At 66.8% G+C, this 42,907-nt stretch carries 35 protein-coding genes (1 of these 35 only partly in view); 27 read left to right on the top strand and 8 right to left on the bottom strand.

The annotated features are described in order from the left end of the window. Positions 1 to 171 precede the first annotated feature (171 nt). Positions 172 to 900: an IclR family transcriptional regulator gene (locus AC6LKD_RS09930; RefSeq protein WP_498116065.1), complete on the bottom strand. Its 729-nt coding sequence runs from the start codon at positions 898 to 900 to the stop codon at positions 172 to 174. A 200-nt stretch (positions 901 to 1,100) separates the two neighbouring features. Here AC6LKD_RS09930 and AC6LKD_RS09925 point away from each other — a divergent pair, with 200 nt between their 5' ends. The 4 genes from AC6LKD_RS09925 (at position 1,101) to AC6LKD_RS09910 (ending at position 5,330) form a co-directional block, all read left to right on the top strand. Continuing rightward, positions 1,101 to 2,039: a hydroxymethylglutaryl-CoA lyase gene (locus AC6LKD_RS09925; RefSeq protein WP_498116064.1), complete on the top strand. Its 939-nt coding sequence runs from the start codon at positions 1,101 to 1,103 to the stop codon at positions 2,037 to 2,039. Positions 2,040 to 2,130: 91 nt separating this feature from the next. Beyond that, positions 2,131 to 3,327, top strand: coding sequence for a CaiB/BaiF CoA transferase family protein (locus tag AC6LKD_RS09920; RefSeq protein ID WP_498116063.1), 1,197 nt, complete (start codon positions 2,131 to 2,133; stop codon positions 3,325 to 3,327). A gap of 2 nt (positions 3,328 to 3,329) precedes the next feature. Then, positions 3,330 to 4,316: a Bug family tripartite tricarboxylate transporter substrate binding protein gene (locus AC6LKD_RS09915; protein ID WP_498116062.1), complete on the top strand. Its 987-nt coding sequence runs from the start codon at positions 3,330 to 3,332 to the stop codon at positions 4,314 to 4,316. 33 nt (positions 4,317 to 4,349) lie between these two features. Then, positions 4,350 to 5,330 (top strand): Bug family tripartite tricarboxylate transporter substrate binding protein, encoded by a 981-nt coding sequence (locus AC6LKD_RS09910; RefSeq protein WP_498116061.1) that lies wholly within the window; start codon positions 4,350 to 4,352, stop codon positions 5,328 to 5,330. 21 nt (positions 5,331 to 5,351) lie between these two features. Here AC6LKD_RS09910 and AC6LKD_RS09905 read toward each other — a convergent pair whose 3' ends face one another. The 5 genes from AC6LKD_RS09905 to AC6LKD_RS09885 form a co-directional block, all read right to left on the bottom strand. Continuing rightward, positions 5,352 to 8,441: an efflux RND transporter permease subunit gene (locus tag AC6LKD_RS09905; RefSeq protein ID WP_492274968.1), complete on the bottom strand. Its 3,090-nt coding sequence runs from the start codon at positions 8,439 to 8,441 to the stop codon at positions 5,352 to 5,354. Continuing rightward, positions 8,438 to 11,518: a multidrug efflux RND transporter permease subunit gene (locus tag AC6LKD_RS09900; protein ID WP_498116060.1), complete on the bottom strand. Its 3,081-nt coding sequence runs from the start codon at positions 11,516 to 11,518 to the stop codon at positions 8,438 to 8,440. Before AC6LKD_RS09900 ends, AC6LKD_RS09905 begins: the two co-directional genes overlap by 4 nt. Then, positions 11,515 to 12,687, bottom strand: coding sequence for an efflux RND transporter periplasmic adaptor subunit (locus tag AC6LKD_RS09895; RefSeq protein ID WP_498116059.1), 1,173 nt, complete (start codon positions 12,685 to 12,687; stop codon positions 11,515 to 11,517). Before AC6LKD_RS09895 ends, AC6LKD_RS09900 begins: the two co-directional genes overlap by 4 nt. A 148-nt stretch (positions 12,688 to 12,835) precedes the next feature. Further along, positions 12,836 to 13,582, bottom strand: a complete 747-nt coding sequence (locus AC6LKD_RS09890; protein ID WP_498116058.1) for a hypothetical protein — start codon at positions 13,580 to 13,582, stop codon at positions 12,836 to 12,838. Positions 13,583 to 13,594: 12 nt separating this feature from the next. Beyond that, positions 13,595 to 14,158, bottom strand: a complete 564-nt coding sequence (locus AC6LKD_RS09885; RefSeq protein ID WP_498116057.1) for a hypothetical protein — start codon at positions 14,156 to 14,158, stop codon at positions 13,595 to 13,597. Between the two features lie 370 nt (positions 14,159 to 14,528). Here AC6LKD_RS09885 and AC6LKD_RS09880 point away from each other — a divergent pair, with 370 nt between their 5' ends. The 6 genes from AC6LKD_RS09880 (at position 14,529) to AC6LKD_RS09855 (ending at position 22,386) form a co-directional block, all read left to right on the top strand. After that, positions 14,529 to 15,377 carry a DUF4189 domain-containing protein gene (locus tag AC6LKD_RS09880; RefSeq protein ID WP_498116056.1) on the top strand — a complete coding sequence of 283 codons (849 nt, stop codon included), beginning with the start codon at positions 14,529 to 14,531 and terminating at the stop codon, positions 15,375 to 15,377. 172 nt (positions 15,378 to 15,549) lie between these two features. Then, positions 15,550 to 16,017: a hypothetical protein gene (locus AC6LKD_RS09875; protein WP_498116055.1), complete on the top strand. Its 468-nt coding sequence runs from the start codon at positions 15,550 to 15,552 to the stop codon at positions 16,015 to 16,017. A gap of 107 nt (positions 16,018 to 16,124) precedes the next feature. Beyond that, a complete protein-coding gene (locus AC6LKD_RS09870; protein ID WP_498116054.1) occupies positions 16,125 to 16,793 on the top strand; it encodes an RNA polymerase sigma factor in 669 nt (222 codons plus the stop codon). Beyond that, entirely contained in the window at positions 16,790 to 17,854 is a 1,065-nt protein-coding gene (locus AC6LKD_RS09865; RefSeq protein ID WP_498116053.1) for a FecR family protein, read from the top strand. Before AC6LKD_RS09870 ends, AC6LKD_RS09865 begins: the two co-directional genes overlap by 4 nt. A gap of 121 nt (positions 17,855 to 17,975) precedes the next feature. After that, a complete protein-coding gene (locus AC6LKD_RS09860; protein ID WP_498116052.1) occupies positions 17,976 to 20,444 on the top strand; it encodes a TonB-dependent siderophore receptor in 2,469 nt (822 codons plus the stop codon). A gap of 70 nt (positions 20,445 to 20,514) precedes the next feature. Continuing rightward, on the top strand, positions 20,515 to 22,386 hold the full coding sequence (locus tag AC6LKD_RS09855) for a PepSY-associated TM helix domain-containing protein (RefSeq protein ID WP_498116051.1): 1,872 nt from the start codon (positions 20,515 to 20,517) through the stop codon (positions 22,384 to 22,386). 39 nt (positions 22,387 to 22,425) lie between these two features. On the opposite strand, the gene AC6LKD_RS09850 is transcribed toward AC6LKD_RS09855, so the two are convergent. Continuing rightward, on the bottom strand, positions 22,426 to 23,343 hold the full coding sequence (locus AC6LKD_RS09850; protein ID WP_492274976.1) for a LysR family transcriptional regulator: 918 nt from the start codon (positions 23,341 to 23,343) through the stop codon (positions 22,426 to 22,428). Between the two features lie 138 nt (positions 23,344 to 23,481). Here AC6LKD_RS09850 and AC6LKD_RS09845 point away from each other — a divergent pair, with 138 nt between their 5' ends. The 6 genes from AC6LKD_RS09845 (at position 23,482) to AC6LKD_RS09820 (ending at position 28,024) form a co-directional block, all read left to right on the top strand. Next, a complete protein-coding gene (locus AC6LKD_RS09845) occupies positions 23,482 to 24,705 on the top strand; it encodes an FAD-dependent monooxygenase (RefSeq protein ID WP_498116050.1) in 1,224 nt (407 codons plus the stop codon). A 59-nt stretch (positions 24,706 to 24,764) separates the two neighbouring features. After that, positions 24,765 to 25,355, top strand: a complete 591-nt coding sequence (locus AC6LKD_RS09840; protein WP_498116049.1) for a low affinity iron permease family protein — start codon at positions 24,765 to 24,767, stop codon at positions 25,353 to 25,355. Beyond that, entirely contained in the window at positions 25,352 to 26,434 is a 1,083-nt protein-coding gene (locus tag AC6LKD_RS09835; protein WP_498116048.1) for a flavodoxin family protein, read from the top strand. The genes AC6LKD_RS09840 and AC6LKD_RS09835 overlap by 4 nt, the downstream gene beginning before the upstream one ends. Positions 26,435 to 26,473: 39 nt before the next feature. Further along, a complete protein-coding gene (locus tag AC6LKD_RS09830; protein WP_498116047.1) occupies positions 26,474 to 26,740 on the top strand; it encodes a hypothetical protein in 267 nt (88 codons plus the stop codon). 84 nt (positions 26,741 to 26,824) lie between these two features. Further along, a complete protein-coding gene (locus AC6LKD_RS09825) occupies positions 26,825 to 27,031 on the top strand; it encodes a hypothetical protein (protein WP_013393588.1) in 207 nt (68 codons plus the stop codon). A 177-nt stretch (positions 27,032 to 27,208) separates the two neighbouring features. Further along, entirely contained in the window at positions 27,209 to 28,024 is an 816-nt protein-coding gene (locus tag AC6LKD_RS09820) for a hypothetical protein (RefSeq protein ID WP_498116046.1), read from the top strand. A gap of 8 nt (positions 28,025 to 28,032) precedes the next feature. Here the strand turns inward: AC6LKD_RS09820 and AC6LKD_RS09815 are convergent, their stop codons facing one another. Then, positions 28,033 to 29,283: an NnrS family protein gene (locus AC6LKD_RS09815; RefSeq protein ID WP_041653492.1), complete on the bottom strand. Its 1,251-nt coding sequence runs from the start codon at positions 29,281 to 29,283 to the stop codon at positions 28,033 to 28,035. A 232-nt stretch (positions 29,284 to 29,515) separates the two neighbouring features. On the opposite strand from AC6LKD_RS09815, the gene AC6LKD_RS09810 reads away from it, so the two are divergent. From AC6LKD_RS09810 to AC6LKD_RS09760, 11 genes are all read left to right on the top strand, one after another. Further along, positions 29,516 to 30,793 (top strand): MFS transporter, encoded by a 1,278-nt coding sequence (locus AC6LKD_RS09810; protein ID WP_013393591.1) that lies wholly within the window; start codon positions 29,516 to 29,518, stop codon positions 30,791 to 30,793. A 10-nt stretch (positions 30,794 to 30,803) separates the two neighbouring features. Further along, the gene (locus AC6LKD_RS09805) at positions 30,804 to 32,192 is read left to right on the top strand and encodes a NarK family nitrate/nitrite MFS transporter (protein ID WP_498116045.1); all 1,389 of its coding nucleotides are present in this window, start codon (positions 30,804 to 30,806) and stop codon (positions 32,190 to 32,192) included. 154 nt (positions 32,193 to 32,346) lie between these two features. Then, positions 32,347 to 36,087 (top strand): nitrate reductase subunit alpha, encoded by a 3,741-nt coding sequence (locus tag AC6LKD_RS09800; protein WP_498116044.1) that lies wholly within the window; start codon positions 32,347 to 32,349, stop codon positions 36,085 to 36,087. Continuing rightward, positions 36,084 to 37,649, top strand: coding sequence for a nitrate reductase subunit beta (gene narH / locus AC6LKD_RS09795; RefSeq protein WP_498116043.1), 1,566 nt, complete (start codon positions 36,084 to 36,086; stop codon positions 37,647 to 37,649). The genes AC6LKD_RS09800 and narH overlap by 4 nt, the downstream gene beginning before the upstream one ends. 15 nt (positions 37,650 to 37,664) lie before the next feature. Further along, positions 37,665 to 38,312: a nitrate reductase molybdenum cofactor assembly chaperone gene (narJ, locus tag AC6LKD_RS09790; protein ID WP_013393595.1), complete on the top strand. Its 648-nt coding sequence runs from the start codon at positions 37,665 to 37,667 to the stop codon at positions 38,310 to 38,312. An 18-nt stretch (positions 38,313 to 38,330) separates the two neighbouring features. Continuing rightward, complete coding sequence (gene narI / locus AC6LKD_RS09785; RefSeq protein ID WP_207467670.1) at positions 38,331 to 39,014, top strand: respiratory nitrate reductase subunit gamma; 684 nt, start codon at positions 38,331 to 38,333, stop codon at positions 39,012 to 39,014. Positions 39,015 to 39,042: 28 nt separating this feature from the next. Next, entirely contained in the window at positions 39,043 to 39,804 is a 762-nt protein-coding gene (locus AC6LKD_RS09780) for a peptidylprolyl isomerase (RefSeq protein WP_492274983.1), read from the top strand. Then, entirely contained in the window at positions 39,801 to 40,799 is a 999-nt protein-coding gene (gene moaA, locus AC6LKD_RS09775; protein WP_498116042.1) for a GTP 3',8-cyclase MoaA, read from the top strand. Before AC6LKD_RS09780 ends, moaA begins: the two co-directional genes overlap by 4 nt. 1 nt (position 40,800) lies before the next feature. Next, positions 40,801 to 41,460 (top strand): carbonic anhydrase, encoded by a 660-nt coding sequence (locus tag AC6LKD_RS09770; protein WP_013393599.1) that lies wholly within the window; start codon positions 40,801 to 40,803, stop codon positions 41,458 to 41,460. Continuing rightward, on the top strand, positions 41,457 to 41,954 hold the full coding sequence (gene mobB, locus AC6LKD_RS09765) for a molybdopterin-guanine dinucleotide biosynthesis protein B (protein ID WP_498116041.1): 498 nt from the start codon (positions 41,457 to 41,459) through the stop codon (positions 41,952 to 41,954). Before AC6LKD_RS09770 ends, mobB begins: the two co-directional genes overlap by 4 nt. 79 nt (positions 41,955 to 42,033) lie before the next feature. Beyond that, positions 42,034 to 42,907: the 5' end (the start) of a type IV pili methyl-accepting chemotaxis transducer N-terminal domain-containing protein gene (locus tag AC6LKD_RS09760; RefSeq protein WP_498116040.1), read on the top strand. 1,067 nt of this gene lie beyond the right edge of the window; the window shows 874 of its 1,941 coding nt (coding positions 1-874); it begins with the start codon at positions 42,034 to 42,036; its stop codon lies beyond the right edge, outside the window.

Genomic DNA, 42,907 nt, shown 5'->3' with positions numbered 1-42,907 from the left:
GATCCGAAGCGCAGCCCCACCGGGGCGAGCATCGGAATCCCGCAGTCCGGACGCCGGCGGCTCAAGAACCCTCTGCCTCACAAAACCGAAGTGCGGGGCGGTAGGGATTCGAGCTTGCGGATGTCAGGGTTCTTTAGTCGCCGAGGCTGCCCTGCGCCATTCCCGGTTCCGCTAACCGACTTTCCCCGTCAGGCGTCGCGCCGCTTCCTGCACCGCCGCCAGATGGGCGGGGACATAACGATGCACAGGCGCAGTCAGCGTTACTGCGGCAGCGATTTCGCCATTGAGCAAAAAGACGGGCGCGGATATGCCCGCCACTTCCGCCAGGCGGTCGCCCATGGCGGCGAAATAGCCGTCGGCGCGGATGCGGGCGTACAAATCCTGTTCGGGCCCGGGCGCGTGGCCCAGCACCGGGTCGTAGGCCGTCAACACGCGTCCGCCGCTGCCGCGATCCAGCGGCAGCAGATCGCCCGCGCGAATATGGTCGCGCACGGGATGCGGTGAATCCACACGGTACAGGCACAGGCGCGCATCGCCCTGGCGCACGTGGTAGGCGGCGCTTTCGCCGGTGGCCGCGACCAGGTCGCGCAGCACCGGCAGGACGACGTGCTCCAGCGAAAACGAGGAAGCGTAGATGCCGTGCAAGCGCGCGACTTCCCCGCCCAGGGCATAGCGGCCGTCGTCCAGGCGCTGGATCCAGCCGGCGTGTTCCAGCGACGCCAGCAGCCGCAGGACGGTGCTCTTGTACAGGCGCGTGCGCTCGGCCAGCTCGCCCAGGGACAGGGCCTTGTCGCGGGGCGTAAACACCGACATCAAGCTCAACGCGCGATCCACCGCCGCCACGCCGCCTGCGGCGGCGTCGGCGTCGGCGAGCGATTCCGTGGCGGCTTTACGCGGCATCCTGCGCTCCGGCGTGTCGAATCATGGGCGGGACCATATTCCATCCTTTAGAACGAATCATCCGCATTGTAGGCGGCGTCTGGCGCTGGATTCGTGGTTTTCCCTGGGCGCGTGGCGCTTGACAGCGGAAAGCTGTGTACTCAATAATTCTATCTTAAGGAATATCGTTCTATTAGATAGAATTATTTGGAAATCAAACCATGGCTCAATTCAACGCCCGCACCCCCGACGTCCTGATCAGCGAGGTCGGCCCGCGCGATGGCTTGCAGTCCGTCAAGGCAACGATGGCCACGGCGGATAAGTTGCGTTGGATCGACGCCTTGGTTGCGGCCGGCGTGCGCGAGATCGAAGTCGCTTCCTTCGTGCCGGCGCGCCTGCTGCCGCAGATGGCCGATGCCGCAGAAGTGGTGCGCCATGCGGCGGGGCATGCCGCCATCACGGTCATGGCCCTGGTCCCCAACGTCCGCGGCGCCGAGGCGGCGCTGCGGGCCGGCGTCCACAAGCTGACCATGCCGGTCTCGGCGAGCCGCGAACATTCGTTGGCCAACGTGCGCAGGACACCCGAGGACATGGTGGAGGAAGTGCGCGCCATCGCACGGCTGCGCGACGAGCTGGCTCCCGCGGTCAAGCTGGAGGCCGGGATCTCAACGGCCTTCGGTTGCACCTTGCAGGGCAGCGTGCCCGAAGACGAAGTCATCCGTCTGGCCGCGCTGTGCGTGGCGGCGGGCGCCGATGAGTCGGGGCTGTCGGACACCGTGGGTTACGCCAATCCCGCGCAAGTGCGCCGGCTGTTCCGCCGCCTGCGCGCCGAACTCGGGGAAAGGGCCGGCGCGGCCCACATGCACAACACGCGCGGCCTGGGCCTGGCCAACTGCCTGGCGGCCTGGGAGGAGGGCGTGCGCACGTTCGACAGTTCCCTCGGCGGATTGGGCGGATGCCCGTACGCGCCCGGTGCGTCCGGCAATGTCGTGACGGAGGACCTGGTCTTCATGTTCGAGGCCATGGGCGTGCGCACCGGCATCGACCTGGATGGAATCGTCGCCGCGCGCGCGCCGCTGGCCGCCGGCCTGCCTGGCGAGCCGCTGTACGGCATGACCCCCGACGCCGGCTTGCCCAAAGGATTCGTCCGGCGGGCTTGATCGCCCATGCCCCTGCGGCCCTACACACCAGAAACATGCGGCTAGACCGGCCTGTGCCGGAACCGCCGCGACTTGCAGAAGATCCACGCCCATGTCCAGCCACGCCCATCCGCGCCTTCCGTACGAACACATCCGCGTCGTCGAATTCACCCACATGGTCATGGGTCCCACCTGCGGCATGCTGCTGGCGGACCTGGGGGCCGAAGTCATCAAGGTCGAACCCGTGGGCGGCGACAGCACGCGCCGCTTGCTCGGGTCGGGCGCGGGCTTCTTCCCCATGTTCAACCGCAACAAGAAGAGCATCGCCCTGGACCTGAAGCAGCCCGAGGGAATCGAAGCCGCGTTGCGGCTGATCGACTCGGCCGACATCGTCAGCGAGAACTTCAAGGCCGGCGTGATGGAGAAACTGGGCCTGGACTACGCCACGCTCAAACAGCGCAATCCCCGCCTCATCTACGTCAGCCACAAGGGCTTCCTGCCCGGTCCCTACGAACACCGGACGGCGCTGGACGAAGTGGTGCAGATGATGGGCGGCCTGGCTTACATGACGGGGCGTCCAGGCGATCCGCTGCGCGCGGGCGCCAGCGTCAACGACATCATGGGCGGCATGTTCGGCGCCATCGGCGCCATGGCGGCGCTGGCCCAGCGCGAACAGACGGGCGCAGGCACGGAAGTGCAGGCATCGCTGTTCGAGAACAACGTCTTCCTGGTGGGGCAGCACATGATGCAGTACGCCGTCACCGGCCGGGCCGCCGCGCCCATGCCCAGCCGCATCTCGGCCTGGGCCATCTACGACGTGTTCACCGTCAAGGACGGCGAACAGATCTTCCTGGCCGTGGTCAGCGACAAGCAATGGGGCATCTTCTGCCGCGCTTTCGGACTTGGCGAGCTGCTGGCCGACCCCCGTCTGGCCAGCAACAACGACCGCGTGCAGGCACGCGATTGGTTGATGCCGCAGTTGCGCTCGCATCTGGCGGATCGCAGCGCGGCGGAACTGGCGGCTGTGTTCGAGCGCGAAGGCCTGCCCTTCGCGCCGATCACGCGGCCCGAGCAGCTGTTCGAGGATCCCCACCTGGCGGCCACCGGCGGCCTGGCGCCCATCGTGCTGGAAGACGGCCGGGAATCGCGAGTGCCGCTGGCGCCCTTCACGCTGGGCGGCGCCCAGCCCGGAATACGCCTGCAGCCGCCTGCGGTGGGCGAACACACCGACGCGCTGCTGCGCGGCGTCGGCTATCGCGACGATGAAATCGCGGCCTTGAAAGCAAGGCAAATCACACAAGGAGACTAACCATGTTCACGCTATCTCGCCGCGCCTTCCTGGGCGCCGCGCTTTGCGCCGCCGCATTGCCGCTGCGCGCCCAGAGCGCGGGCGGCTATCCGAACGGCCGGCCCGTGCGCCTAATCGTTCCCTACACCCCGGGCGGCGGTACGGACTCGGTGGCGCGCGCCATCGCGGCCAAGGTCACGGCGATGGCCGGCTGGTCGGTGGTGGTGGAAAACCGTCCTGGCGCCGGCGGCAACATCGGCATGGACTTCGTGGCCAAGGCCAAGCCCGACGGCTATATGCTGGGCCTGGGCCAGACGGCCAATCTGGCCATCAATCCCGCCCTGATGCCGCAGATTCCCTTCGACGCGGGAAAAGACTTCGCGGCGGTCTCCCTGATCGCTTCGCTGCCGGTGGTGCTGGTGGTCAAGGCCAACGCGCGCTGGCAGACCCTGGCCGACCTGATCAAGGACGCGCGCGCCGAGCCCGGCGCCATCAAGCAAGCCCTGGCGGGCTCGGGCACGGTGGGGCATCTGGCCGGCGAACTGCTTGCCTATCAGGGCAAGTTCCAGGTGTTGAATGTGCCGTACCGCGGCGCGGCGCCGGCGCTCAACGACCTGTTGGGCGGCAATACCGACTACATGTTCGCCACGCCGCAGGCTGCCCAGGAAATGCTCAAGGGCAAGGTGCTGCGACCGCTGGCCGTCAGTTCCCGCGCGCGGCTGGCGATCCTGCCCGATGTGCCTACCGTGGCCGAGTCCGGCTACGAGGGATTCGAGGCGTTGGACTGGAAGGCGCTGGTCGCGCCGGCCGGCACGCCGCCCGAGGTCGTCAAGGCCGTCAATGCGGTCGTGGAGAAGGTGCTGGCCGATCCGGCCACCGTGGCCATGTTCACCGCCGAGGGCAGCACCGCCATGGGCGGCTCGCCGGAGGCCGCGCAGCGCTACATCCAGGAAGAACAGAAGAAGTGGGCGCGCCTGATACGCGAAGCCGGCATCCAGACCGCCGCCTGACACGCCCCGTAGAACCTGCCAGGAGACAAATCAATGAAGCATCTTTTAGTAGCCGCCGCGCTCGCCTGCGCTGCCGCGGCGGCGCCCGCCCTGGGCAATACCGGGACGCGATGGCCCGAACGTCCCATCCGGCTGGTCGTTCCGTTCCCCGCCGGCGGCCCGACCGATATCGCCGCGCGCGTGGTTGGCAAGGCGCTCGCCGACCGTCTGGACACGCCCTTCGTCATCGAGAACAAGGCCGGCGCGCATGGCTTCATCGGCGCCGGCGATGTCGCGCGCAGCAAGCCGGACGGATACACGCTGATGATGGCCAGCATCGGCACCATGGCGATCAATCCTGGCCTGTATCCCGACATTCCCTACGACGTGAACAAAGACTTCACGCCCTTGGCACTGGTCCTCACCGTGCCCATCGCGGTCGTGGTCAATCCGCAGCAGATGCCGGTGCAGACCGTGGGCGAGCTGGTGGACTATCTGAAGGCCCACCCCGACCGCGTGAACTACGGCTCGGCAGGGAATGGCGGTTCTTCCCATCTGGTACCGGAGTACTTCAAGTACAAGACCGGTACCTCCATGACCCACATCCCCTACAAGGGCTCCAGTCCCGCCGTGACCGATCTGGTGGCCGGCCAGGTCCAGGTCATGTTCGACACGCTGTTGACCAGCACGCCCTTCGTGAAGGCCGGAAAACTGCGCATGCTGGCCGTCACGACGGCGCAGCGCCTGCCGGACTATCCGCAGGTGCCGACCATGGCCGAGGCCTTGGGCGCGCCGGATTTCGAGGCCTCGTCCTGGTTTGCGATGTATGCGCCCGCAGGCACGCCGCAGGCGGTGCAGCAGAAGTTGTCCTTGGCCATCAACCAGGCGCTGGGCGACGCGGCGGTGAAGCAGCGGCTGGCCGAGCTGGGCGCGATTCCGGCGGGCGGCACGCCGGGCGAGCTGGCGGATTTCCAGCAGGCCGAGCAGCGCAAGTGGGCGCAGGTCATCAAGGCGGCGGGAATACTGCCGGACTGAACCTGCAGGCTGGCCCGTGCTTCAGGCCTCGGGGCCAGGACGCAGCCGGCCAGCCTTCCATTTCAGCCGCAGCCGTTCCAGCGCCAGATACACAATGGGCGTGGTGTACAGCGTCAGGAACTGGCTGATCAGCAGGCCGCCGACGATGGCGATGCCCAGCGGGCGGCGCAGCTCCGAGCCTTCGCCCATGCCCAGCACCAAGGGCAGGGCGCCCAGCAGCCCTGCCAGGTTGGTCATGACGATGGGCCGCAGCCGCAGCATGGCGGCGCGGTGGATGGCCTGCTCGGGCGTCAGTCCTTCGCGCCGTTCCAGGCTGAGCGCGAAGTCGATCATCAGGATGGCGTTCTTCATGACGATGCCCACCAGCAGGAACAGCCCCAACAGCGCAATCAGTGTGAATTCGATGCCCGCCAGACGCAGCGCCAGCAGCGCGCCCACGCCGGCCGAGGGCAGGGTCGACAGGATGGTGAGCGGATGCAGCGGGCTTTCATACAGGATGCCCAGTACCAGGTAGATCGCCACCAGCACCGCCAGGATCAGCCAGGGCTGGTCCTGCAGGCTTTGCTGGAAGTTGCGCGCGTCGCCGCCCAGACGGGTCTGGATGTAGGAGGGCACCATCAGCTTGGCCATGGCGGCGTCGATGGCCACCAGGGCCTGCTCCAGCGACACGCCCTCGGCCAGCGAAAAGCCCACGCCCACGGCCGCGAACAGGCCGTCATGGAACACGCGGTCGTTCACCAGCCCGTAGTCGTAGGTGGCGAAGGCCGTCAGCGGCACGCGGGTGCCGTCCGCCGCCACCACCTGCACCTGTTCCAGCACCTCGGGATCCTCGGTGTAGCGCGGGTCCAGCTCCAGCACCACGCGGTACTGATTCATGGCGTCATACAAAGTCGCGACCTGGCGCTGGCTGAAGGAGTTGCTGAGCACGCTGCTGATGGTGCCCATGTCCACGCCCAGGCGCTGCGCGGCCGCGCGGTCGATGTCGATCACGACCTGCTGGGTGGCGCCATCGCCTTGCGCGTCCACGTCGCGCAGCTCGGGTATTTCCTGCATGGCCTTGGAGATCTTGCGCGACCATTGCCGCAAGGCCGGCACGTCGCTGGCCATGATGGCCAGCTCATGGTCGCCGGAGTTGCCGAAGCCGCCGGGCATGCGCAGGTCCTGGTCCACGTTCAGGAAGAACATGCCGCCCGGCACCGCCGGGGCGTTGGTGCGCAGCCAGTTGATGACCTCGGTCGACGATTCCTTGCGTTCGGCGGCGGGCTTCAGGCGGATCAGGAACAGGGAATTGCTGATCCCCAGGCTGCCGCCGTTGTAGCCGATGACGTCCTGCACCGCCGGATGCTTGAGCACCAGTTGGCGGTACATGTCGATCTTGGGCTGCATGACCTGGAACGAAAAGCCGTCGTCGCCGCGCACGAAGCCCACCAACTGTCCTGTGTCCTGCACCGGCAGGAAGCCCTTGGGCGCTTGCACGTACAAATAGACATTGAGCCCCACCACGCCGGCCAGCAGCAATAGCGTCAGCCTGGCGTGGCCCAGCACCCGCCACAGGGTGCTGCCGTACCAGGCGTGGATGCGCGCGAAGGCCGCCTGCATGCGCGACGGGCGTATGTCTGCGCCGGACGCCGCCGGACTGGCGGGCTTGAGCCAGCGTGCGCACAGGCTGGGGATGATGGCCACCGAGACCACCAGCGAGATGACGGTGGCGGCGACCAGGGTGATGGAGAACTCGCGGAACAGCCGCTCGACCAGACCACCCATGAACAGGATGGACACGAAGACCACGCTCAGCGCCACCGTCATGGCCACCAGCGTGAAACCCACCTCGCGCACGCCGCGCAGCGCGGCCTTGCGCGGCGACAGGCCGCGCTCGATGTGGCGCGAGATGTTCTCCAGCACCACGATGGCGTCGTCGACCACCAGGCCGGCCGCGACGATCAGCGCCATCAGCGAAAGATTGTTCAGCGAGAAGCCCCACAGGTACATGACGGCGAAGGTGGCGATCAGGCACACCGGAATCGCCACGCTTGGTATCGCGGCGGCCCGGGCATTGCCCAGGAACGCCCACACCACCAGGATCACCAGCGCCGTGGCCAGCGCCAGCGTGATGTGCGCTTCGCGCAGGGTGGCGTTGATGCCGGGCGAGCGGTCCAGCGCCACGGTCAGGTCCACGTCGGCCGGCATCAGCGCACGCAGCCCGGGCAGGGCCTGGTTGATGGCGCCTATGGTCTCGATGATGTTCGAGCCCGGCTGGCGGCTGATGGTCAGGACCACGGCCGGGTTGCGGTTGTGAAAGCCGCTGCTGTAGCGGTTCTCGACCGAGTCGCTGACGCGCGCGATCTGCGACAGCCGGATCACGGCGCCGTCCTGGTGGCGCACGATCAGGCTTTCGTAGTCGCGCGCGGCGCGGGGCTGTTCGGGCGTGCCGACCTCCCAGCGCTGGCTGGCGGAATCCAGCTGGCCCTGCGGCCGCATGGGCGCGGCGTCGGCGATGGCCTGGCGCACTTCGTCCAGCGCCACGCCGTAGTGGGCCAGGGCGTTGGAATTGACCTGCACCCGCACCGCGGGCAGGGAACTGCCGCCCATGGTCACTTCGCCCACGCCGTTGATCTGCGAGATCTTCTGCGCCAGCACCGTCGAACCCAGATCGTAGAGCTCGCCTGCGGGGCGGGTGGAGGAACTGAGCGCCAGCGCCATGATGGGCGCCTGGGACGGGTTGACTTTGCGGTAGCTGGGATTTCCGGGCATGCCGGAAGGCAGTTCGGCGCGGGCGGCGTTGATGGCGGCCTGCACGTCGCGGGCGGCTTCGTTGATGTCGCGGTCCAGGTCGAACTGCAGCTGCACGCGGGTGGCGCCCTGGTTGCTGGACGAGCTCATCGAACTGACGCCCGCGATGCTGCCCAGTGCGCGTTCCAGCGGCGCGGCCACGGTGCTGGCCATGCTTTCGGGGCTGGCGCCCGGCAGCTCGGCCCGTACTTCGATGGTGGGGAAGTCGACCTGGGGCAACGGCGCCACCGGCAGCAGCCGCCACGCGACCGCGCCCAGCAGGGTCAGCGCGATCGCCAGGAAGATGCAGGCGGTCGGGCGGTGCAGCAAGGCGCGGATCATGGCGCCGGGCCTTCAACCCCGGGCTTGGCGGCCGCGGCGCCGCGGCGCTGGCCCAGGCGATGGAAGAACAGGTACACGGCGGGTGTGGTGAACAGGGTCAGCACCTGGCTGACCAGCAGCCCGCCCACCATGACCCAGCCCAGCGGCTGGCGCAGTTCCGCGCCCGAACCCGTGGCTAGCATCAGCGGCAGCGCGCCGAACAGCGCGGCCAGCGTGGTCATCAGGATGGGCCGCAGACGCAGCAGGGCGGCCTCGCGGATCGCGGCCTGCGGCGCCAGGCCGCGCGAGCGTTCGGCCTCCAGCGCGAAGTCCACCATCATGATGCCGTTCTTCTTCACCAGCCCGATCAGCAGGATGATGCCGATGACCGCAATCAAGTCCAATGGACGCCCGGTAAGCAGCAGCGCCAGGAAGGCGCCCACCGCGGCCGAGGGCAGGGTGGACAGGATGGTCACCGGATGGATGGCGCTTTCATACAGCATGCCCAGCACCAGGTACATGGTGACCACCGCCGCCAGCATCAGCCACAGCGTGTTCGACAGCGAGGCCTGGAAGGCCGCCGCCGCGCCCTGCAGCCGCAGCTCCACGCTTAGCGGCATGCCGATTTCCTGCTGCGCCGACTCGATCGCGGCGATGGCTTCGCCCAACGATCCGTCAGCCGGCAGGTTGAACGACAGGTTGACCGCGGGAAACTGCGACAAATGGTTCACGGCCAGCGGTACCGCGCGTTCGCTGACGGTGGCCAGCGCCGACAGGGGGATCGCCTGCCCGTCTTCGGTCTGCAGATGGATGCGTTCCAGCGCGTCGGGGTTCAGGGCCAGCTTGCGGTCCACTTCCAGCACGACCCGGTACTGGTTCGACTGCGTGAACAGCGTGGCCACCTGGCGCTGGCCGAAGGCGTTGTATAGCGTCTGCGCCACGTCGTCCATCGTCACGCCCAGGCGGGCCGCGGCGTCGCGCGAGACCTGCAGATAGGCCTGGCGGCCGTCGCCTTGCAGGTCCGAGGAGACGTCGGCCAGTTCGGGCGCCTGCGCCAGACGCGCCATCAGCGCATGGCTCCAGCGTGCCAGCAACTCGCTGTCCGGCGAGGTCAGTGTGAACTGGTATTGGCCGCGGCTGACGCGGTCCTCGATATTGAGTTCCTGCACCGGCTGCAGGAATAGCGAGATGCCGTGGACCTCGCGGGCGCGCGCATCCAGCCGCGCCATGATGTCCGCCAGCGGCGCGCTGCGCTCCGACCAGGGTTTCAAGTTGATCAGCAGCCGCCCGGTGTTCAGGGTGGTATTCATGCTGTCGATGCCGATGAAGGACGACAGGCTGGCCACGTCCGGGTCCGCCAGCAGCGCCGCGGCCACCGCCTGCTGACGCCGCGACATGGCGTCGAACGAGGTGCTTTGGGACGATTGCGTGACGCCTTGCAGCGTGCCGCCATCCTGGGTCGGGAAGAATCCCTTGGGCACGGCCAGGTACAGCAGGCCGGTCAGCGCCACCGTCGCCAGCATCACCGCCAGGGTCAGCCGCTGGTGGCGCAAGGTCAGGTCCAGCCAGCCGGCGTAGCGCGCCTGGACGCGGTCCAGCAGGCCGGGGCGCGTCGGCTCATGCGCCGGCAGCAGCCGCGCGCACATCATGGGCGTCAACGTCAGCGATACCGCCAGCGATATCAGGATGGCGACCGCCAGCGTGACCGCGAACTCGCGGAACAGCCGGCCCACCACGTCTTCCATGAACAGCAGCGGGATCAGCACCGCGATCAGCGACAGCGTCAGGGACACCAGCGTGAAGCCGATCTGGCCGGCGCCCTTGAGCGCCGCCGCCATGGGGCTGTGGCCCTGCTCGCGGTAGCGCGCAATGTTCTCCAGCATCACGATGGCATCGTCCACCACGAAGCCCGCGCCTATGGTCAGCGCCATCAAGGTCAGGTTGTTGGTGGAGAACCCTGCCAGGTGCATGAAGCCGAAGGTGCCTATCAGGGACAGCGGCACCGCCAGGCTGGGGATCAGCGTGGCGGGCAGGTTGCGCAGGAACAGGAAGGTCACGAGCACCACCAGGCCCACGGCGAAGGCCAGCTCCCATTGCACGCCGCGCACCGACGCGCGGATGCTTTCGGTGCGGTCCGTCAGCACGCGGACCTGGGCGGCGGCCGGCAGGCTGGCCGTCAACTGCGGCAGCAGGGCCTTGACCTGGTCGGCCACGGCGATGACGTTGGCGCCCGGCTGGCGCTGGATGTTGACCAGCACGGCCGGCTGCTTGTCGACCCAGGCGGCCAGGTATCGGTCTTCCGCTCCGTCCTCGACGGTGGCGACCTGGCCCAGCCGCACCGGCGCGCCGTTGCGCCAGGCCACGATCAGCTCGCGGTACTCCTCGGCGCTCTGCAATTGGTCGTTGGCGTCCATGATGACCGAGCGCACCGGCCCGTCGAAGCTGCCCTTGGGCTGGTTCGAATTGGCCTTGGAGATGGCTTCCTGCACGTCGGCCAGCTGCAGTCCGCGCGCGGCCAGCGCCATGGGATTGACCTGCACCCGCACCGCCGGCCGCTGGCCGCCGGCCAGGCTGACCATGCCCACGCCGGACAACTGCGACAGGCGTTGTGTCATGCGGGTGTCGACCAAGTCGTAGACCTGGGGCAGGGGCAGAGAATCGGACGTGACCGCCAGCGTCAGGATGGGCACGTCGGCGGGGTTGACCTTGCGGTACACGGGGGGCGTCGGCAGGTCATTGGGCAGCAGTGCGCCGCTGGCGCTGATGGCCGCCTGGACTTCCTGCTCGGCCACGCCCAGCGACACGTCCAGCGAGAATTGCAGCGTGATCACCGAGATGCCGCTGCCGCTGGTGGAGGACATCTGCTTCAGGCCCGGTATCTGCCCGAAGCGCCGCTCCAGCGGCGCGGTGACGGTGCGCGCCGTCACGTTCGGACTGGCCCCGGGATACTGCGTGGTCACCTGGATGATGGGGTAGTCCACCTGCGGCAGCGCCGCTACGGGCAGCATGCGCCACGCCAGGATGCCCGACAGCAGCAGGGCGATCATCAGGAAGGACGTGGCGACAGGGCGCAGGATGAAGGGGCGCGACAGACTCATGATTTCTGCGGTTCGACTATCTGCACGTCGCGGCCGTCATGCAGGCGGTCCACGCCTTCGACCACCACGCGCTCATTCTCGGTCAGGCCGGATTGCACGACGATGCGGCCGGCGTTGGCGGGGCCCAGCTCCAGCACGCGGCGGCTGGCGCGACTGTCTTCGCCGATGACGAACACAAAGGCGCCTTCGGATCCATATTGGATGGCCGCCGTGGGAATGGTGATGACGTGGTCCTGCTGCACCACCGCCAGGCGGATGTTCACGAACTGGTTCGGAAACAGCGATTCGTCGGCATTGGGAAAGCGCGCGCGCAGCTTGACCGTGCCGCTGGCGGCCTGGATGCGATTGTCCAGCGCTTCCAGCGTGCCCTCGGCCAACAGGCGGCGGTCATCAGCATCCCAGGCCTGGACTCGTAGCGCGGCGTCGCGCGCCTGGGCCTGGCGCAGGATGTCCAGGCGCGTTTCCGAAATGCTGAAGAGGGCCGAGATGGGTCGGGTCTGGACCAGCGTGGTCAGACCGTTGGCGTCGTCGGCGCGGACGTGGTTGCCGGCATCGACACGGCGTAGCCCGATGCGGCCTTCGTGCGGCGCGACGATGCGCGTGTGATCCAGCAGCCGGCGGGCGTCGGCCACCTGGGCCTGGTTGCGTTGCCGCTGGGCCGCGTAGGCGCGCACCTGAGCTTCGGCGGTATCGAGTTGCTGGCCCGCCACCGCTTCCTGCCGCGCCAGTTTGCGGTAGCGCTGCAGGTCCGCCTCGGCGTTATCCAGCAGCGCCTGGGTCCGCGCCAGTTCGCCTTCGGCCGCGGCCAGCGCCGCCAGGTAGGGACGCGCGTCGATCTCGGCCAGCAACTGGCCGCGCGCAACGGCCTCGCCTTCGGTGAAATGCAGCTTCAGCAGTTCGCCATCGATCTGGCTGCGCAGCGTCACCTGCGCCAACGGTGTAATGGTTCCGAGCGCATGCAGATCGCGCTGCAGCGGACCGGCGTTGGCTGCCTCGATCGCGACGGCAACCGGAATCTGGCCGTACTCGGGGGGGCGCGCGGCGGGGGAACCCTTGGGTCCGGCGTACCAGAACGCCAGGGTGGCCAGGATTGCCAGCGCGAATGCAGCGGCTATCAGGACCAGGCGTTGACGTGGGGAAGCGGGGCCCGCGGAGGGGGGCTGGGACATCAGGACTGCCAAGCGTGGGGGTTACGGACAGTCGGAATTCTATATGAATAAAAACTATTCGCGTTTTTGCGTCAGGAAATCGTCAGCTTGCCGTGGACCGTGAGTGATCGACCACGTGGCGGCGGGGCCTCGCCCTGGCGCCTTGTGCCTACCTCTTGACCGAATCGCGATACGCGACGGCATACATCGTTGCCACCGCGAACGTGATCGGAATGCAAAGCAGCACGCTCACCGCGCTCTGCGCCAGCTCGGTGGCCATGTAGTCATACGCGAGCATGCGCAAGCTGGAGCCGGCGTGGCCCGCCATCGCGACCAGCAGCAAGAGCGCGAGCATCAGCGGCCAGCGCTTGTAAGGCATCGCGCCCCGCGCGCCGCGAAAACCGTACTCGCCGGTCACTGCCGCGCGCGGCAGTCCCAGACCATACACCGCAAGCGCGTACAGCACCGGCGCCCAGATCAACGCCAGCGAGGCGAACAGGGCGCCCCAGAACAGATTGTCGTTCGACCCGCCCAGCACCATGTAGATCACATAGGGCAGGTCCCCGGTGGCGCGGGCCACAGCCGTCGCCGCGATGACCAGCACGCCGAGCAGCGCCAGATGGCGGGCTTGCGCCGTGCCGCCGCGGGCGGCGGCGACGCCTGGCGAGGCTGGCAGAGCGACCACGCAATGCCAGGCGAACGTCATGCGCGCCAAGGCGATCAGATTGATCAGTGCCAAGGCGAGAAACAACCAGCCTCCGTACGGGAACAGGTTGGCAATCAACAAGGCGAAGGGCAGCGACAGGGTGAATACCGCCAAGGACCAAGGCGCGGCGGCCAGCATGGCGCGGCCCTGCTGGCGGATGGCGTCAGCCGTCGCTGCGAGGAAGCGGCGTGCTCCGAGTTTGCTCGACAAGGGGTCTGCGCCTTACTTGCTGCGGTAGTTGTTGGCTTCGCGCTCACCGGCCCATTTGCGCAGCGCGGCGATGAACTCGGGGCAGACGTTGCCGTCCACCTGGCTGTCGATGATGATGCTGTTCTGCATGCGCATCACCACGCTGCATTCGTAGACCCTGGTGCGGCCGCTGTAGTAGCCGTGGTTGGTATTCTGGAACACGGGCGTGGCGGCGCTGGTCGAGGTGGCCGGGATCATGCCCACCACCTGCTGCGAGGTGCCGGTCGAAACCCATTCGGTATAGGGTGCGGTCTGGTAGTCGGACCAGATCAGCTCCATGGTGTTGCCCACCCCGCGCTTTTTCGACGGCTCGCCCAGCGCCGTGATGGCGTCGGCGACTGGGCGGCCCTTCATGTTCTTGGCCACGTTCACGCTGGGCGAGAACGAGAGCCCGGACGAGAAGATATTGGTCAGCGAGGGCAGCGTCGAGCTGCCTCCGGTGGGCATCGGCGCGCAGCCGGCCAGGGCGGCCAGGGCCAGCGACACCGGCAGGGCGCGGCCCAGCCACCAGGTCGAACGGAGTCGCGATGTATTCATGCTGAGCCCAAGCTCCCTCAAAGATCCGGCGTGCCGCAACATAATTCAGCGACCGCAAGATTTTGTCTTGTTTTGGTTTCGTTTCGTGACGAGTCGTATCGCTCGGCCGCAACGCTGACAAGGCAGCGGAGAACCTGCAAGCGCCCGCGCAACGCTGCGCCGGAAGGGGCCGATGTTACCGAAAAAAAAGTGGCACATCAGTTTTCAGGCACCGCAAAATTGGTTACGTAATACCTGGAAACGCGCCAAACCGGCTGGCGGAAGACAAACTGTAACGTGCTACGATCCGCGCGTTCTGCGCCCCGGGGCGCCTTGGCGATCAGGCATCGCGGGGCTGCGCGGCGCCCAAACCACTGGATATTGCACACCCATGATGCTCGCGCGATTGCTGCTTCAGTTCCGTTCCACAGTGGCCGCACTGGCCGGCGCAGGCGCGTTGGCACTGAGCCTCGCCGCCGCGCCCGCAGCGCATGCCGATACGCTCTACGGCGCCGTGGCCACCGACGAAGCGCACGCCAAGCTGTATTGGGTCATGCCCGAAACCTCCACCAAGGAAGCGCAGGACGCCGCGCTGGCCAAGTGCAACAAAGCTGGCGGCAAGGGCTGCAAGAGCGTCACCTCGTTTTCGGACAGCTGCGTGGCGTTCTCGCGCAATTCGCGCAATGACCTTTTCTGGGGCACCAGCGTGTCGTCGGAAGTTGCCGCGAAGAAGGCGATCCGCACCTGCACCAACGACAGCGCCGACGGCAAGTGCAAGCTTGCCGTCATGCCCTTGTGCGCCGGTCCCGGCTACAGCGAGGCCGAACTGAAGGCGCCCGACACCGCCACGCCCGCCCAGCTCGAAGCCCTGTCGGCCAAGCTGGATTCGCGCGGCTACTGGGGTTCCGTGGCCGAGAAGGAGTCGGGCCAACTGACCTACGCCGACGGCTATCCGAGCGAGAAGGAAGCGGTCGACGCCTTGCTCAAATGGGAAGACTGCGTCGGCTGCCGCACGGTGCTCACCTACACCGATACCTGCGTCGGCATGGCCTGGGGCAAGGGCAGCGAGGGCCGCGGCACCAGCTTCACCGCGAAGAACCCGGACCCCGTGGCCGCGCGCAACGAAGCGCGCGCCACTTGCAACGCCAAGAGCGGCGGCCTGACCTGCGTGGCCTTCGTGCGCTGCTCAGGGCGCGCATATATCAGCGGGTACAAGGGCGAGGACGAGAAGGCCAACTGAGGGAGGCCTTCTGGCGACTCTCCGGCGTGGATTGCGCCTGTAGCATGGCCTGCTGTCGCGTAATGCGGGCATTATGTAATTACGCCTCAACAGGCAAAGACAGGTGGTTCAGGCGAGGGGCTCGGCGCTACACTGCAAGCTCCGGGGTCTCTCGCCACCGATGGAGCTTTTCATGAAAAAGTCCATATACCCCAGTACCGCGACGCTTCTTTCCCTGTTCTGCCTGTGCGCCGCCGCACAGACGGTAACGCCGCTCAAAGGGCAGTCGCCCCAAACCACCCAACAAGACATCAGCGCATGCCAGGCCCTAGCAGGCAGCGGCGCCAGCGCCAGCACGGACGATCCTAAATCCGGCGGGCGCGTCCGCGGCGCAGCAGCCGGCGCGGCAGCGGGTGCGGTGGTAGCCGGCGCGCGCGGCAATCAGCACGAGGAGGTCTACGATCGGATGAGCGATGACGCCAAGCAGCAATACCGGCAGAACCAGGCCAAGGACGCGGCGGCGGCAGGGATGGTCGTGGGCGGTTCGCGGCAACGCCAGGGCCGCCGTCAGGATCGAGCTGAAGCGTCGCAGCAGAATTCGGCAGCCGCCTCCACGTATAGCACTTGCATGCAGCAGCGCGGGTATCAAGTGGCACCGTGATCCGCGAGGGTTGCAGGGCTGACCGATGAACGGCGCGGGGCGGCTTTGATTTGCGATTGAGAATAGATCTCAGTACAATCCGGCCACTTTCAAACGACCTGCGCCGCATGAGCCGCAACCCTTTGCTGGCGTCCAACACGACGCCCGCATCCACCGACGACACGAACGGGAACGCCAGCGCGATCGCCAAAGCCTACGCGCGCTGGCGGCTGCCGCTCATGCGTGGCCTGGCCCGGTTCAAGGGCAGCATTGGCAGCGCCGAAGATGCGCTGCACGATGGGGTCGTCAAATGGGTGGCGGCCAGTCCCGCGTTGGACTCCACGGATGAGCAGGGCGCCTACTTGCGCAGGACGGTGTTGAACGGCGTGGCCGACGAGTTCCGCGAACGCAAGGCGGGTCGGCGGCTGCAGACGGTGTCGTTCGATGAGGCCGAAGTAGGCGTGCAGGCGCTGGCGGCGGGTGATGCCTCATGTCCCATGCGCGCGGCGGCGCATCAACAGCGTCTGGAGCGGCTGGGCGCTGCCTTGCAGGAACTCCCCGAGCGCCAGCGCGAAGCCTTTGTGCTGAGCCGTTTCGATGGACTGACCCAGGACGAAGTCGCCGCCCGCATGCAGATATCGCGGCGCATGGTCGTCAAGCATCTGGCGCGCGCCATCGCCTACTGCGAGGTCCGGGTGCACTATGCTACGGTTGCGCAGATGCAGCAATTGCATCGGCCCGCTGGCGATGACGCCGGCCTGGACAATAACAACAATAGCGACTCCGCCTCGTCATGACCGACCCGTCTTCCTCCGCTACGCCGGACACGCTTGCCTTGCACGAGGCGGCGGCCGAGTGGCTGGTGCGCCGCCAGGACGCCAGCTGGTCGGACGCTGATGAGCAGGAGCTGCATGTCTGGCTGGATGCCAAGCCCGCGCATCGGCAGGCGTATTCGCGAGTATCGCGAACCTGGCAGGACTTGTCGCAGGCGCCGCGGCCTGCGCTGGCCTCCGACGGGCAGGCCGCCCCAAGTCCAACCAGATCCTCACCGCGAAAAGCGCCGAAAAATGCATCCGGCCGCCGAGCCGTCCAGCGAGGATTCTGGGGGGCGTTGCTGGGGCAACCCGTCTTCTCGAAAGCTCTCGCCGCCGCCTGTGCGGCGCTGGTCGTGGGCGGCGGCTACGGCTGGTATCGCTGGGACAACACGCCCGGCTATGTGCTGAGCGTGAGCACGGCGGCGGGAGAGGTGCGCCAGCTGGACCTGCCCGACGGCTCCCATGTCGCGCTGAATTTCGGCAGCACGCTGGAGGTCCGCTACTATCCGCGGCGCCGCGAACTGGTGCTGAACCAGGGCGAAGGGTTCTTCGACGTGGCGCCGGACACAGGCCGGCCATTTACCGTCGATGCGCGCCAAAGCCGGATCACCGTGGTGGGCACGGCCTTTAATGTGCGCAACACGCAGGATGAAGTCATAGTCAAGGTGTCGCATGGCCGTGTGCGGGTGCAGCCCGATCGCGGCAAGGCCGGGTCGGAGTTGGCGCTGGGCGCGGAGCAAGGCGTGACCGTGGACGTGCGAAACGCCAGCTATCAGGCGGTGGCGGCAGTGCCGGACGGCGTGGGCGGATGGCGCAATGGCCGTCTGGTGTACCGGCGCACGCCCTTGGGCGAGGTGGCCCAGGAAGTCGCGCAGTACTTGGGCAAGCCGGTGGCGCTGGCCAGCCCGGGCTTGAAGTCCTTGCCCGTCTCGGGCTTCGCCGCGACCAACGCGCCCGCCGCATTCCTGGAAGCCTTGCCGGATTTGCTGCCGGTGCAGGTCAAGCGCGCGCCCGACGGCGGCTATCTCATCCTGGACCGCTGAGTGTCCGGCAATCTAGCTGAAAATTATTTTTGTTTGCATGCGGTGCGCGGGTTCCCAATCCCGTCCCGCAATCCGTTTACTCCCGCAAGGCCGGTAGCGGCCAACAACGATGGGAGTGGGAATGGGACGGGGATTGTTGAAAGACGCGCTTGCTGGCGGCGCGTTGACGGCGGGCATGCAGCTCAGGGCCATGCCGGTGATGGTGGCGTGCGCGCTTGCCGTTCTGGCATCGCCCGCCGCGGTACAGGCGCAGCAGGCGCAGGTGGATTTCAGCATTCCGGCGCAGCCGCTGGAACATGCCTTGAGACTGTTTTCGGAGCAGTCCCGGCATCAGGTGCTGTTCGATGAGGCGGTGGTGGCGGGCAAGCACGCGCCGGCGGTCAATGGCCGATATGCGCCGCGGGAAGCGCTGGATCAATTGCTGTCCGGCACGAACGTGCGCGTCAACAGCGCCAGGCCGAACGTGTACACCTTGACGGTGGTCGGGCAGTCCTCGTCCGACGCGGTGACGCTGCAATCGGTGACGGTCACCGGCAGTGGCATGGGGGGGCCGACCACCGAAGGAACCGGCTCGTACACCAGCGATGCCATCACGATCAGCAAGATGACGCAGTCGGTCAGGGAAACACCGCAGTCGGTCAGCGTGCTTACGCGCCAGTTGCTCACCGATAAAAACCTGACCACGCTGGACGAGGCGCTGGCGCAGACGACAGGCGTAACGAAGTCGGCAAGAAACTTTGGCAACCACAAGTTCTCGATACGCGGGTTCACGGTGGACGACAGCAACTACCTGGTCGACGGCGTGGCCGGCGTGGTCTACGCCCCGGTCGGTTGGCTGCCCATCGACACCGCCGTCTTTGACCGGGTTGAGGTGCTGCGCGGCGCGGCTGGCTTGATGCTGGGCTCGGCGGATCCCAGCGGCGCGATCAACATGGTGCGCAAGCGTCCGCGCAGCGAAGGCCATTTCGAGGGATTCACGACGGTGGGTTCCTGGGATAACTACCGCATGGAACTCGACGGCGGCGGCCCGCTCAACGAGTCCGGCACGGTACGCGGCCGGCTGGTCACCGCGTACCAGGACCGCCATTACTTCTACGACGGCACCAAGTCGAAATCGCCCCTGGCCTACGGCGTTATCGACGCCGATCTAGGGAGCGACACGACGCTGACGTTCGGCGCGCGCCACCAAGCCACCGACACGGACGGCTACTGGATTTTCGGCCTGCCGCGCTATACCGACGGCGGTGCGCTGGACGTTTCGCGCTCGATCTCGTTGCTTCAGGACTGGAACCGGCAGAAGGGCGAGGTGAACGAAGTGTTCGCTGAAACCGAGCACCGGTTCAACAAGGACTGGAAGGCGCGCCTGTCGCTCAACCATACCGAGGTCGACCTGGATCAGCGCGTGGCCATTCCGAGGGGTGGCGTGGATCGGGCGACCGGCGTGGGCTCGAGCTTCTACACCATCTATTTCAACAATGCGCACGTGAAGAGCGACGGCATCGACCTGAACACCACGGGCAGTTTCCAGGCGCTGGGCGGCACGCACCAGGTCCTGCTCGGCGCCAGCTGGTCGCGTCAGCGCGTCAACCAGAAATGGGCGTATCTGGACAACGACACGCCCATCAACGTGTATGACCCTGACCATTCCTCCATCCCGAAACCGGCGCGTCCGGCCTGGGACGGCGGGGAAACGTCGCGGCTGGAGCAGACCAGCCTGTACGGCAGCATGCGGCTGCAACTGGCGGACCCGCTGCACTTGTTGCTGGGCGGCAAGTTCAGCTGGTTGAAATACCGGTCCAATGATGGGCTGACAGGCGAAAAAACTCGGGACTATGAGCAGAAACATGAGTTCACGCCCTATGCCGGACTGGTCTACGACCTGGACCAGCAATGGTCCGTCTACACCAGCTATGCGGACACCTACCAGCCGCAGAGCAGCTACGTAACGTCTTCGGGCAAGCCACTGGACCCGACCATCGGCGCCAACTACGAGGCTGGGGTGAAGGGTGAACTCTACGACGGACGCCTGAACGTTTCCGCGGCGGTGTTCGCCGTGAAGAAGTCCGGCATCGCGGTGGAAGACATGGCGGCCACCGGAAGCTGCCCGGGGACGCAGGGCAACCCCGTTTGCTATCGCAACGGCGGCACCCTGCGCAGCAAGGGCTTCGAACTGGAAGCGAGCGGCGCGCTCGCGCCGGGCTGGCAGGTGATGGCAGGCTATACCTACCTCACCAGCCGCGACGACGAGGGTGGGACGATCAGCGCGGAGACCCCGCGCCATCTGTTCCGCCTGTCCACCACGTACCAACTGCCGGGCCGCTGGAATGCCTTCAGCGTCGGCGGCGGCGTGTCGGCGCAAAGCGGCTACTCATACGATGCCTACGACGACGAGTCGGTGCGGATGGGCGCGCCCGGCCGCGCAGTATGGGATCTGCGCGCAGGCTATCGCATCAACAAGCACTGGTCCGCCAGCCTGAACGTGGCGAACGCGTTCGACAAGGACTATTACGGCATGGTCAGCCAGATCCGGCGCGGCAACCATTATGGCGAACCTCGCAATGTGATGCTGACCTTGCGGGGGACGCTGTGACCGGCCATGCGCCTGGCGGTCCTTGCGGCCGCCTGCGGACGCAGTCGTGAAGGGGGGATTCCGCCAGAGCATGTCCTGGCTGCACACTTGGTGCGGCCTGACCTGTGGCTGGCTGCTGTGCGCGATTTTCCTGACCGGCACGCTCAGCGTGTTCCGGGAGCCCATCACGCGCTGGATGGAAGCGGGGCCGCCGCCGGCTCCCGCCGCCGAGACCGCCGACGCGCGACAGTGGCTGGCGCGCGCTACGCAGGAGCTGTCATCCCGGGCAGCGGCGGCTTCCGCCTGGGATATCTCTTTGCCGGCTCAGCCAGGCTGGCCCGTGCAACTGTCCTGGCGCACGGGCGATGGCGCCCGTCATGAGGCCTGGCTGGACTCCCGCACGGGCGCGGTGCAGCCCGCGCCCCAGATACGCGAGACCGAAGGCGGCCGGCATTTCATGTCCTTCCACTACACCCTGCACGGCGGCCTGCCGGGCTACTGGCTGGTGGGCTGGATATCCATGTGCATGCTGGTCGCACTGGTCTCCGGCGTGGTGGTGCACAAGCGCATCTTCAAGGACTTTTTCACCTTCCGGCCGGGCAAGGGACTGCGCAGCTGGCTCGACGCGCACAATGCCACGGCGGTGTTGACGCTGCCGTTCCTGTTCATGATCGGCTACACCGGGCTGGCGTTCTTCTACACCAGCTACATGCCTTGGCCGCTGCATGCGGCATATGGCGGTGACGCCGGCGCCTATCGCCGCTACCAGGCGGAGCTTGCGCCCACCCCGCCTGCGCCTCGCATCGCAGGGCAGGGCGTTGGCGCAGTTCCGGATCTCTACCTCTTGTTGTCGAGGGCACGCGAGCTGACGGGACAGGACGCGGCGCGGATCACCATCGATCATCCGGGCGACGCGCGCAGCGTCGTCTTGGTGTCCGGCCGCAAGCCCTTGGCCGGCGCGGCGCCGCGCCTGCTCACCGAGAGCAGCCGGGTGGCATTCGATGCGGACAGCGGAGCGGTCTTGCAGCTTGTGCCCGCCCATCACGAGGAGGTGGCTGCGAAGCAGGTCCACGAGACGATCGAAGTCCTGCACAAGGCGGACTTTGGCGGATGGGCCATCAAATGGCTGTATTTCTTCAGCGGCTTGATGGGCACCGCCATGATCGCCATCGGTACGCTGCTGTTTTCCATCAAGCGGCGCAAGAAGAGCGAGCACGAGTTCGGCGCGGCCACGGCGCGGGTCTACCGCTGCGTCGAGGCCTTGAACGTCGCGGCGCTGGCGGGCATTGCTTTGGCTAGCATTGCATACTTTTATGGCAACCGGCTGATCCCGGCGGCCTGGCCGGACCGCAGCGCCTGGGAGATCCGTTTCTTCTTTGCCGCGTGGGCGGCCACCTTGGTCCACGCCTTCTGGCGCGCGCCGCGCCTGGCCTGGATCGAGCAACTGGCCGCGGCGGCCGTGCTCTGCCTGGGGTTGCCGATATTGAACTGGGCTACGACGGGCCGTCATTTGTGGACTTATGCCGCCAGCGGAGAGCAACTGCCGGCGGCAGTGGAACTCACCGCGCTCGCATCCGGCCTGCTGCTGGCATACATGGTCCGCGCGCTGCGGCGGCACTGGAAGGATGCGCCGGCAGGCGTCGCGCAGCCGTCACGAAAGACGCAGGCCGCCAGCGGCGCCGCCGCGGCGCATCGATGGGGGATCGTCAGCCGCGTGCTGGCGGCAGCCGCAGGCGGCTATCTGCTGTCCGCCCTGGCCATGTCGGCGCTGGCGCTGACGTGGCCGGCCGTGGCTGGCGCATCGCCGGCCGTCGGCGTGCTGGCTGCAACGCTTTTGAGCTTTGTCGTGTACACCGCGATCGGGGTGGGCGTGTTCGGCGCCCGTAGCGCGGGACGAGCGTGGACGCTGATCGCCGTGGCTTGCCTGATGTCTGGTGTGGTCGTGCTCGGTCTGCGCGCATAGAGACGAATGGCTCTATCCGCAACCCGGAAGGGGGAGAGGTCAGGAATCGTTTCCTGTCCCTCTCAATCGCGCCTGCATCAGCTCCAGCAGCCCTCGCACCCGCGCGGTGGCGGAATGCCGGTGGCTATAAGCCCCCAGCAATTGCAGCGGAGCCGGCCGCAGATCCAGCGGCACTTCCACCAGACGGCCTGCTGCAAGGTCTTCCTGGCAGCCAAAGGCCGCCAGTATCGCGAAGCCTATGCCTTGTCGCGCGCCAGCGCCCGCGAGTTCGCCGCTATTGACGCGATAGCGGCTGCGGACCGGCACCTTGATGATCGCGCCGGCGGCGTCGACAAATTGCCAGGGCTGGCCTTTTAGCGCGTTCAGCGTGGTGATGCAGGGCAGGGACTTGAGTTCCCGCGCGTGGCGTGGCGTGCCGGTCTTGGCCAGCAAGCCAGGCGCGGCGACGACGACGCTGGGCAGGGTGGCCAATTCGCGGGTGATGAAGGCGCTGTCGTCCTGGCGGCCCCGATGGAAAACGATGGCGAGATCCACGTCTTCCTCCCGCAGCGCCTCCAGGCCGTTCATGCGCGTGTCGCATTCCAGTTCCACGCCGGGGTGCAGGCTGCAGAATTCGGCCAGGATGGGAGCCAAGAGTCTTGGAGCTTCGCCGGGCATGCACATCTTCAGGGGGCCGCGCAGCTCGCGTTGCGCCGCACCCAGTTCTTCCTCGGTGGCGAGCAGGACGTCGAGCAAGGGCTTGGCGCGTTCGTACAGCAGCCTGCCGGCTTCGGTCATGCGCAGGTGGCGGGTGCTGCGTTCCAGCAGGCGCACGCCCAGCTTGCGTTCCAGGGAGGCGACGTGGCGGCTGACGTTGGACGAAGGCAAGGCCAGCAGCCGGGCTGCGCCGGCGAAGCTCTGTTCGTCGACGACCGCCGCATAGACGCGGACGGTGTTCAGGTCCAGGGCATCGCGCATGATTATCCCATTTGAGGTATTAAACCGCCCCATTTTTACACGCTAGTTCTCTTCAGTGGCGAAACCTAAGATGTTGTCATCGTTTGACGTGCCGCCGCCGGTGGTGCGTGCGGGCGGTCTTTACTGGAGCGCTGCAGCGTGGAAATCGGAATATTGGGGGGCGGCATTGCGGGCTTGAGCGTGGCGCTGGCTTTGCGCAAGCAGGGGCACAAGCCGCGGGTCTACGAGCGCCGGGCAGGGCCGGCGACCATGGGGGCTGGCGTGACGCTCTGGCCCAATGCCGGCTTTGTGTTGGAGGAACTGGGGTTGCTGCAGGACATCGCGGCGGTGGGCGGGCGGCCGGTTGCGATGCGCCGCCAGGATGCGGCAGGCAATCCCTTGGGCGGCCTTGATATCGCGTTGCTGGACCGGATAATGGGATATCCCAGCCACACGATACTGCGCCGGGACCTGCTGGCAGTGCTGTTGGACCACGTGTCGCGCGCCGGCATTCCGGTGGAATATGGGCATCGGGCGCTGGCGATCGATCTGGACGACGATGGCCGGGCCGTGGCGCGGTTCGAGAATGGTCTGAGTATCCGTCCGGACCTGCTCATCGGCGCCGATGGCCGCATGGATTCGGTGGCTCGCCGATTCGTTGCGGGCGATAGCAAGCCGGTGTATCAGGGCTTCGTGAACTGGATAGGCGTGGCGCAGGCGGACAGCGCGCTGGTCGATGAAATCGCCATCCAGGACTATTGGGGTGCGGGCGAGCGCTTCGGCGCCGTGACGGTGCGGCCGGGGCTGGTCTATTGGGCGGGGGCGCAGGCGCGGCCCTTGCCCGCGGCGGCTTCTGCCGCCGACCTGCGCCAGGAGGTCGAGACCTTGTTCGGCGGCTGGCCCGAGCCTGTCGCCCGCATCATCCGCGCAACGCCGGCGCACGCCATCCACCTGATCGCCGTGCATGATCTGGAGCCCCTGAAAACCTGGAGCCGGGCCAATGTGCTGTTGGTGGGCGATGCGGCGCATGCGCCCTTGCCGACATCGGGGCAGGGCGCGTGCCAGGCGCTGGAGGATGCCTGGCATCTGGCCCGATGCCTGGACGGCGCGGACCCGGGGCTGGATGCAGCCCTGCGGGACTTTGCCCAGATACGCGTTCCCAAGACCACGCAGTTGATCGAACAGGCGCGGGGGTTTGCGCGCGGCCTGTTCGCCACCGATCCCGCAACCTGCCGCATGCGGGACGAGCGCGCCAAGGCGTCCGATCCCGTGCGCGACGCGCAAGCCCTGGCGCGAGGATGGGCTCAAGACTTGCCGATGCCCGGCGGTTTGGATGTATCGGTGGAAGAGGAAATGGGCTTCGGCAGCCTGTATCGCGTCTGAAGGGGAGCGCGGGCACGCGGCTTGCTGAGTGTCATGTCCGGTTGGACTGGAACACCACCATGCCGAGCACCCGCATTTTCAAACGGCAGTCACCCGGTAGGCGATCGGACCGCGCCGAAGGTACTGCTCGAGCCTCAGCCGGCCATGCCGTAGCCGGCCGCGCCAAAGCCGGCAGTGCCAAAGTCGGCAGTGGCAAAGCCCGCCGAGCCGTAGCCCGCCGCGCCTCAGCCGGCCGCGCCTCAGCCGGCCGCACCAATCCAATATCCCGCTTTTTCGATCATTTCGCCGCCCATGTGACAAGGTGGGCGGGGTCGCCGATCGCGTTCGGGCTGGCGCTCATCACGGTGATCATCTGGGGCGCGTCCGGGCCGGCCTTTGCCTATTCTGAAGTCTGGCAGTTGGTGATCAATACGGGGACGACCATTGTGACCTTCCTGATGGTTTTCCTTATCCAGCAAAGCCAGAACAAGGACAGCGAGGCGCTGCATCTGAAATTGGATGAACTGCTGATCGCGCTCAAGGGCGCGGACGAACGACTGGTCGACGCCGAGCGCCTGGACGAAGACAAGCTGCTGGCCCTGGCCGCCGCCTGCACGGCGCGCGCCAGGAAGGAACGACGCCAGCGCATGCATAGCCGGAGAAAGCCATGAGCGAAACCAAACCGATGGTGCGCAAGGGGCAATACGCAGGCCCGCTTACGCGCGAGGAGTTCCGCTTGCGCTTCATGCGGCGCTTCTACGATCCCGCCTTCCGGGTTGAGCGCGAGGCGCTGGAACGCCTGGAAGCGATCGCCTGGAACGCCTATGAAGAGGGCCGCAAGTCGCCCGTCACCGTCAAGGCCGGACCGGGCTACGCCGATCCCGATTACGACTTGTCGGCCGAATGGAAGGAAACGCGCGACCGGCTGGAGCGCGCCGCCGTGGCGCAGCGGGATCCGGGCGCGGCATCGCGCGTCCTGGTCGTCGTCGGCGCCGCGCGCAATGATGGCACCTGTCCGGGCGAAGTCTCCAAGAGCTGGCGGCTGGCGGGCATCGTCCTGAGCGAATTGCAGACGGCTGGCATGCAGACCGACATGCTGGACCTCAGCCGCCTGACGTCCGAGTACCAATACCAGATCCATCCCTGCAAAGGCTGCGTGTCGACCGCGATGCCTTTATGCCATTGGCCGTGCAGCTGTTACCCGAACCACTCGCTGGGGCAGGACAACGACGCCATGGCCGGCATCTATGAGCAGTGGGTCGCGGCCCACGGCGTGATCCTGATTGCGCCCACCTACTGGTATCAATCGCCCAGCCCCTTGAAACTGATGATAGACAGGCTGGTCTGCGCGGATGGCGGCAATCCCGATCCCACGCTGACCGGCGGCAAGGATCCGCTGAAGGCCAAGCAGGTCGAATTGGCCGGCTGGCCGTACCCCAAGCATCTGGCCGGCCGCGCCTACGGCCTGGTGGTGCATGGGGACGTGGCCGGGATCGAATCGCAGCGGCGCGGGCTGGCGGACTGGCTGGACTGGATGGGGCTGATCGACGCCGGCGCGGCTTCGCGGCTGGACCGCTACATCAGCTACTACCGCCCGTACGCCACCAGCCACGACGATCTGGACCAGGATCTGGCGGTACAGCAGGAAGTGCGCAATGTGGCTCGGGCCATGGCCAATTTCCTGCCGCGCTTGCGCCGTGGCGAATTCGCGGCGCAGGACCAGGGCATACGCAATCCTCGGCCCAAGTAAACCGCAGTAGCATGAAAGCAGGATTCGACAGGAGGCCCCATGGAAAACGCCAAATGGGATTTCGAGCTTGAGCGTCCGATCGAGGACCAGGGCAGTTGGAGCATAGGATACGTGCTGGTGCCACCGCTCGCAGGTTCGCCGCAAGAGCGGATAGCCATCGAGGAACGTTTCGTTTCGGCCCAGGTGGCCATCGATGAGGCGACACGGCTGGCCCAGATCCACGTCGCGGATCTGAATGGCGACACGGCGGCGTTCGAAAAGCCGACGGATACGGAAGTGCCGTTCGGCAAGAATCCGCGCTTCTGAAGCCTCTTGCGCTGGCTTGGTGGCATGGCGCTTGCTGATTCCTGGCTGCGGCGGATTTCGCCGCACTTCCTGATAGGTGCTGCGATGCCCCAGATCCAATTCGAGTTGGCCTTGCATCCGATAACGATGGCGTCCGTGCCGCCACCCGGGACTGCGGCCCATCGTCCGCCGCCGGTGAACCCGGACGATGCCAGCGACAGCGCTCAGGGCGACGAAGTGCCAGACGAGGACATCGAGCCCGCCGACACGACGTCCGAGGACAACGCCGCCGAAGGCTCGGCTGACCGATAGCCTCGAGACCCGGACTGCGCGCCCGCGCAAAGCCGGCGCGCGGGAGCGACAGCAGTCGCGAGGGCGCATGCCCGGGCCAAGGCAACGAGGCATCGAGGCCTCGGCAGGCGCTGCCGCGTCTAAAATGGCGCTCCGATCATTTCAAGGCGCCCATGGCGCCGCCTGCCCAGGTTCCCCATGCAAGAAAACACGTCCGCCGCGCCGCCGGCATCCGGAACGCCGCAACGCCAGAGATTCGAGTCGCTCACGCAGACGCTGGAGGCGCAGCGCGCCCGCCTGCGCCGGTGGCAGACCGTACAGCCGGAATACCAGAAGAAGTACGAGGACGCGCTGGCGCCGCTGGAGACGGACGAGGTCGAACTGAAGGCCAGGCTGGTGGCCTGCTTTGACCATGCCTGCAAACAGAAGGAGCTGACCAAGGCGGAACGCGCCCTGGCGTCCGAGATCGCGGCGCAGCTGGCAGAGGAGACGCTCGACGCCATCGTGCTGGACGGCACGCCGGCGGAATGCGACGTGGAGAGGTTGAAGGCCCTGTATCTCAAGCATGGCGGTTCGGACTACGACGCTGAGCTGGAGGACGATGAGGACGGGGAAGCAGACGAAGCGGCGCTGCCGGGAGTCGCACCGTCTCCCGAGGCGCTCGCGGAAATCGAGGCGCTGGTGGCTGCCGGCCCCGATCGGCTGGCCGACCTCGATGAGGACCGTTACGCGCAGTACAACCAGGCTCTGGAAGCGCAGCTCGCCATCCTGGCCCGCGACATCGCGGCCGAGGAAGATGGCTTCAAAGCCAGGTACCACTTCGATCCCGCGCAATCCATCGACCCGGCGGACCTGATGGAAGACCTGGACGCGGAGATCGCCGACGCCCAGGAATACATAGGCGAACTCGAATTCGAACTATCGCAGTTCGCGGACATGCAGCAGGTCAAGGCCTGGCTCAAGGCCATGAAGCAGCAGCTGGCCGCCACGCGTCGCCGCGAAGGGCGCGGCTAAAGTAAGGATCAGGCCGCCGGACGCCGCGCGACGGGCACCACCTTCATCACCGGCGCGGCGCTCTTGCCCGCATCGGCGCGCGGCCGGATCATCATCGGGAAGAAGCGCCACAGGTATAGCCCGAACGCCAGCGCCCAGGCCGTCGCCGAGGCATGTAGCAAGCCGATGGTGGCGGCGGTCGGGAGCAGGGCGGCCAGGCGCAGCAATGCCGCCAATATCATCAGCGCATAGCTCAAGACCATGCTGCGGTCGGTCCGCAGCGGCCGCCCCAGGTGGCCGAGCGCGGTGCGCGTGACCATGCCCAGGATCAACACCGAGAAACCGGCCACGCCGATCACGTGCGCGGGCCAGGCCGGCCGCAGCACATAGCCGGCCAGTTGCGCCGCGCCCACCAAGAGGCCTATGCCCAGGCCGCCATAACCCGCGTACAGGATCCATAGCAGCGGCACCTTTCGCACCGCCCAGGGCTTCCACGATATCCATTGCGCCAGGGCGATCAGTCCGGTGGCGGCCAGCGCCAGCGCGGCCGCCTGCGGCTGGCCCGCCAGCAGGCAGGCGATGGCGACTATGCCGGTACCCAACTGCCAATGGCCGCTGCGGGTGTGGGGCGGAATGTCCAGCCCGGCCACCGCGCGCTTGGCGAAGAAGGGGATGACGCGGCGCGCGATCAGCAGCGTCAGCACCGCCATGCACAGCAGGCCGGCATTGAAGTAGCGCATCAGCGCGAAGTAGTCGCCCTGGACCGAGGCCCAGAGATAGAGCGCGTTGGTCGCGGCCAGGCCCAGCAGCAGAAAGGGAATGCCGTAATTGCGCTGGTTGCGCGTGACGGCAACGGCGCGGCCCAGCGCGCCCGCGGCCCACAGGAAGAACAGCAGGTCCGCCGCAGCGGCCACCACGAAGGCCGTGCGTCCGGGCACGAGATAGCCCGCGCGCGCCACGATCCAGACCGCGCACAGCGCCGCCAGGGGCGTGCCCCGCAAGGGGTTCTTGCCGGTCCAGTTGGCGCCCGCCGTCAGCAGGAATCCCACGGCGATGGTGGCGACGAAGCCCCACAGCATCTCGTGCGCATGCCAGAACATGCCATTCAACACGCCCGTCAGGCGGGCAGGGGCATGCACCCACAACAGCACGGACGCCAGCGCCCAGAAACAGCCGGCCAGGTACAGCGGCCGGAAGCCCATTTCCGTGAAGGCGCGCCATTGGGGGCGCGGACGGCTTGGGACCGCGGCGGGTTCTTCGATGCTAAGCAGCGTGCTCATGAGGTCTGCGCGGTGCCGTTTCGGCATGCGTTTAAAGGTGTATTTGAAATACATATTAATGCGTCCAGCGCGTCCCCGCCAGCGCGGCGGCTTGATCCAGCGCAAGCCGGGCCGGCAAGAAAGGGGTGACTAGTCACATCGGCAAGGGGCTTCTGGTCGGCTGGCGAATGGTCCGCAAGGCTCGCGATGCCTAGGCTAGCCACATGTCTTCGTGAGTAAAGCGAGAGTAACCATGGCAGCAAGTCATTCCTCGGCCGGCGCGCCGATGCGGGTCCTGATTTCAAGCACATTCGCCTTCACCATCTGTTTCGCGGTGTGGATGATCTTCGCGGTGCTGGGCATACCCATCAAGCAGCAGTTGGGCCTGTCCGAAACCGAGTTCGGCCTGCTGGCCGCCATGCCGGTGCTGACCGGTTCGCTGGTGCGGGTGCCGCTGGGCATCTGGACCGACCGCTACGGCGGCCGGCCGGTGTTCTTCATCCTGATGCTGCTGGCCGTGGTGCCGATCTGGCTGCTGTCCTATGCCACCGAGTATTGGCAGTTCCTGGTACTGGCGCTGTTCGTCGGCCTGACGGGCGGTTCGTTCTCGGTCGGTACGCCCTATGTGGCGCGCTGGTTCCCGCGCAACAAGCAGGGTCTGGCGATGGGCGTGTTCGGCGCGGGCAATTCGGGCTCGGCCATCACCAAGTTCGTGGCCCCGGCGTTGATCGCGGCGGCGGGTGGCGCCTGGGTCATCGTGCCCCAGGTCTATGCCGTGGCGCTGTTGGTCACCGCGATTCTGTTCTGGCTGTTCTCTGCTTCCGACCCGGCGCACCGCGTGAAGAGCGGCGCCAGCCTGTCGGCGCAGATGGCCATGCTGAAGGATCCCCGCGTCTGGCGCTATTGCCAGTACTACTCGGTGGTGTTCGGCGGCTACGTGGCGCTGGCGCTGTGGATGACCAAGTACTACATCGGCGAATACGGCTTCGACATGAAGCTGGCGGCGCTGTTGGCGGCTTGCTTCTCACTGCCTGGCGGCGTGCTGCGGGCCCTCGGCGGCTGGATCTCCGACCGCTACGGCGCCTACAAGACCACCTGGTGGGTGATGTGGGTGTGCTGGGTGGCGTTCTTCCTGCTGAGCTATCCGCAAACGGAATTCACCGTCGCGACCGCCAACGGCCCGCGCAGCTTCGGCATCGCGCTGGGACCGGTCGCCTTCACCGTGCTGCTGTTCGTGGTCGGCATCGCCATGGCCATCGGCAAGGCCTCGGTCTTCAAGTTCATCTCGGACGAGTTCGGCGAAAACATCGGCGCGGTTTCCGGCATCGTCGGCCTGGCCGGCGGCCTGGGCGGCTTCGTGCTGCCGATCATGTTCGGCATCCTGCTGGACCTGACGGGCGTGCGCTCCAGCGCCTTCATGCTGCTGTACGGCACCGTCTGCGTCTCCCTCATCTTCATGCACTTCAGTTTCCGGCCGGAAAGCGCGGCCGTCGCCCGGCAACACGCTGCCGCTCCTTCCACCACCTCCTGAGAGTATCCCTATGTCTTCCACTCAAGTCCTTGCGCGCTGGGAGCCGGATAATCCCGGCTTCTGGAAGCAGACCGGCGCCCGCGTCGCCAACCGCAATCTCTGGATCTCGATTCCTGCGCTGATGCTGGCGTTCAGCATCTGGATGCTCTGGAGCGTGGTGGTGGTCAACCTGGACCGCGCCGGTTTCATGCTGTCCAAGAACCAGATGTTCTGGCTGACGGCGCTGCCGGCGCTGTCGGGCGCGACCCTGCGCATCTTCTACTCCTTCCTGGTGCCGGTCTTCGGCGGGCGCAAGTGGACGGCCATTTCCACCGCCTCGCTGCTGATTCCGGCGCTGGGCATGGGATTCGCCCTGCGCGACCCGACCACCACCTTTCCAACCCTGCTGATCCTGGCGCTGCTGTGCGGCCTGGGCGGCGGCAACTTCAGCTCCAGCATGGCCAACATCAGCTTCTTCTTTCCCAAGGAAAAGAAGGGCCTGGCCACCGGGCTGAACGCCGGCATCGGCAACCTGGGCGTATCCCTGGTGCAGTTCGTGGTGCCGGTGGTCATTTCCATCGGCGTGTTCGGCGTGGCGGGCGGCGAGCCCCAGGTCATCACCGCCAATGGCGCGCAACAGAACCTGTGGCTGCAGAACGCCGGTTTCATCTGGGTGATCCCCATCGCGCTGGCTTCCATCGCGGCCTGGTTCGGCATGAACGACATCGCCGACGCCCGCGCCTCGTTCGCGGACCAGGCCGTCATCTTCAAGCGCAAGCACAACTGGCTGATGTGCTGGCTGTACGTGGGCACCTTCGGCTCGTTCATCGGCTTTTCGGCAGGCTTCGCCATGCTGACCAAGACGCTGTTCCCGCAGGTCGACCCCATGGCCTATGCCTTCCTTGGCCCGTTGCTGGGCTCGCTGACGCGGCCGTTCGGCGGCTGGGTGTCGGACAAGCTGGGCGGCGCGCGGGTCACGCTATTCACCTTTGCGGCCATGATCGCGGCGGTGCTGGGCGTGGTGACGTTCCTGCCGGTGGCCGGACAGACCGGGAATTTCACCGGCTTCCTGACCATGTTCATCATCTTGTTCGCGCTGACCGGCGTGGGCAATGGCTCGACCTTCCGCATGATTCCCGTGATCTTCCTGCGCGAACGCACGCAGGCGGCCGAGGGCAAGGGCGCCGCGGCGCAGAAGCAGGCCCAGGCGGACGCCGCCAAGGAATCGGCCGCGGTGCTGGGCTTCTCGGGCGCGATCGGCGCGTACGGCGGCTTTTTCATCCCGCGCAGCTTCGGCACCTCGCTGGAGATGACGGGCAGCGTGCAGGCCGCTCTCTATTGCTTCATCGGTTTCTACGCCACCTGCATGGTCATCACCTGGTGGTACTACGCCCGCCGCAATGCGCCGGTGCCTTGCTAGCGCAAAACGGACGCGGTCGGAGTGACTAGTCATTCTGCCGCGCCCCGCCTGTGCCACCGGCGAATGGTCCGGCGGGCGGGCCGCGCCCACAATGGATTCAACAGCATTGATCGCAGTACGCGCCGGCCGGACCGGCGCTCTTGGAGAATAGAGAATGAGCCATTTCCTGGACCGCTTGAAGTTCATGTCGCGGGTGAAGTCCACCTTCGCGGACGGTCACGGCGTAACGGTCAACGAGGACCGCAAGTGGGAAAACGCCTACCGCGCCCGCTGGCAGCACGACAAGGTGGTGCGTTCGACGCACGGCGTCAACTGCACCGGCTCCTGCTCGTGGAAGGTCTACGTCAAGAACGGCCTGATCACCTGGGAAACCCAGCAGACCGACTACCCGCGCACGCGGCCCGACCTGCCCAACCATGAACCCCGCGGCTGTCCGCGAGGCGCTTCGTACAGCTGGTACGTGTATTCGGCGCAGCGCGTGAAGTACCCGATGATCCGCGGCCGCCTCATGGAAATGTGGCGCGAGGCCCGCAAGACCATGGACCCGATCGCGGCCTGGGAATGGATCAGCCAGGATCCCAAGCGCGCCAAGCGCTACAAGGCCGTGCGCGGCCTGGGCGGCTTCGTGCGCGCCGACTGGGACACGGCGATGGAGATCATCGCCGCCGCCAACGCACTGACGATCAAGAAGTTCGGTCCCGACCGTGTGATCGGATTTTCGCCGATCCCGGCCATGTCCATGGTCAGCTATGCCGCCGGCGCGCGCTACCTCAGCCTGCTGGGCGGCGCCTGCCTGAGCTTCTACGACTGGTACTGCGACTTGCCGCCCGCCAGCCCGCAGATCTGGGGCGAACAGACCGACGTGCCCGAATCGGCCGACTGGTACAACTCGACCTACCTGATGGTGTGGGGCTCCAACGTGCCCCAGACCCGCACGCCGGACGCGCACTTCTACACCGAGGTCCGCTACAAGGGCACCAAGACGGTGGCCGTGTCCAGCGACTTCGGCGAAATGGTCAAGTTCGGCGACATCTGGCTGGCGCCCAAGCAGGGCACCGATGCCGCGCTGGCCATGGCCATGGGCCATGTGATCCTGAAGGAATTCCACCTGTCGGGCGCTTCGGACTACTTCCGCGACTACGTGCGGCGCTACACCGACATGCCCATGCTGGTGCTGCTGCAGGAGCGCGACGGCTTTTATGCGCCCGACCACTTCCTGCGCGCCTCGCATCTGGACGGCGCCCTGGGCGAGCAGAACAACCCCGATTGGAAGACGCTGGTGCTGGACGCCAAGAGCGGCGACCTGGTTGCGCCCAACGGCAGCATCGGCTTTCGCTGGGGCGAGGGCGCGGTCAACGGCGGCGAAAAGGTCGGCCGTTGGAACCTGGAGTCCAAGGACGGCGGCAGCGGCCGCGAGATCGAGCCCACGCTCAGCCTGCTGGACCAGTCCGACGCCGTGATCGGCGTGGGCTTCCCATACTTCGGCAGCGAGCATGGCGAACTGCAGGTGCGCAACGTGCCGGCGCGCCGCATCCGCCTGGCCGACGGCAGCGAGGCCCTGGTGGCCACGGTGTACGACCTGCAGATGGCCAACTATGGCCTGGATCGCGGCCTGGGCGGCGGCAACGTCGCTAGCTCCTATGACGACGACGTGCCGTATACGCCCGCCTGGCAGGAAAAGCACACCGGCGTGCCGCGCGCGCAGGTGATCCAGGTGGCGCGCGAGTTCGCGCAGAACGCCCATGACACCGAAGGCAAGTCCATGGTGATCGTCGGCGCCGGCCTGAACCACTGGTACCACATGGACATGATCTACCGCGGCATCATCAACATGCTGATGATGTGCGGCTGCGTCGGCAAGAGCGGCGGCGGCTGGGCCCACTATGTGGGCCAGGAAAAGCTGCGGCCGCAATTCGGCTGGGCGCCGCTGGCCTTCGCTTCGGACTGGGTCCGTCCGCCGCGCCAGATGAACGGCACCTCCTTCTTCTACGCCCACACCAGCCAGTGGCGCCACGAGAAGCTGAACGTCCAGGAAATCCTGGGACCGACGGCGGACCGCGGCCGCTACGGCGACCTCAGCATGATCGACCTGAACGCCCGCGCCGAGCGCATGGGCTGGCTGCCGTCGGCGCCGCAATTGCGCACCAACCCGCTGGACGTGGTGGCGCAAGCGGAAAGCCAGGGCAAGGACCCGGTCGCCTATGTGGCGGAGCAGCTCAAGTCGGGCGAATTGCGCATGTCCTGCGAGGACCCGGACGATCCCGCCAACTTCCCGCGCAATATGTTTGTCTGGCGCTCCAACATCCTGGGCTCCAGCGGCAAGGGGCACGAGTACTTCCTGAAGTACCTCCTGGGCACGCAGAACGCGGTCTTCGGCGACGAAGCCGACGCGATCAAGCCTACCGAGGTGACCTATCAGGAAGACGCCGCCGAAGGCAAGCTGGACCTGCTGACCGTGCTGGACTTCCGCATGAGCACCACCTGCCTGTACGGCGACATCGTGCTGCCCACGGCCACCTGGTACGAAAAGGACGACCTCAATACCTCGGACATGCACCCGTTCATCCATCCGCTGAGCGAAGCCGTGCAGCCCTTGTGGGAAAGCAAGACCGACTGGGAGATCTACAAGCTGCTGGCCAAGAAGTTCAGCGAAATCGGCGGCCCCTACCTGGGCAAGCGCCGCGACGTAGTGCTGACGCCGCTGATGCACGACACCCCGGGAGAACTGGGCCAGGCTTTCGAGCCCAAGGACTGGAAGCTGGGCGAATGCGATCTGGTGCCGGGGAAGACCGCGCCCAACATGACCGTGGTCGAACGCGACTACAACGACATCTATCGCAAGTTCACCTCGGTGGGACCGCTGCTGGACAAGCTGGGCAATGGCGGCAAGGGCATCAACTGGAACACCGAGCACGAAGTGCACGAGCTGGCCGGCATCAACGAGGCCGTGAGCGAGCCGGGCGTGAGCCAGGGCCGGCCCAAGCTGGACACCGCCATCGACGCGGCCGAGATGATCCTGACCTTCGCGCCCGAGACCAATGGCCACGTGTCGGTCAAGGCATGGGAAGCCCTGAGCAAGATCACCGGGCGTGAGCACGCGCACCTGGCCATCGGCCGCGAGCACGACAAGATCCGCTTCCGCGACATCCAGGCGCAGCCGCGCAAGATCATTTCCGCGCCCACCTGGTCGGGCCTGGAAAGCGAAGAGGTCAGCTACAACGCCGGCTATACCAATGTGCACGAGCTGATTCCATGGCGCACGCTGACCGGCCGCCAGCAGTTCTACCAGGACCATCGCTGGATGCTGGACTTCGGCGAAGGCTCCTGCGTGTACAAGCCCGCCATCGACACCAAGACGGTTGCGCCCATGCTGGGCCGCTACCCGAACGGCGAGAAGGAACTGGTCCTGAACTGGCTGACGCCGCACCAGAAGTGGGGCATCCACAGCACGTACTCGGACAACCTGCGCATGCTGACGCTGAGCCGCGGGGGGCCCCACGTGTGGATCTCGGAGGCCGAGGCCAAGCAGGCCGGACTGGTCGACAACGACTGGGTCGAAGTCTTCAACGTCAACGGCACCCTGACTGCGCGGGTGGTGGTCAGCCAGCGCGTGCCGGTCGGCATGTGCCTGATGTACCACGCGCAGGAAAAGATCGTGAACGTGCCTGGCGCGGAAACCAGCGGCAAGCGCGGCGGCATCCATAACTCGGTCACGCGCACGGTGCTCAAGCCCACGCACATGATCGGCGGCTATGCCCAGCAGGCCTACGGCTTCAATTACTACGGCACGGTGGGCGCCAACCGCGACGAGTTCGTGGTGCTGCGCAAGATGAAGAAGGTGGACTGGCTGGAAGGTCCGCTGGTCGAAACGCAACAAGAAGAGAAGCAATCATGAGGATACGCGCCCAAATCGGCATGGTGCTGAACCTGGACAAGTGCATAGGCTGCCACACTTGCTCGGTCACCTGCAAGAACGTCTGGACCAGCCGCGACGGTGTCGAATACGCCTGGTTCAACAACGTGGAAACCAAGCCCGGCATCGGCTATCCCAAGGAATGGGAGAACCAGGAAAAGTGGAAGGGCGGCTGGAAGCGTACCGCCGCCGGCAAGCTGGAACCGCGCCAGGGCGGCAAGCTGCGCATCCTGGCCAACCTGTTCGCCAACCCGAACCTGCCGCAGATCGACGACTACTACGAGCCGTTCACCTTCGACTACGAACACCTGCAGAAGGCGCCGCTGTCGCAGACGCCGCCGACCGCGCGTCCGGTGTCGGTGCTGACCGGCAAGAAGATGGACAAGATCCATTGGGGCCCGAACTGGGAAGACGACCTGGGCGGTGAATTCAGCGCGCGCAGCCGCGACGCCTTGTTCGAGGGTGTGCAGAAGGAGATGTACTCGACCTTCGAGAACACCTTCATGATGTACCTGCCGCGCCTGTGCGAACACTGCCTGAACCCGGCCTGTGTCGCCAGCTGCCCGTCCGGCTCCATCTACAAGCGTGAAGACGACGGCATCGTGCTGGTCGACCAGGACAAGTGCCGCGGCTGGCGCATGTGCATCTCCGGCTGCCCGTACAAGAAGATCTACTACAACTGGAACAGCGGCAAGGCCGAGAAATGCACCTTCTGCTATCCGCGCATCGAGGCCGGCCAGCCGACCGTGTGTTCGGAAACCTGCGTGGGTCGCATCCGCTACCTGGGCGTGATGCTGTACGACGCCGACCAGATCGAACACGCCGCGTCCACCGCCAACGAGCAGGACCTGTACCAGTCGCAGCTCGACCTGTTCCTGGATCCGCATTCGCCCGAGGTGATCGCCGCCGCGCGCGAGCAGGGCATCCCCGAATCCTGGCTGGAAGCCGCCCGCAAGTCGCCGGTCTACAAGATGGCGATGGAGTGGCGCGTCGCGTTCCCGCTGCATCCGGAATACCGCACCTTGCCCATGGTCTGGTACATCCCGCCGCTGTCGCCCATCCAGACGGCCGCCGAGTCCGGCCAGATGCCGCAGCGCACGGTGGGCAAGAGCGCCATGATCCCGGACGTCTCCAGCCTGCGCATCCCGGTGCGCTACCTGGCCAACCTCTTGACGGCGGGCAAGGAAGCGCCGGTGGTGCAGGCGCTGGAACGCATGCTGGCCATGCGCGCCTACAAGCGCTCGGAAACCGTGCACGGCGAACGCGACACCGCTTTGCTGGAGCAGGTCGGCTTGTCCGAGGCGACCGTGCAGGACATGTACAAGATCATGGCCATCGCCGACTACGAGGACCGCTTCGTGGTGCCCAGCAGCCACAAGGAAGTGGTCGAGGACAGCCTCAACGAGAAGGGCAGCTGCGGCTTCACCTTCGGCAACGGCTGCTCGGGCGGGGTGTCGGAAGGCACTTTGTTCGGACGCAAGCCCCAGGGCAGCGAGATCTTCATCGAGATGCCGAAATCCCGCAAGAAGGCCGCCACGGCCTAGGAAAGGAGAATAACCATGAGTCTGTACCGCCTGCTTTCCGCCTTGCTGTGCTACCCCGAGCCCGAGCTGCTGGACGCGCTGGGCGAGGTCGAAGCCGCCTTGTCCGACTATCCCGACGCTGAGGAAACCCTGCAGCCGCTGGTGGCCTACCTGGCCACCAACGATCTCATCGCGCTGCAGGAAAACTACGTCGCCACCTTTGACCGCAACCGCTCGCATTCGCTGCACCTGTTCGAACATGTGCATGGCGAAAGCCGCGACCGCGGCCAGGCCATGGTGGACTTGCTGGACACCTACCGCGAACACGGTTTCGAGCCGGTGGTGTCGGAGCTGCCGGACCATGTGCCGCTGTTCCTGGAATTCCTGGGCGTGATCGACCCCGCCCAGGCGCAGGACCTGCTCGACGAGGCCATCCACGTGCTGGCCGCCATCGGCGCGCGCCTGGCCAAGGGCGAAAGCCCCTACGCCTGCATCTTCGCGGTGCTGCGCGCGCAGTCCCGCGTGATTCCGCGCGAACAGACCGAGGCGCCCGTGCGCGACATGGACGAGGCGATGGAGACCTTCGGCACCGGACCGGACGGCGTGGAACCGCTGCTGCGGCCTTTCTCGGGCGATGGCGCGCAGACCGTGCGCTTCTATCCCCGTGCGCCCGCGGCTCATTAATCTTCAGGACGACGCATCATGAACTCCCTGAATCAGTTTCTTTTCGGCATTTATCCCTACATCGCGCTCACCATCTTCCTGTTGGGCAGCCTGGTGCGCTTCGAGCGCGAGCAATACACCTGGAAGACGGACAGCTCGCAGCTGCTGCACCGCGGGCAACTGCGCCTGGGCAACATCCTGTTCCACATCGGCATCCTGGGCCTGTTCTTCGGCCATCTGGCCGGCCTCTTGACGCCGGTGGTGGTGTGGGACACGTTGGGCGTATCGCACACGCTCAAGCAGACCGTGGCCATGGTGGCCGGCGGCGTCATGGGCGGCCTGTGCCTGATCGGCCTCTTGATCCTGATCCATCGCCGCCTGAGCGATCCTCGCATCCGCGCCACCACGCGGCCGGGCGACAAGCTGTTGCTGTTGTGGATCCTGGTCACCTTGCTGCTGGGCCTGTCCACCATCGTGCTGTCGGCCGGCCACATGGACGGCGAGATGATGGTGCGCCTGATGACCTGGGCGCAGCACATCGTCACCTTCCAGGGCGACGCGGCCAGCCATATCGCCGACGTGCCGCTGCTGTTCAAGGCGCACCTGTTCATGGGCCTGACGCTGTTCGTGATCTTCCCGTTCACCCGCCTGGTGCACGTCTGGAGCGGCTTCGCCTCGGTGGGTTACCTGGGCCGCGCCTGGCAGCTGGTCCGCCCGCGCTGATTCCACGCACCAGGACTAGGAGCCGAACATGCCTGTCATCGTCAATGGCGTCGAACTGAACGACGCGGATCTGGAACGCGAACTGCCGCTGCATGCCGAGGCCGGCAATCCCATGCGCGAAGCGATCACCGCCCTGGTGCTGCGCCGCGTGCTGCTGGACGAGGCCGGCCGGCTGGGCCTGGACGCCGCGGACGAGGAGGGCGCCATCGGCGCCTTGCTGGCCCGCGAGGCGCCCGCGCCCGAGGCCGACGAGGCCGCCTGCCGCCGCTACTACCAGATGCACCCGCAACGCTTCATGGCGGGCGAGCTGATCGAGGCCGACCACATCCTGTTCCAGGTCACGCCCGGCGTGAACCTGGACATGCTGCGGGCGCACGCCAATGTGGTGCTGGCCGAATTGCTCGAGGATCCCTCGCGCTTCGCCGAGGTGGCGCGCGAGCAATCGAACTGCCCCTCGGCCGCCCTGGGCGGCAGCCTGGGCCAGCTGGGCCGCGGCGACACGGTGCCGGAATTCGAGCGCGCGGTGTTCGCGCTGCCCGCTGGCGGCCTGCTGCCGCAATTGCTGGAAACTCGCCATGGCCTGCACATCGTGCGGGTGACGCGGCGCATAGAAGGCCGCATGCAACCCTACGAGCACGTGGCCGCACAGATCGCCACGGCGCTGTCGTCCATGAGCCGCGATACCGCCTGGCGCCAGTACGCCAAGCTGCTGGTCGAACGCGCCGACATCCAGGGCATAGACTTGCAGGGCGGGGAGCCGGAGCGCGTCTACAGCGGGAGCGCCGCATGATGGACGAGCCGGCTGCGAGACCCCTGGTGGACGGCCATGGCCGCCGCATCGATTATCTGCGCGTGTCCGTCACGGACCGTTGCGACCTGCGTTGCAGCTACTGCCTGCCCAAGGACTTCAAGGGCTTCGAAACCCCCGCCAACTGGCTGCGCCATGAGGAAATGGCGCGGCTGGTGGGGCTGTTCGTCGGTTTGGGCGTCAGCAAGGTCCGGCTGACCGGCGGCGAACCCCTGCTGCGCCGCGGCGTGGCCGGTCTGGCGAGCGTCATCGCCGCGATGCCCGGATTGCGGGACCTGTCCGTGTCCACCAACGGCACTCAGCTGGCGCGCCACGCGCAGGACCTGCGCGCCGCCGGCGTGGACCGTCTGAACATCAGCCTGGACACGCTGGACGCCGCCGCCTTCAGCCAGATCACCGGGCGGGATTGCCTGGAATCGGTGCTGGCGGGCTTGGCCGCGGCCAAGGACGCGGGTTTTGCGCCCATCAAGCTCAACAGCGTGGTGCACGCGGCCACGCCCGAGGCCGAGGTGCGCAGGCTGCTGGACTATGCGGTGGAACAGGGCTTCGTGCTGCGCCTGATCGAACCCATGCCCATGGGCAGCTGCGGCCAGGGCTACGCCCATACCGATCTGAACACCATGGGCGCGCGGCTGGCGGCCGGCGCCGGCCTGCTGCCGGCCTTGGGCGGGACGGGAGCGGGGCCGGCACGCTACTGGACCACGGGCCAAGGAACGCCCGTGCTGGGCGTGATCACGCCCATGTCGCGCCACTTCTGCGCCGCCTGCAACCGCGTAAGGCTGGGCGTGGACGGAACCCTGTACCTGTGCCTGGGCCAGGAAGACCAGGTGCCGCTGGGCCGCCTGCTGCGCGCGGGCGCCAGCGATGCCGATCTGATCCAGGCGATCCAGGCCGGCATCGCCGCCAAGCCGGAGCGCCACGATTTCGTGGCTCGTCCGGAACGCATCGTGCGCTTCATGGCGCAGACGGGAGGCTGAGATGCGCGACATCGAACGTCTGGTCGACGGCTTCCAACGCTTCCAGCAGCAGTACTACGAAGACGCGCCGTCGCTCTACCGCAATCTTTGCGAAGGCCAGCACCCCAGCACTTTGCTGGTGGGCTGCTGCGATTCGCGGGTGGATCCGGCCATGTTGCTGGGCTGCGACCCCGGCGACATCTTCACCGTGCGCAACGTCGCCAACCTGGTGCCGCCGGCCAGCACCGACCGTGGCTTGCAGGGCGTGCTGGCCGCGATACAGTTCGCGGTCGAGCAGTTGCAGGTCAGCCGCGTCATCGTGCTGGGCCACGCCCATTGCGGCGGTATTCGCGCCCTGATGGACCGGCGCACCCGGGGCGACGGCGAGACCGACTACCTGGAACGCTGGATGGATATCGCCGAACCGGCGCGCAAGCAGGTGTTGCAGCAGATGCCGGAGGCGACGGCCGCCGAGCGCAGGCGGGCTTGCGAGCAGGCGTCCATCCTGATTTCGCTGCGCAACCTGGAGGAACTGCCCTTCGTGCGGCGCGCGGTGGAGGCGGGCAGCCTGACCCTGCATGGCTGGTATTTCGACCTGGTGGCGGGCGCTTTGCTGGCATACTCGGCGCGGGCGGATGCCTTCCTGCCCATCGTATGCCCTTTGTTCACGGAGCTTGCATGACCCCAGTTTTCGGCATCGCCGGCCGTTCCGGCAGCGGCAAGACCACCCTGATCGAGGCCATGCTGCCCTTGTTGGCCGCGCGCGGCCTGCGGGTCAGCGTCATCAAGCACAGTCACCACGATTTCCAGATGGAGCCCCCCGGCAAGGACAGCGCCCGCTTCCGCCAGGCGGGGGCGCTGGAGGTGATGGTGGCGTCGCCGTTCCGCTACGCCATCGTCCACGAGCTGCGCGACGCGCCCGAACCCACCCTGGACCAGCAGCTGGCGCGCCTGTCGCCAGCCGACCTGGTGCTGGTCGAAGGCTTCAAACAGGCCGCGATCCCGCGCATCGAGGTGTACCGGCCCGCCCTGGGCAAGCCGCCCCTGCATGCGGAGGACAGCAGTTTCCTGGCGGTAGCCACCGATGCGCAGCTGGCCACCGGCCTGCCTTGCCTGCCGGTCAACGAGCCGGCGCAAGTCGCGGATTTCATTTGCCGCAGCCTTGGGCTGGCTTGACGGCCCGCGGCCGGCGCTGGAGGCGCAGCGGCTACACTGGAACCCGCCGCATTCCTCAAGCAAGACCGCGTTGAAAGCCATGAAGCCTACCGATACCGCCGCCGCCGGACCCGACGGCCTGCCTTCGCCCCGGCATCGCCTGTCCACGCGCATCGTCATCAGTTCCCTGGTGGCGCTGGTGGTGGTGCTGTCCATGGTCAGCTGGACGCTGTGGCTGTCCTGGCAGCTGGAAGGCGCGGGCGCGGCCATCAACGACACGGGCAGCCTGCGCATGCGGGCCAATCGCGTGGCGGTGGAACTGATGCGCCCGCAGGCGGGACGCGAGTTCCGCACCAATGAGCAGGTCCAGCTGATGGACGATACCATCGCCCGGCTGGCGCGCGGCAATCCGGCGCGCCCGCTATTCATTCCCAACGACGAGGCGATCCGCAAGCAATGGCATGACGTGGCCGCCTACTGGTACGACATCATGAAGCCGGCCGCCAAGCGCGCCCTGGCGCAGCCGGACGCCGCGACCTATCTGGAAACCTTGCCGGAGTTCGTGGCCCGGGCGGATACGCTGGTGCGCATGATCGAACAGGACAACGCCGGCAAGACCACCTCGCTGCGCCTGTCGCAGGGCGTGCTGGCCGCGATTGCCAGCGCCGGCACGCTGGCGATGATCTACCTGCTGTATCTCTGGATCATTTCGCCGGTGCTGCGGCTGCGCGACGGCCTGCAACGCATGGCTGCCAGGGAATTCAGCACCCGGCTGCCGGTGGAAAGCCAGGACGAGTTCGGCGTGCTGGCGCGCGGCTACAACCGCATGGCCGATGAGTTGCAGGATCTGTACACCGGCCTGGAACGGCGCGTCGAAGAGAAGACCGCTCAGCTGGCCGCGCAGAACCGCGATATCGGCGCGCTCTATGACATGGCCGCCTTCCTGAACCAGCCCAACGAGATCGAAGCGCTGT

The organism is Achromobacter sp. D7-1, assembly GCF_059760445.1.
This window is presented reverse-complemented; position numbering and strand designations above follow the sequence as displayed.

What these genes read in the sequence shown, in the direction of transcription:
- AC6LKD_RS09875 (WP_498116055.1), top strand. Translation starts at nt 15,550, where the DNA reads ATGAAAAAGTCCATATACCCCAGTACCGCGACGCTTCTTTCCCTGTTC.
- AC6LKD_RS09910 (WP_498116061.1), top strand. Translation starts at nt 4,350, where the DNA reads ATGAAGCATCTTTTAGTAGCCGCCGCGCTCGCCTGCGCTGCCGCGGCG.
- AC6LKD_RS09920 (WP_498116063.1), top strand. Translation starts at nt 2,131, where the DNA reads ATGTCCAGCCACGCCCATCCGCGCCTTCCGTACGAACACATCCGCGTC.
- mobB (WP_498116041.1), top strand. Translation starts at nt 41,457, where the DNA reads ATGACCCCAGTTTTCGGCATCGCCGGCCGTTCCGGCAGCGGCAAGACC.
- moaA (WP_498116042.1), top strand. Translation starts at nt 39,801, where the DNA reads ATGATGGACGAGCCGGCTGCGAGACCCCTGGTGGACGGCCATGGCCGC.
- AC6LKD_RS09855 (WP_498116051.1), top strand. Translation starts at nt 20,515, where the DNA reads ATGTCCTGGCTGCACACTTGGTGCGGCCTGACCTGTGGCTGGCTGCTG.
- AC6LKD_RS09830 (WP_498116047.1), top strand. Translation starts at nt 26,474, where the DNA reads ATGGAAAACGCCAAATGGGATTTCGAGCTTGAGCGTCCGATCGAGGAC.
- AC6LKD_RS09825 (WP_013393588.1), top strand. Translation starts at nt 26,825, where the DNA reads ATGCCCCAGATCCAATTCGAGTTGGCCTTGCATCCGATAACGATGGCG.
- AC6LKD_RS09815 (WP_041653492.1), bottom strand. Translation starts at nt 29,283, where the DNA reads ATGAGCACGCTGCTTAGCATCGAAGAACCCGCCGCGGTCCCAAGCCGT.
- AC6LKD_RS09835 (WP_498116048.1), top strand. Translation starts at nt 25,352, where the DNA reads ATGAGCGAAACCAAACCGATGGTGCGCAAGGGGCAATACGCAGGCCCG.
- AC6LKD_RS09880 (WP_498116056.1), top strand. Translation starts at nt 14,529, where the DNA reads ATGATGCTCGCGCGATTGCTGCTTCAGTTCCGTTCCACAGTGGCCGCA.
- AC6LKD_RS09870 (WP_498116054.1), top strand. Translation starts at nt 16,125, where the DNA reads ATGAGCCGCAACCCTTTGCTGGCGTCCAACACGACGCCCGCATCCACC.
- AC6LKD_RS09850 (WP_492274976.1), bottom strand. Translation starts at nt 23,343, where the DNA reads ATGCGCGATGCCCTGGACCTGAACACCGTCCGCGTCTATGCGGCGGTC.
- narI (WP_207467670.1), top strand. Translation starts at nt 38,331, where the DNA reads ATGAACTCCCTGAATCAGTTTCTTTTCGGCATTTATCCCTACATCGCG.
- AC6LKD_RS09805 (WP_498116045.1), top strand. Translation starts at nt 30,804, where the DNA reads ATGTCTTCCACTCAAGTCCTTGCGCGCTGGGAGCCGGATAATCCCGGC.
- AC6LKD_RS09865 (WP_498116053.1), top strand. Translation starts at nt 16,790, where the DNA reads ATGACCGACCCGTCTTCCTCCGCTACGCCGGACACGCTTGCCTTGCAC.
- AC6LKD_RS09900 (WP_498116060.1), bottom strand. Translation starts at nt 11,518, where the DNA reads ATGAGTCTGTCGCGCCCCTTCATCCTGCGCCCTGTCGCCACGTCCTTC.
- AC6LKD_RS09820 (WP_498116046.1), top strand. Translation starts at nt 27,209, where the DNA reads ATGCAAGAAAACACGTCCGCCGCGCCGCCGGCATCCGGAACGCCGCAA.
- AC6LKD_RS09925 (WP_498116064.1), top strand. Translation starts at nt 1,101, where the DNA reads ATGGCTCAATTCAACGCCCGCACCCCCGACGTCCTGATCAGCGAGGTC.
- AC6LKD_RS09905 (WP_492274968.1), bottom strand. Translation starts at nt 8,441, where the DNA reads ATGATCCGCGCCTTGCTGCACCGCCCGACCGCCTGCATCTTCCTGGCG.
- AC6LKD_RS09915 (WP_498116062.1), top strand. Translation starts at nt 3,330, where the DNA reads ATGTTCACGCTATCTCGCCGCGCCTTCCTGGGCGCCGCGCTTTGCGCC.
- narH (WP_498116043.1), top strand. Translation starts at nt 36,084, where the DNA reads ATGAGGATACGCGCCCAAATCGGCATGGTGCTGAACCTGGACAAGTGC.
- AC6LKD_RS09800 (WP_498116044.1), top strand. Translation starts at nt 32,347, where the DNA reads ATGAGCCATTTCCTGGACCGCTTGAAGTTCATGTCGCGGGTGAAGTCC.
- AC6LKD_RS09885 (WP_498116057.1), bottom strand. Translation starts at nt 14,158, where the DNA reads ATGAATACATCGCGACTCCGTTCGACCTGGTGGCTGGGCCGCGCCCTG.
- narJ (WP_013393595.1), top strand. Translation starts at nt 37,665, where the DNA reads ATGAGTCTGTACCGCCTGCTTTCCGCCTTGCTGTGCTACCCCGAGCCC.
- AC6LKD_RS09840 (WP_498116049.1), top strand. Translation starts at nt 24,765, where the DNA reads ATGCCGAGCACCCGCATTTTCAAACGGCAGTCACCCGGTAGGCGATCG.
- AC6LKD_RS09860 (WP_498116052.1), top strand. Translation starts at nt 17,976, where the DNA reads ATGGGACGGGGATTGTTGAAAGACGCGCTTGCTGGCGGCGCGTTGACG.
- AC6LKD_RS09810 (WP_013393591.1), top strand. Translation starts at nt 29,516, where the DNA reads ATGGCAGCAAGTCATTCCTCGGCCGGCGCGCCGATGCGGGTCCTGATT.
- AC6LKD_RS09930 (WP_498116065.1), bottom strand. Translation starts at nt 900, where the DNA reads ATGCCGCGTAAAGCCGCCACGGAATCGCTCGCCGACGCCGACGCCGCC.
- AC6LKD_RS09770 (WP_013393599.1), top strand. Translation starts at nt 40,801, where the DNA reads ATGCGCGACATCGAACGTCTGGTCGACGGCTTCCAACGCTTCCAGCAG.
- AC6LKD_RS09895 (WP_498116059.1), bottom strand. Translation starts at nt 12,687, where the DNA reads ATGTCCCAGCCCCCCTCCGCGGGCCCCGCTTCCCCACGTCAACGCCTG.
- AC6LKD_RS09780 (WP_492274983.1), top strand. Translation starts at nt 39,043, where the DNA reads ATGCCTGTCATCGTCAATGGCGTCGAACTGAACGACGCGGATCTGGAA.